The sequence below is a fragment of the Pseudomonas sp. R5(2019) genome (genome assembly GCF_009905435.1).
Lineage (GTDB): Bacteria > Pseudomonadota > Gammaproteobacteria > Pseudomonadales > Pseudomonadaceae > Aquipseudomonas.
Genome location: NZ_JAAAMT010000031.1, coordinates 1 through 55,345, shown reverse-complemented (window position 1 = coordinate 55,345; position 55,345 = coordinate 1). Strand labels below are relative to the sequence as shown.

Genomic DNA, 55,345 nt, shown 5'->3' with positions numbered 1-55,345 from the left:
CATTGGAACCCCCGCCCACGCAGGCAATCAGGCTGTCGGGCAGGCGCCCTTCTTTTTCCTGCAGCTGCTCGCGGGTTTCCTTGCCGATGATCGACTGGAAGTCACGGACCATGGCCGGGTACGGGTGCGGGCCAGCCACGGTGCCGATCAGATAGAAGGTGTCGTCGACGTTGGTCACCCAGTCGCGCAGCGCTTCGTTCATGGCGTCTTTCAAGGTGCCGGTACCGGCGGTGACCGGCACGATCTCGGCGCCCAGCAGCTTCATGCGGAACACGTTCGCCTGCTGGCGATCAATGTCGGTAGCACCCATGTAGATCACGCAAGGCAGGCCGAAGCGGGCGGCCACGGTGGCAGTCGCCACACCGTGCATACCGGCGCCGGTCTCGGCGATCAGGCGTTTTTTGCCCATGCGCTTGGCCAGCAACACCTGGCCGATGCAGTTGTTCACCTTGTGCGCGCCGGTGTGGTTCAGTTCTTCGCGCTTGAAGAAGATCTTCGCGCCGCCGCAGTGTTCGGTGAGGCGCTCGGCGAAGTACAGTGGATTCGGGCGGCCGATGTAGTCACGCTGGAAGTAGGCCAGCTGCTCAAGGAATTCCGGGTCGGCTTTGGCGGCTTCGTATTCGCGGGCCAGGTCAAGCACCAGCGGCATCAGGGTTTCGGCCACGTAGCGGCCGCCGAATGCGCCAAACAGGCCGTTGGCATCGGGGCCGCTGCGGAAGTTGGTCTGGGTCATGGGACGCTCCAGGCAAAGGAATGGGCTGACAATGGGTCTACTTTAACCACGACATCGGTTGCTGAAAACCGATAAGATCGCCACAACCTGTCAGGAAAACTCACAGATTAAATGAGCCGCGACCTGCCCCCCCTCAATGCTTTGCGTGCGTTCGAAGCGACGGCCCGGCTGAACAGCGTCAGTCAGGCAGCGGAGCAGCTACATGTGACCCACGGTGCCGTCAGCCGGCAGTTGAAGGCGCTGGAAGAACACCTGGGCGTGGCCTTGTTCGTCAAGGAAGGTCGTGGCCTTAAACTCACAGATGCAGGCATACGCCTGCGCGATGTCAGTAGCGAGGCCTTCGAGCGCCTGCGCGATGTCTGCGCAGAGCTCAGCCAGGGCAGCGTCGACGCGCCTTTCGTGCTGGGTTGCTCTGGCAGCTTGCTGGCGCGTTGGTTTATTCCCCGCCTGGGGCGCTTGAAAGCTGACCTGCCGGACCTGCGCCTGCACTTATCGGCCGGTGAAGGCGATCTGGACCCCCGCAGGCCAGGGCTGGATGCCTTGCTGGTATTTGCCGAGCCACCATGGCCTGCGGACATGCAAGTGCATGTGCTGGCCCGGGAGCGGATCGGACCCGTGCTTAGCCCGCATTTCGCCCGCTTCGCAGCCCTGCAACAGGCGCCCGTCCAAGCGTTGCTGACCGAAGGCCTGCTGCATACCACCTCCCGGCCGCAAGCCTGGCCCACGTGGGCCAGGCAGAACGGCATCGCCCCCGTAGCCTTGAGCTACGGTCAGGATTTCGAGCATTTGTATTATTTGCTGGAGGCGGCGGTGGCCGGGCTGGGCGTCGCCATCGCACCGCAACCGCTGGTGGCGGACGATGTCCGGGCCGGTCGCCTCGCGGCGCCCTGGGGCTTTTGCGAAACCGAAGCGGTGTTGGCACTGTGGGTGCCCAAGCGCGCCGCCGATGGGCGCGCCGAGCAGCTGGCGCAGTGGCTCAAGGCTGAGCTGCTGCGCCAGGCGGATTAACTATTGGAGCGGTTGAACAGCAGATAAGCGGCCAGCAAGCCGATTGCGCCGACGGCGACACCGGCTGTGGTCCACGGGTGCTGCTGGGCATAATCACGGGTGGCAATGCCGGTCTCACGGGTTTTCACTTTCACATCTTCGTACACATCGTTGAGCAGGTGACGAGAATGCCTAAGCGCGTTTTCGGCGTTGGTCTTCAGCGATTTCAGGGTTTTCAGCGACTCTCCAGAAGCGTCTTCCTTCAGGCTTTCCAGCGATTTGAGCAGACTTTCGATCTCCGCTTCCATGCTTTGCAACGAGGCTTTACGTAATGACGTGTTGGCCATGGTGGCTCTCCTGCAGGGGTGAGTGACTGTGTAGGTTCCGACTACGGGGGTTGGCGAAAGTGCAGTCGATCTGAACTTTTCCCCTGCATTTGCCCACACTCGGATAAACGGCAGGATCGCTGCTAGGCTCAATAGCCACTACCCCAAGGAGACCACCATGACTGACCATCACACGTACAAGAAGGTAGAACTTGTCGGCTCGTCCCCTACCAGCATTGAAGAAGCCATCAACAACGCGTTGGCAGAGGCCGAGAAAAGCATCAAACACCTGGAGTGGTTCGAAGTCGTGGACACCCGCGGGCATATTCGCAACGGCAAGGCCGCGCATTTCCAGGTGACGTTGAAGGTGGGCTTTCGCATAGCCAACAGTTGACGCGAAGCCCGTTCGTTATTGACCAGACCAGGGAAAATGACCGATGAGGCAGATTTTATTGGCAGCAGGTTTGTTGATGTTCGCAGGTTCGGTGTTCGCAGCAGGCAAATCGTGCGAGGAACTCAAGAGCGAAATCGCGGCGAAACTGGACGCCAAGGGCGTGAGCGGTTATTCGCTGGAGATCGTTGACAAGGGAAGTGCTGCGGACGGGAAGGTTGTCGGGACTTGTGAGGGAGGCAGTAAAGAAATTGTTTACAAACGCGGCTGACTTGACACCGCGGTGCCTGGATCGCGAGCAAGCTCTGCAGCAGGAGCAGAGCTTGCTCGCGATGAGGCCAGCAAATTCACCCCAAAACAGTCTTCGCCAACAACTCATACGACCGCAACCGATCAGCATGCTCATACAGATCACAGGTAAAGATCAGCTCATCCGCCTGGGTCTGCTCAATCAACACCTCAAGCTTCGCCCGAATCCTGGCCGGCCCGCCGACCATCGCCAGCCCCAGGAAGCTGCCCACCGCTTCTTTCTCGAGGGGTAACCACAAGCCTTCCATGCTCTTGACGGGCGGGCGTTGCATCAGGCTCTGCCCGCGCATCAGCGCCAGAATCCGCTGGTACACCGAAGTTGCCAGGTAGTCGGCCTGCTCGTCGGTATCGGCCGCCACCAATGGCACACCCAACATCACATACGGCTTGTCGAGCACCGCTGACGCCTGGAAGTGGTTGCGGTAAACGCGAATCGCCTCATGCAGGTAGCGCGGTGCGAAATGCGAGGCAAAGGCATAGGGCAAACCCAGCTGACCGGCCAATTGCGCGCTGAACAGGCTTGAGCCCAACAACCAGATCGGCACGTTGGTGCCATGCCCGGGTACTGCGATCACTTTTTGATCAGCTGTGCGCGGACCGAGGTACTTCATCAGCTCGATCACGTCTTCGGGGAAGTCGTCGGCACTGCCGGAGCGCTCACGGCGCAGGGCGCGGGCGGTCATTTGGTCCGAGCCCGGTGCGCGGCCCAGGCCCAGTTCTATCCGGCCTGGATACAGGCTAGCGAGGGTACCGAACTGCTCGGCTATCACCAGTGGCGCATGGTTGGGCAGCATCACCCCGCCGGACCCCAGCTTGATGCTGGACGTGCCGCCAGCCAGGTAGCCCAGCAGCACTGAGGTGGCCGAGCTGGCAATGCCATCCATATTGTGGTGTTCGGCCACCCAGAAGCGGTTGTAGCCGAATTTTTCGACGTGTTGGGCCAGGTCCAGCGAATTGCGCAAGGCCTGGGCGGGGCCTTTGTCTTCGCGTACCGGCACCAGGTCGAGTGTGGATATCTTGATATCAGCGAGTGTTTTCATCAGCCGTGTGTATCTCCTGGGCAGTCTTTTCGCAGGCGCAGGGTATAAAAAACCCACATGCCCCAGCCTGCCGTTCTTACCTCTGTATGGGCAGATACGTGAGATTCAATAGGCCGCTTGCGATTGCGCTGAACTTGCCCGTGCCCCAAGCCTCTGAGTTTTAGGCAACGCGCTAACCCGTCGCGTTGAGACCTTATGGAGGCATTATGAAAAAGACAGCATCAGCCGTCTGGCAAGGCGGCTTGAAGGATGGCAAAGGCCAACTTTCTACTCAAAGCGGCGCTTTGAAAAATAACCCCTATGGCTTCAACAGCCGTTTCGAAGGGCAGCCAGGCACCAATCCGGAAGAGCTGATCGGTGCGGCGCATGCCGGCTGCTTCTCTATGGCGCTGTCAATGATCCTCGGTGAAGCGGGTTTGACGGCTGACCGTATCGATACCATTGCCGAAGTGACCCTGGACCAGCAGCCCGATGGCTTTGCCATTACCGCCGTGCACCTGATCCTCAAGGCCAAGGTGCCCGGCGCCAGCGAGGCGCAGTTCAAGGAGCTGGCCAACAAGGCCAAGACCGGTTGCCCGGTGTCCAAGGTATTGAAAGGCGCCGAGATCAGCCTGGACGCCACGCTGGTCGGATAACCGCAGTTGGAGCGGCAAGCGCCGCTCCAACACGACTTGCCCGGAAGCGTAAAGGTCGAATAGGGTGTCGACAGGCATTTGGCCACACACTTGAGGACGCCCCATGATCCGCATCGCAATCGCTCTGCTGGGAACGCTGCTCGCCGCTCAGGCGTCAGCGGCCGTCAAGCCCTGCGAAGAACTCAAGGCCGAAATCGAGGCCAAGATCCAGGCCCAGCGCGTCACGTCCTACACCCTGGAAATTGTCCCCAACAGCGAAGTCCACGACCAGAATATGGTCGTGGGCAGCTGTGAGGGAGGGACCAGGAAAATCATCTACCAGAAAAACGATCGCTGACTCAGAGGCACGTCGTGGCGCGGTCTTCGGCAACGATCTTGCCTGCCGCGTTATAGAGCCGTGCGCTCGGCTGCATGGCAACCTCGCGGCCTTCCAGGCGATAGCGCTGGCCGGCTTCGAAGTTGTCGTAGCGAATCGTCAGGTAGCAGGTGCGGTCGATTGGGTCATTGTTGAAGGTGCCGCCATTGACTTCGAAATCGAAGCGCACGATCAACTCATGTTGCCCCGGCGTCACCTGGAAGTAGCGCCCGTCTTTCAGGCGTTGCTTGTCCAGACGTTCGGCCATTACCAACTTGCCGGTATAGGTGAACATATCGACCCAGGCTTTCTGCGGGTCAACCGGTGGCAGGGGGCTGGCGCAGGCGCTGAGCAAGCCCAGCGCGAGCAGAATCAGGGGCTGGCGCATACGTACCTCCGTTTCGACTTCAGACCCCTAGCATAACGCCAGTTGCCTGATCAGGCGCGCTGGCAGCCCGCCGGTCGGCCCTGGCCAACGACCTTGCGCTGTGCGTCGTAGAGCTTGGCCCATGGCCGGAAGCCGATGCTGCCGGTTTGCAGTTGATAGCGCTGGCCGGCATTGAAATCCTTGTATTTGACATCCAGCTGGCAGTCGCGCCACAGCGGCTCGTTGACCGGACCGATATTGGTAGGCTGCACCGGGAACTGATAGCGCACGGTCAGTACATGGCTGCCGGGCTGGACTTCAAAATAGCGCTTGTCGATCCAGGCGCGTTCATCCACCTCCATCGCATGCAGTGTGGTGTCCTGACTTGGCTCAAGATCGACCCACGCCTGATTCGGGTCGGGCTTGGGCAGCCCCGCACAACCGGTCAAGGCAAGAAGACCACAGATAAACAACATCGCGCGCATGGCAATACTCCGGGCAAGCAAGATAGTCTTGAATCGGGCACTTGAGCGGGATTTGAGGACGCGATGATTCGACTATTTCTTCTGGCGCGCTCAAGCCATCGGTCACTCGACCGTTATTTACACAGATTGGTTCCTCTGCTGCTGCTTTTGCTGCTGAACGGTTGTGCCGATTATCGTTATTACGGCCAACTGGCGAGTGGTCAGCTGGACTTGTTGCGGCTTCGCGAGCCAGTGACCGAAGTCATCAATGACCCGTCCCGAGATGTAAAATTGCGCGAGCATCTGACTCGCTCCCAGCAGTCCAGAGCCTTCGCCAGCCAGCAGCTGAAGCTTCCGGACAACCGCAGCTACCGGGTGTACGCCGATATCGGTCGGTCCTATGTGGTGTGGAATGTCTTCGCCACGGCGGAATTCTCACTCGACCCCGACACCCATTGCTTTCCGATCGCCGGTTGCGTGGCCTACCGCGGTTATTACAGCCAGAGCGGCGCGCGGGGGGCTGCTGCATTGCAAAAACAGGCCGGCATGGATGTCTATATCGGCGGCGTCGAAGCCTATTCGACCCTGGGCTGGTTTGATGACCCGATCATGAGTTCCATGTTGGCCTGGGGTGACGAGCGCCTGGCGACCTTGATCTTCCACGAGCTGGCGCACCAGCGCGTTTATGTGAAGGACGATACGGCGTTCAATGAGTCCTTCGCCACCTTCGTGGAACAGGAAGGCACTCGCCAATGGCGCGCGGCGCGTGGTTTGCCGCCGCTCCCCGAAGACCTGGTCCACCAGCGCGACCAGTTCGTGGCGCTGGTGCTGGACACCCGCCAGCGCCTGCAAAAGCTCTACACCCAGTCGCTGTCGGTGGACGCCATGCGGGCCGCCAAGCGCGCTGAGTTCGAGCGCTTGCGTCATGATTACCGGGTGCTGCGCGATACTCAGTGGGGCGGTGTCGGGCGTTTCGATGCCTGGGTCAATTCACCGCTCAATAACGCCAAGCTGCTGCCCTTTGGGCTTTATGACCGGTGGGTGCCCGCCTTTGCCGCGTTGTTTCGCCAGGTGAATGGCGATTGGTCAGCGTTTTATCAGGCGGTGGAACGCTGGGGGCAGTTGCCGGCCGATCAACGCACGCAGGCATTGATGGCCGTCAACCGATGAAGGCCTTCAGTCTTTGATAAAGGCCTGATGCAGTTGTGCCAGGGTGTCGAAGTGATAGGTCGGTTGCTCGGCCGTCAACTCCTCGCGGCTGCCGAAGCCATAACCCACTGCAACCACATCAAGACCATTGCGCTGGGCACCGATCAGGTCGTGCTTGCGATCGCCGATCATCAGGGTAGTCGCCGGGTCCAGGCCTTCCTCGGCCAGCAGGTGTTTGATCAGCTCGACCTTGTCGGTGCGGGTGCCGTCCAGCTCGCTTCCATAGATGACCTTGAAGTGCTTGGCAAAGTCGAAATGGCGGGCGATTTCACGGGCGAATTCCCACGGCTTGGAGGTCGCGATGTATAGATGGCGGCCTTGCTGCTCCAGGGTATCGAGCAACTCGATAACGCCCTCGAATACCTCGTTTTCGTAAAGGCCAGTGACCTTGAAGCGGTCGCGGTAATGGTTCACCGCCTCCCATGCCTTGGCCTCGTCGAATCCATAGAACTGCATGAACGCCTGCAACAAGGGCGGACCAATAAAGTGTTCAAGTTTGCTCAGGTCGGGCTCGTCGACACCCAGTTTGCTCAGCGCGTACTGGATCGAGCGGGTGATGCCTTCGCGCGGGTCAGTCAGGGTGCCGTCGAGGTCGAACAGAATATTCTGATAGTGCATGGGGATTCCGGAAGCGGTCTGTGGATAACTTATTCGGCGCGGTCGTAGCCTTCGCTCAGATGGCGGTCTTTGAGTTTGACGTAGTTGGCGGCGCTGTACGGGAAGAACGCGCGTTCTTTTTCGGTCAGGGCGCGGGCCTGTTTCACTGGGCTGCCCACATACAGAAACCCGCTTTCCAGGCGCTTGCCCGGCGGCACCAGGCTGCCGGCGCCGATAATCACTTCATCCTCGACCACCGCGCCGTCCATGATTGTGCTGCCCATGCCCACCAGAATGCGGTTGCCCAGGGTGCAGCCGTGCAGCATCACCTTGTGGCCGATGGTCACGTCATCGCCGATCAACAGCGGGAAGCCATCGGAGTTGAAAGGGCCGGCGTGGGTGATGTGCAACACGCTGGCGTCCTGCACGCTGGTGCGCTTGCCGATGCGTATGCGGTGCATGTCGCCGCGGATCACGGTCAGCGGCCAGACCGAGCTGTCGGCACCGATCTCGACATCGCCAATCACCACCGCCGAGCGGTCGACGAACGCTCGCTCGCCCAGGCGCGGGATGTGTTGCTCAAAGGTGCGGATGGCCATGATCGAATCCTTCTCTAACATTGATAGTGGGTCTGACTGCTGCGGTCAGCCTCGATTGTAATTAAGATGGGCTCGTGTTTCTTCAGCCAAGGTGTTTAACCGTGAGTGCGACCAACCCGCTACTGCAGTCTTATGACCTGCCTCCTTTCTCGGCGATTCGTGCCGAGCATGTGCAGCCGGCGATTGAACAGATCCTGGCCGACAACCGTATTGCGATTGCCGACATTCTCGAACGTCATGGCCAACAGCCGACCTGGGCCGGGCTGGTGCTGGCGATGGACGAACTGAATGACCGCCTGGGCGCTGCCTGGAGCCCGGTCAGCCACCTGAATGCGGTGTGCAACAGCGCGGAGCTGCGCGATGCCTATGAAGCCTGCCTGCCAGCGCTCAGCGCCTACGCCACCGAGCTTGGCCAGAACCGCGAGCTGTTCCAGGCCTACGAGGCGCTGATCAACAGCCCTGAAGCCGCCGGCTTCGATGTGGCGCAAAAGACCATCCTTGAACATGCCCTGCGCGACTTCCGCCTGTCAGGCATCGACCTGCCGCCGGAGCAGCAGAAGCGCTACGCCGAAGTGCAAAGCAAACTGTCCGAGCTGGGCAGCCGCTTCTCCAATCAGCTGCTCGACGCCACTCAGGCCTGGACCAAGCACATCACCGATGAAGCGGCGCTGGCCGGCCTCACCGACTCGGCCAAGGCACAAATGGCGGCTGCCGCACAGGCCAAAGGCCTGGACGGCTGGCTGATCAGCCTGGAATTCCCGAGCTACTATGCGGTGATGACCTACGCCCAGGACCGTACCCTGCGCGAAGAAGTCTACGCCGCCTACTGCACCCGTTCTTCGGACCAGGGCCCCAATGCCGGCAAATTCGACAACGGCCCGGTCATGCACGAAATCCTCGACTTGCGCCAGGAACTGGCCGGGTTGCTGGGCTATGCCAATTTCGCCGAGCTGAGCCTGGCCACAAAAATGGCCGAGTCCAGCGATCAGGTATTGAGCTTCCTGCGCGACCTGGCCAAGCGCAGCAAGCCATTCGCCGCCCAGGACCTGGACCAGCTCAAGGCCTATGCCGCTGAGCAAGGCTGCCCGGACCTGCAAAGCTGGGACAGCGGTTTCTACGGGGAAAAACTGCGCGAGCAGCGCTACAGCGTCTCCCAGGAAACCCTGCGCGCCTACTTCCCGATCGACAAGGTACTCACCGGCCTGTTCGCCATCGTGCAACGCCTGTACGGCATCGAAATCGCCGAGCACACCGGTTTCGACAGCTGGCACCCGGATGTTCGCCTGTTTGAAATCACCGAAAATGGCCATCACGTCGGGCGCTTCTTCTTCGACCTGTATGCCCGCGCCAACAAGCGTGGCGGTGCCTGGATGGACGGCGCGCGTGACCGCCGTCGCACCGAAGCCGGTGCCCTGCAAAATCCGGTGGCCAACCTGGTCTGCAACTTCACTCCGGCGGTCGCCGGCAAGCCGGCGCTGCTGACCCACGATGAAGTCACCACCCTCTTCCACGAGTTCGGCCATGGCCTGCACCACTTGCTGACCCGTATCGAGCATGCTGGCGTTTCCGGCATTAACGGCGTGGCCTGGGATGCGGTCGAGCTGCCCAGCCAGTTCATGGAAAACTGGTGCTGGGAGCCGGAAGGCCTGGCGCTGATTTCCGGTCACTATGAAACCGGCGCAGCGCTGCCGCAGGACCTGCTGGAAAAAATGCTCGCGGCGAAAAACTTCCAGTCCGGCCTGATGATGGTGCGCCAGCTGGAGTTCTCGCTGTTCGACTTTGAGCTGCATGCCAGCCACGGTGATGGCCGTAGCGTGCTGGAAGTGCTCGAAGGCGTGCGTGACGAGGTCTCGGTCATGCGTCCACCGGCGTACAACCGCTTCCCCAACAGTTTCGCGCACATTTTCGCAGGCGGTTATGCCGCCGGTTACTACAGCTACAAGTGGGCTGAAGTGCTGTCGGCCGATGCCTTCTCGCGGTTTGAAGAAGAAGGCGTGCTCAATGCCGACACTGGCCGCGCTTTCCGTGAGGCCATTCTGGCCCGCGGTGGTTCGCAGGAGCCCATGCTGCTGTTCGTCGACTTCCGCGGACGTGAACCGTCGATTGACGCACTCTTGCGTCACAGTGGTTTGAGCGAGGAAGCGGCAGCATGAGTGATGCGCCCGTAATCAAGACGAAAAAGCGCTTTATCGCCGGGGCGGTTTGCCCGGCGTGCAGCGAGCCGGACAAGTTGATGATGTGGAGCGAAGACAGCGTCCCGCACCGCGAGTGCGTGGCCTGTGGCTACAGCGACACCCTCAATGAGCAGGGCCTGTCGGTACCCAAGGAATTGGGTACGCGGGTCAACACGCCGGTGAAGAAAACGGAAGGCCCGAAAGTGCAGACCGTGCAGTTTTTCCCCAATCCGAAGCTGAAAAAGCCGAGCGATCAGTAATACCTGTGGGCAGGGCCGACAGCCGCCGGCCCTGCCCACTTGCCCTCCTTGGGGTACTTATCTAGTGCCCTGCCGGTTTCACATTCTCTAGGCTGCCGGGTTTTCAACCACTCAAGGAGCGAGTGATGAGCCCTGCCAACCCCTTGCTGCAAGCCTTTGACCTTTTGCCGTACAACGCCGTGCGCGTCGAGCACCTGCGCCCGGCGATTGAACTGATCATCGAAGAGAATCGACACGCGCTGGTGCAAATCATCGACAGTCAGCACGACACGCCCACCTGGGATGGCCTGGTTCTGGCGGTTGCCGACCTCGACAAGCGCCTGGGTGACACCGTTACGGCGATCATTCCGTTGAGTTTTCGCGGGGGTGAATGGGCGGACGCGGTTGATGATTGCCATGGGGCGATGACGGCCTTCAATCAGGAAAAGCTCCAGAACGCGGCGCTGTATGCGTTGTACCGGCGATTGGCAGCCAGCGTTGCTGCCAGCGAGGAACACCGGGCAACGCTGCAACGCATACTTCTGGATTTCCATTTGGCGGGTGGCGATCTGGCCCCTGTCGAGCAAGCCCGGTTTACTGAATCGCAATCGGTCATCAGCAGGCTGGAAGCCGAGTTTCAGGGCAACCTGGCGGACGCTACCCAAGCCTGGAGCAAGCTGCTTACCGACGAGAACCTGTTGGCGGGTATCCCGGCGCAATGCCGCGCGGCAATGGCCGGCAGGGCCATTGAACAAGGTCTGGAAGGTTGGTTGTTGACCCTCGATGAGTCGACCTGCAAGGCGGTGTTGGCCCATGCCAGGCACCGTCCCTTGCGCGAAGAGATATACCTGGCCTCCAACACTCGCGCGTCGGATCAGGGGCCGAATGCATGGGTTCATGACAATGGGCCGGTACTGCAAGCGTTGCTGCGTTTGCGCCATGAAAAAGCGCAAATGCTGGGCTACACGAACTTTGCTCAATTGAGCCTGCAAACCAAGGCTGCGCAAACGACCTCAGAGGTCGCAGCTTTTTTGAATGATCTGACTACCAGCAGCCGACCGCTCCTGCTCCGAGAGGCCGAACAACTGCGCAAGATTGCCGCCGAAGACAATTGCCATGACCTGCAACCTTGGGACCATGAGTTTTATGCGCAACGGCTTCGCGAACAGAAGGGCAGTTCAGATCAATACATGCGTGAGTACTTTGCATTCGAATCGGTTCTGCACGGGCTGATAGTAATGACCCAGCGACTGGTTGGTGTGACCCTCGAGTTGGCCCGCACCGATGTCTGGGACGACAAGGTGCGATTACTGCAGGTCAGCCGCGGCAAAGAAGTGTTGGGCCATATTTTCATTGATCCCTACGCTCGTCCTGGCAAGGCGCCGTGGCCGTGGTCCTTGTCGATGCGCAGTCGCCATATTGATGCCAAGGGGCAGTTGACCCGCCCGGTCTGCGCGCTGTTCGCCAGTTTTGCCCAGGGCCGGGAGACTCCGGCATTACTCAGCCACCTGGACATGCGCCAACTGTTCCATGAGTTCGGGCATTGTTTGCATCAGGTGCTAACAACAGCATCCCATCGACGACTGTCCAACGTCAGTGGGCTGGGTCGGGACGCGGGCGAGTTTCCCAGCCAGCTGTTGGAAAACTGGTGCTCGTCCGCTGCCTGTTTGCAGGAAATCGCCAGCCATTATCAAACAGGACAAACGACGACGCTGGAAAGCCTGCAGCGCTGGATAGAAGCCGAGCACATCCAGGGAGGGTTGCGCATGGGGCGGGAATTGATGCTGGCGAGTCTGGATTTCGAACTGCATTGCAGCGCGGGTGATGGCCGCAGTATTCAGCAGATTGTCGACCAGGTCGGTGCACGAACGCTGGCGTTGCAGCCTGGATCGACAGCGCGGATCGCCTGCTCGTTTGACTATCTGGTGACCGGCTATGAGGCGGGTTACTACTGTTACAAGTGGGCCGAGGTGTATGCCGCCGACGCCTTCGCACGCTTTGAGGAGGAGGGACTGTTCGATCCTGAGGCGGGGCGTGACTTCAGTCGTGAGCTGCTGGCGCCCGGCGGCTTGCGCGCCATGTCGGCGTCGTTTGAAGCGTTTCGTGGTCGAGCGGTATCTGCCCGGGCTTACCTGCGTCAGAACGGTTTATCGCTCGGCGACTGACGGATCTGGCAATTGTCGACCTATCCGGATACTGTACATAAAAACAGTATCCGGAGCCCGCCATGTCTAAGCCTGCGCCGCTGCGCGGTCGCGGCACTGCCAGCAACCCGCATAACCGCTTTGCCCCGCACCGCTTGCAGGTTGAAGACGATGGCTGGTACCAGGAAGTGCCGCTGACACAAGGCACGGAAGTGCGCCGCGAAACGGCCAGGACCATCATTACCCGCAACAGCTCGCCTGACCTGCCCTTCGACCGTTCGATCAACCCCTATCGTGGCTGCGAGCATGGCTGCATCTACTGCTATGCGCGCCCCAGCCATGCTTACTGGGACATGTCGCCCGGACTCGATTTCGAAACCCGGTTGATCGCCAAGACCAATGCCGCCGCAGTGCTGGAGCAGCAGTTATCCAAGCCGGGCTATCGCTGTGCCCCCATTAATCTAGGTTCCAACACCGATCCCTACCAGCCGATCGAGCGCGAGCAAAAACTCACGCGGCGGTTGCTGGAAGTGCTGCTGAACTATCGGCACCCAGTCACTATCGTCACCAAGGGCGCGTTGATCCTGCGTGACCTGGACCTGCTCGCCGAACTTGCACAGCAACGGCTGGTAGCGGTGATGATCAGCCTGACCACGCTGGACGATGAGCTCAAGCGCATTCTGGAGCCACGTGCGGCAGCACCCAAGGCTCGCTTGGGGGCGATTCGGGTCATGCGTGAGGCGGGTATTCCGGTCGGGGTGCTGTGCTCGCCGATGATTCCCATGATCAACGACAGTGAGCTCGAGCGTTTGCTGAGCGAAGCCAGCGAGGCCGGTGCCTTGAGCGCTGCCTACATGATGCTGCGCTTGCCGCTGGAAGTCGCGCCGTTGTTCGAGGAGTGGCTGCAGACGCATTACCCCCAACGGGCCAACCATGTATTGAGCCTGATACGTCAAAGCCGCGGTGGGGAACTCTACGACAGCCGGTTTGGTGCGCGGATGCGCGGCGAAGGCGTCTTTGCCGACTTGCTGGCCCAGCGCTTCGCCAAGGCGATCAAACGCCTTGGGCTTGATCGGCGTGAGGGCTACGATCTGGACTGCAGTGCTTTCTGTCCCCCGGGTGGGCAGATGTCATTGTTGTAAAACTGACGAAAGGTGGCGTTGGATGATGCTTGTTTGATATCATTTTGACTCCTGCCTGATGGCTCAAAACCCTTGTCCTAGAGCCTTCCGATTCAGTTTGAATTAAGTTTCAGCCGCTAGTGTTGGTTGCGCATGACTGGCTGGTCATTATTCTCTCGAATGTCGTCCTAGCGTCATGTGATGTAGGAACCATTAACCCGGTTAAGATGGATAACACTTAATTCAAACCGTCAAAGAGGATGAACCATGCAGGATAAGGAACCCTCTCCGACCGCCACGGCCCCTGAAGCCGAAAGCGCGGACGTCGCTCTGAAACACATCGTTGACGGCTTTTTGCACTTCCATCACGAAGTCTTTCCGCAGCAGGAAGAACTGTTCAAAAAGCTTGCCACCGCCCAGCGCCCACGGGCGATGTTCATCACCTGTGCTGACTCGCGCATCGTTCCGGAACTGATTACCCACAGCTCGCCGGGCGATCTGTTCGTCACCCGTAACGTCGGCAACGTGGTACCGCCCTACGGGCAAATGAACGGTGGTGTGTCCACGGCGATTGAGTACGCGATCATGGCCTTGGGCGTTCATCACATCATTGTCTGCGGGCACTCGGATTGCGGTGCCATGCGCGCTGTGCTCAATCCGCAAAGCCTGGAGAAGATGCCGACCGTCAAGGCCTGGCTGCGCCATGCCGAGGTGGCCAGGACGGTGGTGGAAGAAAACTGCCACTGCGCCAATGAACACGAAAGCATGCAGGTGCTGACGGAAGAAAACGTCATCGCCCAGCTTCAACACCTGCGCACACACCCTTCGGTGGCCTCGCGCATGGCTAGCGGGCAGCTGTTCATTCACGGCTGGATCTACAGCATCGAAACCAGTGAAATCCGGGCTTACGATGCCGAGCAGGACAAATTCCTGCCGCTGGATGGAAATCATCCAGTTCCCAATGCGACGCCCAAAGGGCGCTTTTAACGGTTAATCCGTCTTGAGCCAGGTTGCGGCTGTACACACGCGTGCAGTCTTGCGGCCAGCTGTTAACTAATTCCTGCCTTCACCCTCGCTGCCGGCTGCTGATGGCCTCTGGCGGCTGACGGCTGCGCGCTTTTTGCACGCGTGCTGCACTTTTATTGGAGATTTAGTATGAACATGGAGCAATTAAAGGCGGTGCTGCCGCGAGAGTTGTTAGCGTCGGTGGTGGTGTTTCTGGTGGCCTTGCCTCTGTGCATGGGCATCGCCATCGCCTCCGGCATGCCCCCAGCCAAGGGGCTGATCACAGGTATTATCGGCGGCATTGTGGTCGGCTTCATGGCCGGCTCACCCTTGCAGGTCAGCGGCCCGGCGGCCGGGCTTGCGGTATTGGTATTCGAGTTGGTACGCCAGCACGGCATGGCAATGCTCGGGCCGATTTTGCTGCTGGCGGGATTTCTGCAGTTGCTGGCCGGTCGATTTCGCCTGGGTTGCTGGTTTCGGGTGACGGCGCCAGCGGTGGTTTACGGCATGCTTGCCGGAATCGGCGTATTGATTGTGCTCTCCCAGGTGCATGTCATGTTTGACACCAGCCCCCAACCTTCCGGGCTGGACAACCTGATTGGATTCCCGTCCACCCTCGCTGAGGCGCTGCCGCTGGAAAGCGAAGGCAACGGCTGGCAGGCCGGCATCCTGGGGCTGGCAACCATTGCGGTGATGTGGGGCTGGGAACGCTGGCGCCCGCAAGCGCTGCGCTTTGTGCCGGGGGCTTTGTTGGGCGTGGCGCTGGCGACGGGGGCGAGCTTGCTGCTGGCCTTGCAAGTCAAGCGCGTGCAAGTGCCGGATAACCTCAGCGAGGCCATCGACTGGCTGCGCCCGGCAGACTTGTTGAACCTGGCCGACCCGACTCTCTTGATTGCAGCCTTTGCGGTGGCCTTTATCGCCAGCGCCGAAACCTTGTTGTCCGCGGCCGCGGTGGACCGCATGCACAACGGCCAGCGTTCGGATTTCGACCGTGAACTGTCCGCTCAAGGTGTAGGCAACATGCTCTGCGGCGTGCTCGGTGCGTTGCCGATGACCGGCGTGATCGTGCGCAGTTCGGCCAACGTACAGGCGGGGGCGAAAACCCGGTTGTCGGCTATTTTCCACGGCTTCTGGCTGCTGGCATTCGTCGTGGCGTTGTCCAGTGTGCTGCAAAGCATTCCGGTCGCGAGCCTGGCCGGAGTGCTGGTATACACCGGCGTAAAGCTGGTGGATTTCAAGGCGCTTCGTGGTTTGGGTCGTTACGGGCGGATGCCGATGTTGACCTATGCTCTGACGGCGCTGGCGATCATCTTCACTGACCTGCTGACGGGTGTGCTGCTGGGCTTCGCCTTGACCTTGCTGACCTTGGCGCTGAAGGCGGCGCGGCTGAAGATCAACCTGGTGCCGGGAGAAAGGGAACATCATCTGGAACTGCGTCTGGTGGGGGCGGCGACCTTCCTCAAAGTGCCAGCGCTGACTCAGGTGCTGGGCCAGGTACCTGCAGGCACCACGTTGCACGTGCCGATGGGCAATCTGAGTTACATCGACCACTCTTGTCTGGAACTGCTCGAAGACTGGGGCCGGTCCAATCAGGCCAAGGGCTCACGCTTGATTATCGAGCACCGCGGGCTCAAGCGCCGGGTGGAAGGGCAGATGCGCGCCTCGTCGGGGTTTGGTGCCTGACGCTATTGAGGCCTGTAGGAGCCGGGCTTGCCCGCGATAAGGACCCCGCGGTTTTACAGGTATTGCGCGTTATCGTTCATCGCGGCGGTGCGGCGATCCGACAAGCCCGGCTCCTACCGGCAAAGCTATTGGGGCCGTGTACGGATCAGTTCAGCTCCAACCCAATCCCCAACTGCCGCGACAGGCACGGCCAGCGTTTCCACGCGGCGCCCGTGTCGGGGCTGCTGAGCTTGTCGCGGTAGGCTTCAACCGATTCCAGGGCGAAGCTCTCTTCATCCAGCAAGTTATCCACAGAGTGATGAGCCACTTCATCCAGCTGGTTGGCGAATTCCTCGCCAATCAGGCGATGAGCGATGACGTTGGCCACGGTGGTATCGAACGGAATCAGTGGCTGGCTGAAATGCTTGATGTAGATGTCATTCACTTCTTCGACCAGTCGGTGAGCCAGGTAAGCCTCGTCCAGCAGGCAATCCAGGCCGACGTGGCCTTTCAATACCGACGGCGGCCTGATGAAGTAGTCTTCGGCGATTTTCAGCACCGGCTTGATCTGCGATTCGATTCCGGCCTCTTGAGAGACTTCATGCGCAGCTTCCAGCAACTCCGGAACCTGTTCGATATAGGCCGTCACAAAACCGATCAGGGCTTCATGGGGTTCTTCTTCGGGCAATTGAATCGCCGGATGAAGATGAAGCAGTTGTCGTTCCAGCCGGTTTTTGAGTTCACCGGTCTCTTTTTCATGATGTTGGGCACGGTTTATCTGCTCGCGCAATGCGGCGATGTTCATGAAAACTCCAGGGGACAAGGCAAAGGCAACGGAATGCATAAGGTAGCTTGGTTTTAACGTGTGCTAAGACGCATTTGTCATAATTAATTAATACTTATGTGGATGAGTTATAAACGATGGCCATCATTGGCCTCCAGCCCAGATGAGCCGGGGGCTCAAGCGCAAGGCCTGGACTGTGCCAGCAGATTTTTGCGATCGCATTGCGGGGGCCGGACCTCTGTCTATACTCGGGTTGGAAAGAGTTAGCTGATGAGGCCCGACTGCACATGCAGCAGGGGCTCGGTCGTTAAAGTTCGCCGTCTTGACAGCCGCTCCCTTAGCCGCAGGTCTACGCCTCCGGGATAAAAAGAACGATAAGGGGAACCCGCAATGATGCGACATCCACATGTCTGGATGGGCCTCCTGTTGTGGTCGATATTCACGCCGGCGCACGCCGACTGGGCCGTGAATATGACGAAGGGGGCGACTGAAGTCAGTAACGCGGTCTTCGATCTGCACATGACGATCTTCTGGATCTGCGTGGTGATTGGCGTCGTGGTCTTCGGTGCCATGTTCTGGTCAATGATCGTTCACCGTCGCTCTACCGGTCAGGTAGCGGCGAAATTTCACGAAAGCACCACAGTAGAAACCCTCTGGACGATCGTACCCTTGTTGATCCTGGTGGCCATGGCTATTCCGGCAACCAAGACACTGATCAACATCTACGATACCAGTGAGTCGGACCTGGATATTCAGGTCACCGGCTACCAGTGGAAGTGGCATTACAAATACCTGGGCCAGGACGTCGAGTTCTTCAGCAATATGTCCACCCCCGCCGACCAGATTCACAACAAAGCCCCCAAGGATGAGCATTATCTGCTTGAAGTGGACCAGCCGCTGGTATTGCCGGTAGGCGCAAAAGTGCGCTTTCTGATCACCGCCGCCGACGTGATCCACTCCTGGTGGCTGCCGGCGTTCGCGGTCAAGCGCGATGCGATCCCGGGCTTTGTCAACGAAGCCTGGACCCGCATCGAAAAGCCCGGCATCTATCGCGGCCAGTGCACCGAGCTGTGCGGCAAGGATCACGGTTTCATGCCAATCGTGGTCGAGGTCAAATCCAGGGCCGACTTCGACACCTGGCTGGGTGAACGCAAGGCAGAAGCGGCCCAGCTCAAGGAGCTGACCAGCAAGGAATGGACGCTGGAGGAGCTGGTGTCGCGTGGCGACAAGGTCTACCACACCGCCTGCGTCGCCTGTCACCAGGCCGAAGGCCAAGGCCTGCCGCCAATGTTCCCGGCCCTCAAGGGCTCGAAGATCGCCACCGGGCCCATAGAAGATCACCTCAACCTGGTCTTCCACGGCAAACCCGGCACGTCCATGGCCGCCTTCGGCAAACAGCTGTCGGAAGTCGATCTGGCGGCGGTCATCACTTACGAGCGCAATGCCTGGGGCAACAACAAGGGCGACATGGTCACGCCCAAAGACGTGTTGACCCTCAAACAGGCAGAAAGCAAATGAGCCCGCCTGGTGCAGATTCTCGCAACGAGTTCGGGCCCCTCGCCCGCTCCACCCATGGGTTTGCAGGAGAAAAGGACATGAGTGCAGTCATTGACGACCACGGGCATGCCGGCCATGACGACCATGCCCACGGCCCCGCCAAGGGCCTGATGCGCTGGGTGTTGACCACCAACCACAAGGACATCGGCACAATGTACCTGTGGTTCAGTTTCGCGGCATTCCTGCTCGGCGGCTCCTTCGCCATGGTGATCCGCGCCGAGCTGTTCCAGCCCGGCCTGCAGATCGTGCAGCCGGAGTTTTTCAACCAGATGACCACCATGCATGGCCTGGTGATGGTCTTTGGTGCGGTGATGCCAGCCTTCGTCGGTCTGGCCAACTGGATGATCCCGCTGATGGTCGGCGCGCCGGACATGGCCCTGCCGCGCATGAACAACTTCAGCTTCTGGTTGCTGCCGGCCGCCTTTCTGTTGCTGATCTCGACCCTGTTCACCGCCAGTGGCGGACCGAACTTCGGCTGGACCTTCTACGCCCCGCTCTCCACCACCTTTGCGCCGGAAAGCGTGACCTTCTTTATCTTCGCGATCCACCTGATGGGGATCAGCTCGATCATGGGCGCCATCAACGTGATCGCAACCATCCTCAACCTGCGCGCGCCCGGCATGACCCTGATGAAAATGCCGCTGTTCGTCTGGACCTGGCTGATTACCGCTTTCTTGCTGATCGCGGTGATGCCGGTGCTGGCCGGTTGCGTGACGATGATGCTGATGGACATCCACTTCGGCACCAGCTTCTTCAGCGCCGCCGGTGGCGGTGACCCGGTCTTGTTCCAGCACGTGTTCTGGTTCTTCGGCCACCCCGAGGTGTACATCATGATCCTTCCGGCCTTCGGGGCGGTCAGCTCGATCATTCCGGCGTTCTCGCGCAAGCCACTGTTTGGCTACACCTCGATGGTCTACGCCACGGCCAGTATTGCCTTCCTGTCATTTATCGTCTGGGCGCACCACATGTTCGTGGTCGGCATCCCAGTGGTCGGCGAGCTGTTCTTCATGTACGCGACCATGCTGATCGCAGTGCCGACCGGGGTAAAGGTGTTCAACTGGGTGAGCACGATGTGGCAAGGCTCGATGACCTTCGAAACGCCGATGCTTTTTGCCGTGGCCTTCGTGATTCTGTTCACCATCGGCGGGTTCTCCGGCTTGATGCTGGCCATCGCACCGGCGGACTTCCAGTACCACGACACCTATTTTGTGGTGGCGCACTTCCACTATGTGTTGGTGCCAGGGGCGATCTTCGGGATCTTCGCCTCAGCCTACTACTGGCTACCGAAGTGGACCGGCCACATGTACGACGAAACCCTGGGCAAGCTGCATTTCTGGCTTTCGTTCGTGGGCATGAACATGGCGTTCTTCCCGATGCACTTTGTGGGCCTGGCGGGGATGCCGCGCCGGGTGCCGGACTACAACCTGCAGTTCGCCGACTTCAACATGGTGGCCTCGATTGGTGCCTTCACTTTCGGTGCAACGCAGATTTTCTTCCTGTTTATCGTCATCAAGACCATTCGTGGCGGTGCGCCTGCGCCGGCCAAGCCGTGGGATGGGGCCGAAGGGCTGGAGTGGAGCGTGCCGTCGCCGGCGCCTTACCACACCTTTGTGACGCCGCCGGAAGTGAAATAGTCCGCCCCATTTCAGGAGGTCAGGTCCATGAGCGAAGGCTATCCAATCAAGCGACTGGTCACCCGCCTGCTGGTATTGGTGGTGGTCATGTTCGCCTTTGGCTTCGCGCTGGTGCCGATCTACGACGCGATGTGCAAGGCGTTCGGCATCAATGGCAAGACCGGTGGGCAGTATGCCGGCACCCAGGTGGTCGACCCGGCGCGGCAAGTGCGGGTGCAGTTTATGTCGACCAATGCCATCGACATGGTCTGGGATTTTTACGCCAAGGCCGATGAGCTTGAAGTGCATCCGGGGGCGGTCAACGAGATGCGCTTCGTGGCCCACAACCCGACCGACAAGCCGATGACCGCCCAGGCCATACCGAGCATTTCACCTGCCGAAGCGGCGGCGTATTTCCACAAGACCGAATGTTTTTGTTTCAGCCAGCAGGTCCTTCAGCCCGGCGAGCGCATCGAGATGCCGGTGCGTTTCATCGTTGACCGCGACCTGCCCAAGGATGTGAAACACCTGACGCTTGCTTACACGCTGTTCGATATCACCGCTCGCCAACCGCCCATTGCCCATGTGGATGGACAGGACGCGACGCGCGCCCGATAAGGAGAACAATAGATGGCAATTCACGAGCACTATTACGTCCCGGCGCAGAGCAAGTGGCCGATCATTGCCACGGTCGGCATGTTGATTACCGTGTTCGGCTTGGGCACCTGGTTCAACGACATGAAGGCCGGGCGGCCAGATTCCCACGGCCCGCTGATCTTTTTCGTCGGCGCCCTGTGCCTGGCCTACATGCTGTTCGGCTGGTTTGGTACGGTGATCAAGGAGAGTCGCGCAGGCTTGTACAGTCCGCAGCTGGATCGCTCGTTTCGCTGGGGCATGGCCTGGTTCATCTTTTCCGAGGTGATGTTCTTCATCGCCTTTTTCGGCGCGCTGTTCTACGTGCGGACCTGGGCTGGCCCGTGGTTGGGGGGTGAAGGCGACAAAGGCGTGGCGCACATGCTCTGGCCGAACTTCGAGTTCGCCTGGCCGCTGCTGAATACCCCGGACCCGAAACTGTTCCCGCCGCCCAGGGAGGTCATCGACCCTTGGCACTTGCCGTTGATCAACACCATTTTGCTGGTCAGCTCCAGCGTCACGGTGACCATCGCCCACCACGCCCTGAGGAAAAACCATCGCGGCCCGCTCAAGCTCTGGCTGGCGCTGACCATTGTCCTTGGCCTGTCTTTCCTGGGCCTGCAGGCCTTCGAATACCACGAAGCCTACAACGAGTTGGGGCTGACGCTGGGCTCAGGTATCTACGGCGCGACCTTCTTCTTGCTCACCGGTTTTCACGGTGCTCACGTCACCATGGGCACCTTGATTTTGACGGTGATGCTTATCCGTATTTTGCGTGGCCACTTCGACGCCGATAAGCATTTCGGCTTCGAAGCAGCCGCCTGGTATTGGCATTTCGTGGATGTGGTGTGGGTCGGGCTGTTTACCTTCGTGTATGTGTTCTAGCCGATTTACCCAGGCGCTATTACCAAGGAGCGTGGGACACCAGCTGGCCGCTGTAGAAACCCCAGGTCACCAGGATCAGGGTGATGGCGGCCAGGCTGACTCGCACCGTGAGGGCCTTGACCAGGCGGGTCGAATGGCCTTCGTCCTTGACCAGAAAGAACAGGCCGCTGAACAGGCTGACAATGGTAGCCAGCAACATCAGGGCGATCGCGACTTTAAGCATGGTGACACTCCCGGGAGGTACGCGATGACCTTAAGTATAGCGACAGGCAGTTCCCGCTCATGAAGCGCTTTCGGCCTGGTATTGGGCCCACGGTCGTGGTCTGTCTGCTGCTGCCCTTGATGATCGGCCTGGGCCTCTGGCAGCTGGGCCGCGCTGAAGAGAAGCGCGACCTGCTGGCGAGTCATGCCGAGCGACGTGCCGAGGCACCCATTGCGGCGGCGCAGTTGCATGGCTTGGAAGCCCCGGCGTTTCGGCGGATTCATCTACGCGGCAGCTTCGATCCGCACCACAGCGTATTGCTCGACAACCGTATTCGCGATGGGCAGGCCGGTGTCGAGTTGTTGCAACCGTTTCTGGATCGGGCCAGCGGGCTGTGGTTGCTGGTCAACCGTGGTTGGTTGCCTTGGCCGGACCGCCGCAGCCCACCCGTGTTCAAGACCCCGGGTGGCACGCAAAGCCTGAACGCCTGGGTGTATGTGGCACCGGGGGCGACCTTTCAACTGCACGCCGACCCCACCGACAACCGCTGGCCGCGGTTGTTGACGGCAGTGGGCGCCGGGCAGTTGTGGTCGCAATTGGGTCGCGAAGGCTTTGCCCGCGAAGTGCGCCTGGAGCCGGGCCCTGCAGCTTATCGGGTGGACTGGCCGGTGGTCGCCATGGACCCGCAGAAGCATGTCGGCTACGCCGTGCAGTGGTTCGCCCTGGCGTTGGCCTTGAGTGGCCTCTACCTTTATTTCGGATGGCATAACAACAAGGAGAAGCAGCATGGGAGCGGTCATGAGTCCATTGGGCCTGTCTGAAACCAAAGCGCCGCCAGGGCGTGGGCGCGGACGCCTGCAATTGATCCTGATTCTGCTGGTGGCACTGGGGCCGATGATCCTGGCGACCGGCATGTACAAATTCCAGTTCTGGGTGCCGGACAACCGCAGCTACCACGGCGAGATGATCGGCAATGGCCAGAGCCGCGCTGACCTGGGCGTGCAGGCCGACGAGCAGCGTTGGCAGATTCTGGTCAGTGCGCCGGCCGAGTGTGGGGTGGACTGCCAACAACTGGTCTACCTCGCCCGGCAAATCCAGATCGGCCTGGGCCGCGATGCGCCGCGCGCCAGCCATGCGTTGGCCAGCGCGCAGCCACTGGCGGCGGACTACCAGGCCCGGCTCGAGCGCGAATACCCGCAACTGCAACGCTACCCGCTGGACCTTTCGCGCTACACACCGATGACCCGGGGCACGCCTGATGCGCAACTGTGGATCGTCGACCCTCACGGCAATCTAGTGCTGCGCTATGACGCTAGGGTCAAGGGCAAGGACTTGCTCAATGACCTGCGCCATCTGCTCAAGCTTTCCAACATTGGGTAGGACATGCTCATGGCCAGACCAGGATATCGCCTTGCCTTGTTCGCCACCGTGCTGGCACTGGTGGTGGTGCTACTGGGTGCCTATACCCGCCTGACCCACGCCGGACTTGGTTGCCCCGACTGGCCGGGTTGCTACGGGTTTATCAGCGTGCCGAAGACCGAAGCGCAGCTGGCCCATGCCGAGCGGCACTTCCCTGAAACGCCAGTGGAGGCGCACAAGGGCCGCAATGAAATGCTCCATCGTTATTTTGCCGGCGCTCTGGCGCTGGTCATCGGCTTGCTGGCGGTGAACGCCTGGCGTCGACATGGCCGCGACGGGCAGCCACTCAAGTTGCCGCTGGTGCTGCTGGGGGGGGTGGTTGTCCAGGCGGCGTTCGGCATGTGGACCGTCACGCTCAAGCTTTGGCCGCAGGTGGTGACGGCGCATCTGTTGGGCGGTTTTGCGATCTTGAGCCTGCTGTTTTTACTCAGTTTGCGCCTGTCCGGTGCCTTCCAGCCGCTGGCGGATCTGCCGCTGCGCCTGCGCCGCTGGGCGGCGCTGGGCTTGCTGTTGGTAATCGGGCAGATCGCGCTGGGTAGCTGGGTCAGCTCCAACTATGCCGCCGTCGCCTGCGTGGATTTGCCGACGTGCCACGGCCAATGGTGGCCGGCGACCGACTTTGCCAACGGCTTTCATTTGACTCAGCACATCGGCCCCAATTACCTGGGCGGCCAGCTGGACAGCGATGCCCGCACCGCCATCCACTTGACCCATCGGATCGGCGCACTGCTGGTCTCGCTGGTGCTATTGACGCTGGCCTGGCAGCTGCGCACCGCCGGGCTACCGAAGTTGGCAGGGATAGTTGTCGTGGCGCTGGTGCTGCAGATCAGCCTCGGGATCAGCAATGTGCTGTTTCACCTGCCGCTGGCGGTCGCGGTCGCTCACAACGCGGGCGGCGCCGGGTTGTTGCTGACGTTGGTGCTGGTCAATTACCGAACCCGCGTGGTCGCAGTGCCAGCCACCCGCCGGGTACTCATTCGCTGGCGACCCTCCCCGGCTTTCATCGGCCCAGGGCGGGTATGACACAGGAGCTTCCCCATGGCGTCATTGACGCAAGCACACGGCAACCAGGCTGGCTGGCGCGACTATCTGGAGCTGACCAAGCCGAAGGTGGTGGTGTTGATGCTGATCACCTCGCTGGGCGGTATGTTCCTCGCCACCCGCGCGGGCGTGCCGTGGACAGTCCTGCTGTTCGGTAACCTGGGCATCGGCTGTTGTGCCGGCGCGGCAGCGGCGGTCAACCATGTGGTCGACCGGCGTATCGATGCCGTCATGACCCGCACTCACAAGCGGCCCTTGGCCGAGGGTCGGGTAACGCCCTTGGCCGCCCTCACCTTCGCGTTGCTGCTGGCACTGCTGGGCCAGGGTTTGCTGCTGGTCTTCACCAACCCGTTGACGGCCTGGCTGACGTTGGCGTCGTTGTTGGGGTACGCGGTGATCTACACCGGTTTCCTCAAGCGCGCGACGCCGCAGAATATCGTGATCGGCGGGCTGGCCGGCGCAGCGCCACCGCTGTTGGGCTGGGTAGCCGTGACCGGGCATTTGAGTGCCGAACCCTTGTTGCTGATGCTGATCATCTTCGCCTGGACCCCGCCGCACTTCTGGGCGCTGGCCATTCACCGCAAGGAGGAATACGCCAAGGCCGACATCCCGATGTTGCCGGTGACTCATGGCGAGCACTACACCAAGGTGCATATCCTGCTGTACACCGGCGCCCTGTTGGCGGTGAGCCTGTTGCCGTTCGTGATCCACATGAGCGGCCTGCTCTACCTGGCCTGTGCGCTGGTGCTGGGCCTGCGCTTCCTGCAATGGGCCTGGGTGTTGTACCGTGGCACTCGGCCGCACGCGGCGATCAAGACCTTCAAGTATTCTATTTATTACTTGCTTCTGTTGTTCATCGCGCTGCTTGTAGACCATTACCTACTGTTGAATCTATGACTCGAACCCAGAAAACCGTCTTTATCCTCGTGGCCCTGGTCGCCTTGATCCTGGGCCTGACCATCAACAAGGTGCTCACCAACAAAGGCCAGGTCGATACCACCGCCCTGATCGATGCCGGCATCATCCTGCTGCCCCAGAGCCGCACCGTGCCCAGTGTCGAGATGACCGATGAGAGCGGCCAGCCGGTGGCGGTCAATGAGTTGAAGGGCAAGTGGTCGCTGCTGTTCTTTGGCTACACCTTCTGCCCGGACATCTGCCCGACTACGCTGGCCCAACTGCGCCAGGTCAAGAGCGAGCTGCCCAGGGAGGTGACTGACAGGTTGCAGGTGATTCTGGTCAGCATCGACCCGAACCGCGACACACCGCAGCAGCTCAAGCAGTACCTGGGTTATTTCGACAAGGACTTCAGAGGCTTGACTGGCTCACTGGAGGCGACCCAGAAGCTGGCCAATGGCGTCAGTATTCCATTCATTCCGGCCGACACCAGCAAGCCGGACTACACCGTCGACCACAGCGGCAACCTGGCCCTGCTGGGGCCGGACGGTACGCAACGCGGGTTTATTCGGTCGCCATTCAACAATCAGAAGCTGATTGCGCAATTACCGGAGTTGGTGAAGCGCGACTGATGTGTACGACGCGGTTTGTCTGCTTAACCGCGGTGCGGCCATCGCCAGCAAGCTGTGCTCCTACCGTTGTAGGAGCCAGGCTTGCCTGCGATGAAGGCGACGCGGTTCGTCTGGTTAACCGCGGTACAGGCATCGGTCAGCGCATCAGAACGCCGGAACCACGGCACCCTTGTACTTCTCGTTGATGAACGCTTTCACTTCAGGGCTGTGCAGCGCGCCAACCAGCTTCTGCATGGCGGCCGAGTCCTTGTTGTCCGGGCGGGTAACCAGGATGTTCACGTACGGCGAATCCTTGCCTTCGATGATCAACGCATCCTTGGCCGGGTCCAGCTTGGCTTCCAGCGCATAGTTGGTGTTGATCAGCGCCAGGTCGACCTGGGTCAGCACGCGTGGCAGGGTGGCGGCTTCCAGCTCACGGATCTTCAGGCTTTTCGGGTTCTCGGCGATGTCCTTCGGCGTGGACAGGATGTTGCCCGCGTCCTTGAGGGTGATCAGACCGGCCTTTTGCAGCAGCAGCAAGGCGCGACCACCATTGGTGGCATCGTTGGGGATGACCACATTGGCGCCGCTTGGCAGTTCTTCCAGCTTCTTGACCTTGCTCGAGTAAGCGCCCAGTGGCTCCAGGTGCACGCCGGCCACGCTGACCAGGTTGGTGCCCTTGCCCTTGTTGAACTCATCCAGGTACGGCTGGTGCTGGAAGAAGTTGGCGTCCAGACGCTTTTCGGCAACCTGCACGTTTGGCTGGATGTAGTCGGTGAAGACCTTGACCTTCAGGTCTACGCCTTCCTTGGCCAGCGTCGGTTTGACGAACTCAAGGATCTCGGCGTGCGGCACGGCAGTGGCGGCCACGGTCAGGGTATCGGCTGCGTGGGCCGAAAAGGCCGCGACGGCGGCGAATGCTGCGAACAGTTTTTTCATTCATCACTCCTTGTGAGGGCCTTGCGGCCCCCGGTGTCGGCATGGCCGACCCCTGCGGTTATTTACGGGAAAAGTGCACGACCAGCTTGTCGCCGACGCTTTGCAGAATTTGCACCAGGATCAACAGCAGCACCACCGTCACCACCATCACATCGGTCTGGAAGCGCTGGTAGCCGAAGCGGATGGCCAGGTCGCCCAAGCCACCGGCACCGACCACACCGGCCATCGCGGTATAGGACACGAGGGTGATTGCGGTAACGGTAATGGCGGCGAAAATACCCGGCCGGGCTTCCGGCAGCAGCGCGCTCATGATGATCTGGCGGGTGGTGGCGCCCATGGCCTGGGTGGCTTCGATGATGCCGCGATCGACTTCACGCAGGGCGGTCTCTACCAGCCGCGCAAAGAATGGCGTGGCGCCTACCACCAGCGGTGGAATGGCCCCGGCGACCCCCAGTGACGTGCCGGTGATCAGCACGGTGAACGGAATCATCACAATCAGCAGAATGATGAACGGCAGCGAACGCAGGATGTTCACCACCAGCGACAGCAAGGCATAGACGCCCTTTTGCTCGAACAGCTGGCGCGGGCCGCAGAGGAACAACAGTACGCCCAGCGGCAGGCCCAGCAATACGGTAAACAACAGCGAGCCACCCAGCATCAGCAGGGTATCGACCGTCGCCAGCCAGATTTCACTCCAGTCGACGTTGGCAAAAAAACTCAAGGCGTCCATTAGCGCAGGACCTCCATATGTACGTCCGCTTGCTCGAAGCGGGTGAAGGCTGCGTCCATGTCGCCGCCGGTAACTGCCAGGGTCAATTGACCGTAAGGGATTTCCTTGATGCGGTCGATACGACCGGCCAGGATGCTGTAGTCCACGCCTGTTTCACGAGCGACGGTGCCCAGCAGCGGCGCATAAGTGGCGTCACCCTGGAAGGTCAACCGCACGATGCGCCCGGGTACATGGGCGAAGTCGTCGCGCTGTTCGCCTTCGTCAATCTGCTCGTCTTCCTGAACAAACCGCTTGGTGGTCGGGTGCTGCGGGTGCAGGAAAACGTCGGCCACAGGGCCCTGTTCGACGATTCTGCCGGCATCCATGACCGCTACCTGATCACAGACACGACGGATCACGTCCATCTCGTGGGTAATCAGCACGATGGTCAGCTTCAGTTCGCGGTTGATCTCGGCCAGCAATTGCAGGACCGAAGCAGTGGTCTGCGGGTCGAGGGCGCTGGTGGCCTCATCGCACAGCAGAATCTTCGGCTGGGTGGCCAGGGCGCGGGCGATGCCGACGCGTTGTTTCTGGCCGCCGGACAGTTGCGCCGGGTACTTCCTGGCATGGTCGGACAGACCCACCCGTGCCAACAACTCGCCGACGCGACGGTCAATCTCGCCCCGGGACAGCTCGCCGGCCAGGGTCAGTGGCAAGGCGACGTTGTCGGCCACCGTCTTGGAGGCGAGCAGATTGAAGTGCTGGAAAATCATCCCGACCTGCTGGCGGAAGCGCCGTAGCTGGTTGGCGTCGAAGGCGGTGACCTCTTCACCGTCAACAATGATCTTGCCACCGCTTGGCGCTTCCAGGCGGTTGATCAGACGCAGCAGGGTACTTTTGCCGGCACCGGAATGGCCGATCAGGCCAAACACCTGGCCGTTCGCAACGGTCAGGTTCGTGGGGTGCAGCGCGGGGATATCCCTACCGGCGACACGGTAGGTTTTATGGACATTTTGAAACTCGATCACTTAGCGAACCTTGTGGGGCGCATGAATGGGGTCAGCGGTTAGCCGGGGGCGCATTTTAGCCTGTTCGTATAGAGGTTCTTAGCATTTATTTCGAATCGGTCCAATCAACGCGGAATAACGCGATCAGTGGTCGATACAGCAAATCCATGGAGGGATGCGGGGCAATTCAATGGAACGGTGCCACAGCACACCAGTCACTACTGAGAGCGCCATCGCGCAGAACTGATCAGGGTGTGAAGGTTGCCGATAACCAGAACACCCTGAAGGCGGGGTGGGGAATAACATTCCAGGATGCGATCAAGTTTCCCGATTTCGTTCACGCGGTGAAGCCTGAACCGCATAACCGGCGCCCAAGGCCGGACCGCCGCTCCTGCATCAGGTTTGTGTCAAGGTTGAGCGGGGGTCAGCACGATCTGCGCGGGCAACTTGCGGTGAATCTCGCGGCTCTGCTGTAACGCGAAATCGGCGTCTCGGTGAGTGACGCGTTTGTTAAGCAGGGTAGACAGCCACGGGTAATCTTCGGTGCGTGGCACCTGGAAGACCACAGTGCAGTTGTAATTGACTACATCGGCGGCAATGTCATCCAGTTGCTGGCGAAGCTGTGCAATATCGTTGATTTTCAGCGCAACCACAGTACTCGGGGCGCTTGGGTCAATGACCTTGGCCTTCGGCTTGGCTTCCGCTTCAATAAGCGCTGCTTCAATCTTTTCGAGCTCGGCCTTGCGAGCCTGGGCGATGGCGCCATTGACGCCGCCGGTGAGGGCGGGAGCCTTGGGCATCAGAACGCGCGCCCGCGCCAGGGCGGTGGCCGCTGCATTGACGTCGCCTTTTTGCAGCACGATCTGGCTGCGTTGCAGGTAGGCCTCGGCCAGCTGGCGCTGGTACTGCACCAGGCGGGGATCATCGGGTGTCTTGGCCTGCAGGGCTGCCAACTGGTCTTCTGCGGTCGCCAACTCGCTGCTGGCGATGCTTTGGGCCAATTGCTGGTAGCCCTCGGGCTCGGCAGGAACGGCGACAGTGTCGGCAGGCTTGGTTTGGCAAGCGGCCAACAAAAAAGAAAACGCGGCAAGGAGCAGATAACGTGAGGCGAACGGCTTCATTCCTGCGACTCTCTGTTTGCGCAAAAAACGAGCAAGTCTACACCCAGTCCTTTGGCTCGAAAATAACTGTTCACGTTGTGCCGCTGGTTTTGATGTCGCAGGGTGTAACCACCCTGCCTCATCTCAACGTTTAGGCAGCGCGAAACTCAACAAGAATAGCACCGCCGCCGCGACCACGATCGATGGCCCGGCCGGGGTGTCCTTGAACCACGACAATGCCAGGCCGCTGCACACCGCGAAAATCCCCAACAGGCTGGCGCCCAGTGCCATTTGCTCGGGAGAATGCGCATGGCGTTGCGCGGCGGCGGCCGGAATGATCAGCAGCGAGGTGATCAACAGCACGCCGACGATTTTCATGGCCACGGCGATCACCACCGCAATCAACAGCATCAGCGTCATGCGCAAGGCAGCGACCGGCAGGCCTTCAACGGTCGCCAGCTCTTCGTGCACGGTAATCGCCAGTAACGGGCGCCACAGGGCCACCAGCAGCAGGAGTACACCGGCGCTGCCGCCGAGAATCCAGGCAAGGTCGGTCGGGCTGATCGCCAGCAGGTCACCGAACAGGTAGCCCATCAAGTCGATGCGCACATCATGCATGAAGCTGAGCACCACCAGGCCCAGCGACAAAGTGCTGGGCGCCAGGATCCCCAAGAGCGTGTCGGACGCCAGCGGCTGGCGTTGTTGCAGCGTCACCAGCAGGATTGCCAGCAACAGGCAGCCGACCGTGACCGCGATGGCCGGGCTGACATCCAGCAGGAAACCCAGCGCCACACCAAGCAATGCGGCATGTGACAGGGTGTCGCCAAAATAGGCCATGCGCCGCCAGACCACAAAAGAGCCGAGTGGGCCTGCAACCACCGCCAGGGATAAACCTGCGAGCAGGGCGTAAAACAGAAAATCAGCCATGCTTGCAGTGTTCTCCGTGCACATGTCCGCTAACAGGGGTGAGCACCACCGAGCCATGCAGGTCGTGGGCGTGGTCATGGTGATGGTGATAAATCGCAAGGCTCGGTGCGTTATTGCCGAACAGTTCGACGAAGGCCGGATCGCCGCTGACCTGCTCCGGGTGGCCGGAACAACAAACGTGGCGATTGAGGCAGACCACCTGGTCAGTGGTGCTCATCACCAGGTGCAAGTCGTGGGAGACCATCAGCACGCCGCACTGGTGGCGGTCGCGCAAGCGGGTAATCAGGCTGTACAGCTCGGCCTGGCCGGCTACGTCGACGCCTTGGACCGGTTCATCGAGCACCAGCAATTCGGGTTCGCGCAGCAGCGCCCGGGCCAGCAGCACGCGTTGCATTTCGCCACCGGAAACGGTCTGGATCGGGCTGTCGATCACCTGTTCGGCGCCCACTTCCTTGAGTGCCGCCAGTGCCCGGGCGCGATCGACGCCAGGTACCAGGCGCAGAAAGCGCAGCACCGATAACGGCAGTGTCGGGTCGACGTGGAGCTTTTGCGGCATGTAGCCGATACGCAGTTTCGGTTTTCGCCAGACGCTGCCGGTCGTGGGCTTGAGCAACCCGAGCACCGCTCGCACCAGGGTGGTCTTGCCGGCGCCGTTGGGGCCGATCAGGGTGACGATCTGACCGGGTTCGACGCTCAGCTGGATATCGTCCAGCACGTTTTGCCCGGCGATGGTCACTGCCACTTTTTCAAGACGAATCAATGCAGTGCTCATTACGCCCCCCGGCAGCTCGAGCAAAGCCCGACCACTTCGACGGTTTGCGTTTCAACGCTGAAGCCCACCGCCTCGGCACTGCTGATGATCGCGTTGCTGATGGTTTTTTGCTCAAGCTCGATGGCCACGTGGCATTCGCGGCAGATCAGAAATTGCCCCTGGTGTGCATGCTCGGGGTGGCTGCAACCGATAAAGGCGTTGAGCGAGGCGATACGGTGGACCAGGCTGTTCTCCAGCAGAAAGTCGAGCGCTCGGTACACCGTGGGCGGCGCTGCGCGACGGCCGTCCTGCTCGCTGAGCACCGCGAGAATGTCATATGCCCCCAGCGGCTTGTGGCTTTGCCAGACCAGCTCCAGCACGCGACGACGCAATGCGGTCAGGCGCAGGCCTTGGCGAGCGCACAGCGCATCCGCCTCGGACAGGGCGCTGTGAACGCAATGGGAATGGTCGTGGGGACGGTTGGCCAGCGGGGTAATAGGCATGGGCGGCGACGATTTCCGTGAGAGACGTTATTATGTTACCTGTTCCAGCCGCCTTGAGTGTTCCCCGTGTCCCGACTTTTTGCTCTGTTTGTCGCTTTTTTCGCAAGCCTTGTCGTGTTCAGCCCCGCGCAGGCCGAAGTCCGGGTGCTGACCAGCATCAAGCCGCTGCAGCTGATCGCCGCTGCTGTGCAGGACGGCGTCGGCATCCCGGAAGTGCTGCTGCCACCGGGTGCATCTCCCCACCACTACGCGCTGCGTCCTTCGGATGTGCGGCGCGTGGGTGACGTCGAATTGCTGTACTGGATCGGCCCTGATTTGGAAGGCTTCATGCCCCGTGTGCTGCAAAACCGCAGCAAGCCAAGCGTTGCCCTGCAGACATTGCCGGGCCTGCACTTGCGTCACTTTGGCGAAGACAGCCACTCGCATGACGAAGAAGAAACTTCGGACCACGATCATGACCATCGCCCCGGCAGCCTGGATGCCCACCTGTGGCTGTCCCCGGTCAATGCCCGGGTGATCGCCGCGCGTATGGCGGCAGACCTGCGTGAGGCCGATCCTGCGAACGCTGCGCGCTACCAAAGCAACCTGGCGGCCTTCAACGCCTCGATGGATGCACTGGATCAGCGCCTCAAGGCACGAGTCGCCGGTATATCGGGCAAGCCCTACTTTGTTTTCCATGAAACCTTTGACTACTTCGAAGAAGCGTATGGTCTCAAGCACACAGGTGTGTTCAGTGTGGCGGCAGAACTCCAGCCTGGCGCCCAGCATGTGGCAGCCATGCGTGCGCGCTTGCAGCAGGTTGGCAAAACCTGTGTCTTCAGCGAGCCGCCCTTGCGCCCACGGCTGGCCGAAACCCTGACGGCCGGGTTGCCGGTGAAGCTGGCCGAACTCGACGCCCTGGGGGCGAGCGTGCCAGTCGACGGCAAGGGCTATGCGCGGTTGCTGGAGAATCTTGCTAATGACCTGGCGAGTTGTCTGGAGCAGCTCTAAAACTGAACCTTGGGGCCTGGCAAATCTGGATCAGGCATACACCCTGTGGGAGCAAGCTTGCTCGCGATAGGTTCAGCGCGGTTTGACAGACAAACCGCAGCGCCTGCATCGCGAGCGCGCCCCCACAAAGTCAAAAGCTTGCGCTCAGTTCAGAGCGCAAACGGCAGCGGAATATCGACCTTCTGGCGCGATGCCAGTCGCACCTCGAACTCGCTCGGGTCGTGAATCAACACGTCGAGGCCGGCGAACGACTCCGCCGCAATCAACCGCGACAGCCAGAATCGAACGCAGGCCACGCGCAGCATGATCGGCCACAACTGGGCTTCACAGGCCGTGAACGGCCGCAGCGCCGCATAGGCACCCAGCAAGGCCCGGGCACGGCTGTGCTCGATCACACCGTCCTCGTCGCAGCACCAGTCATTCAGGGTGATGGCCAGGTCATACAGCATCGGGCCTGAACAGGCGTTGTAGAAATCGATCAGGCCGGTCAGGTGCGTGCCTTCGAATAGCACGTTGTCGCGGAACAGGTCGGCGTGAAGGTTCGCTCGCGGCAGTGCGAGGATCTGCGCCTTGGCTTGGTCGATTTCCGCCAGCGCAGCCTTCAGCAGTTCGGTTTGCTCGGCGCTCAGGCGCGGCATCAGCTCCGTGCCGGCTTCCAGCATCCAGTCCAGGCCGCGATCGGTCTTGCGCTCCAGTACCCGTGGCTGGGTTGCCAGGTGCAGGTGCGCCAACAGCTCGCCCACTTGCACGCAGTGTTGGGCATTGGGTTCCTTGATGTGCTTGCCCGGCAGCCGTGGTTGCAGCAACGCCGGCTTGCCCGCCAGCTCGCGCAAGGCGATGCCGTCGGTGGTACGCAGGGCGTAAGGCACGGGCAGGTCGGCGTCGTGCAGCACATCGAGCAGCTCAATGAAGAACGGCAAATCCTGGACTGGCCCGCGCTCGACCAGGGTCAGCACATACTCGCCCTGCTCCAGGCTGATGAAGAAGTTGCTGTTTTCGGTTCCGGCAGCAATCCCCTGGAAATCACGCAGGCGGCCGAGGCCGTAAGGGGCTAGGAAGGTTTCCAGCTCAGGCCGGGCCAGGGGGGTGAAGACTGACATGATCAAAAATTGCCCATGATGGCACTTCTTCAGCGAAGTACCCGGTTGATAGAAAGGTGCGACCTTACCACTCAAAGATCTTCCACGACGGAATCAGCATGTCGGGTTGGTCGGAGCGGATAAAGTTCGCATCGGTGCCGTCTGCACGTACCAGGAAGTACGGTTTGCCGTTTTTCGGGGTGATCTTGATTGCATAAAGAAACCCATTCTGGCGATACTCCTGGATCGTTTTGTCGCCCTCCTGGCGAATGGTGACATCCGGATCGGCCGAAGGCGCATCTTCTGCGGCCAGCGCCACGACCGGGCAGGTTGCCATCAGACCTGCCAGTAACAGGCGATTGAGTGTGCGCATGATAACCTTGTCCCTTTGTCGTCAATGATCCGGTCATTCTAGCGCCGGACCCGTCGAAAAGGTTGATTCTGCTCATGAGCCAAGCACCCCTCGTCCTGGTGGACGGTTCTTCTTACCTGTACCGCGCCTTTCATGCGCTCCCGCCACTGACCACCTCCAAGGGTTTGCCGACCGGCGCCGTCAAAGGCGTGTTGAACATGCTCAAGAGCCTGCGCAAGCAGTATCCGGACAGCCTGTTCGCGGTCGTCTTCGACGCCAAGGGCGGGACTTTTCGCGACGAAATGTACGCCGAGTACAAGGCCAACCGCCCCAGTATGCCCGATGACCTACGGTTGCAGATCGAGCCGCTGCACCAAAGTGTGCGCGCGCTGGGCTACCCATTGCTGTGCGTTGAAGGCGTCGAAGCCGACGACGTGATCGGTACTCTGGCCCGCAGCAGCGCCGCGGCCGGGCGCCCAGTGATTATTTCCACTGGCGACAAGGACATGGCCCAGCTGGTCGATGGCCACATTACGCTGGTCAACACCATGACCGGTAGCGTGATGGACGTGGCTGGTGTGAAGGAGAAATTTGGCGTCGGTCCCGAACATATCATCGACTTCCTGGCGCTGATGGGCGACAAGGTCGACAACATTCCTGGCGTTCCGGGTGTCGGTGAAAAAACCGCCGTAGGGCTGCTGCTAGGCGTAGAAGGCGGCTTGAAAGAGCTGTACGACAACCTCGACAAGGTCCCGACCCTGGCCATCCGTGGCGCCAAGACCCTGCCAGCCAAGCTCGAAGAGCACCGTCAGGCGGCCTTCCTGTCTTATGAACTGGCGACAATCAAGATTGATGTGCCGCTGGACGTTGAAGTCGATGCGCTGGTGTGTGGCGAGCCGGACCGTGATGCCTTGCTGGCGCTCTACACCGAGCTTGAATTCAAGAGCTGGGTCGATGAATTGCAGCGCGAGGTCCGACGCACCGGGCAGGAACTGGTAGCTGAAGAGCCCCAGGCCGAGGTAGCGGTCAACTACGAAACCATTCTTGACCAAAGCCGTTTCGATGCCTGGCTGAAAAAACTGCAGGCGGCTGATCTGATCGCTTTCGACACCGAGACCACCGGTCTCGACGCCCAGCAGGCCCAGTTGGTGGGTGTGTCCTTCGCCGTGCAGCCCCATGAAGCGGCCTATGTGCCCCTGACCCATTCCTACATGGGCGTCCCCGCGCAGCTGGACCGCGACACCGTGTTGCTGGCGCTCAAGCCGCTGCTGGAAGACCCGACCAGGATCAAGGTCGGCCAGCACGCCAAATACGACATGAACATCCTGGAAAATTGCGCGATTGGCGGTGATCAAGCCAACGGCGTCCATATGCAAGGTGTCGCTTACGACACCATGCTCGAGTCCTATGTGCTCGACTCCACCGCTACCCGTCATGACATGGACAGCCTGGCCCGGAAGTACCTGGATCACACCACCATCAGCTTCCAGGATATCGCCGGCAAGGGTGCCAAGCAGCTGACTTTCGACCAGATCGCTCTGGAGCAGGCCGGTCCTTATGCCGCCGAAGACGCCGATATCACGCTGCGCCTTCACTACGCCTTGCAGGAGCGCCTGGCGAAGACGCCAAGCGTGCAGTCGGTACTGACCGACATCGAGATGCCGTTGGTGCCGGTGCTGGCGAAGATCGAGCGCCAGGGCGCCCTGGTCGATGCCAACCTGCTGGGGCTTCAGAGCGTGGAGTTGGGCGACAAGCTGGTCGCGCTCGAGCGTGAGGCGTTCGAGATCGCCGGTGAGGAATTCAACCTCGGTTCGCCCAAGCAGCTGGGCGTGATCCTCTACGAAAAGCTCGGCATGCCGATCCTCAACAAAACCGCCAAGGGGCAGGCCTCGACCGCCGAAGCGGTGCTGGCGGAACTGGCCGAGCAGGATTACCCGCTGCCCAAGGTGCTGATGCAGTATCGCTCCCTGAGCAAGCTCAAGAGCACCTACACCGACCGCCTGCCAGAGCAGATCAACCCGCGTACCGGGCGAATCCACACTTCTTACCATCAGGCCGTGGCGGCAACGGGTCGTTTGTCCTCCAGTGACCCGAACCTGCAAAATATCCCGATCCGTACCGCCGAAGGGCGGCGTATTCGTCAGGCCTTCATTGCGCCGCCAGGGTACAAGTTGCTGGCAGCGGATTACTCGCAGATCGAATTGCGGATCATGGCCCACCTGGCCAAGGACGAAGGCCTGCTGCACGCCTTCCGCAATAACCTCGACGTGCACCGCGCCACCGCTGCCGAAGTTTTCGGTGTAGCGCTGGAAGAGGTCACCACCGATCAGCGTCGCAGCGCCAAGGCCATCAACTTCGGCTTGATCTACGGCATGAGTGCCTTTGGTCTGGCCAAGCAGATCGGTGTCGACCGCAAGCAGTCTCAGGATTACATCGATCGCTACTTCGCGCGTTACCCGGGCGTGCTCGGCTATATGGAACGCACCCGCGCTCAGGCGGCAGAGCAAGGGTTTGTCGAAACCCTGTTCGGGCGGCGCCTGTACCTGCCGGATATCAACGCCAAGAACCCGGCCTTGCGCAAAGGCGCTGAACGCACAGCGATCAACGCGCCGATGCAAGGCACCGCCGCCGATATCGTCAAGCGCGCGATGGTGACGGTGGATGGCTGGCTACAGACCTCGGGCCTGGATGCCAAAGTGATCTTGCAGGTACACGATGAATTGGTGCTGGAGGTTCGCGAAGACCTGGTGGATCAGGTCAGCCGGGAAATTCGCCCGCACATGAGCGGCGCGGCAACGCTGGATGTGCCGCTGCTGGTTGAAGTCGGAGTTGGCGCAAACTGGGACGAAGCCCACTGATTCCGGGCCTTTGGCTGCGACTTGCCATCGCAGCCATTCAAGGCACCAGGCCATTAGTGCCGGAAATTTCCAACCTTATCGCAAACAGTTTCCAAACTTCTCGGGAACTAAATCCGTGAAGCTCGACTCAGAGTAACTGAATGGCTGGTGAAGCCCTTCAATGCTCCTATGTTGTGTTAAGTGTTGGCAGATATCTGGACCCCGCCCTAGCGGTCCGGAACCTTAAACCCCGAACTTCCCCCTCCCCATAGAAGTCCGGGGTTTTTTTTGCCTGCGATTTGGCGCAGGGCGTTATTCCGCAACCTTGTCAGGCAATTCAGTCCAGCGTGCCAGCACCACGTAGGCCTCTTCAAGGCCCATACGCTTGGGTGCGGAGAATAGCTGAATGCTGACGGCATCGCCCCAACCCTTGCGAATTTCCGCCTGTACTTTCAGCAGCGCGTTCTTGGCCGCGCCGTAGGTCAGTTTGTCGGCCTTGGTCAGCAGGATATGCATTGGCATACCGCTTGCCACGGACCAGTCGAGCATCATCCGGTCGAAATCGGTCATCGGGTGGCGGATGTCCATCAGCAGGATCACGCCTTTCAAACTCTCACGGCTGCCCAGATAGGCTTCCAGATGACGCTGCCAGTGTTGCTTGAGCGGGATGGGCACTTTGGCATATCCGTAGCCCGGCAGGTCGACCAGACGGCGATCGTCGTCCAGACTGAAGAAATTGAGCAGCTGAGTGCGCCCCGGGGTTTTCGAGGTGCGGGCCAGGCTGGCGTGGGTCAGGGTGTTCAGCGCGCTGGATTTGCCGGCGTTGGAACGGCCGGCGAAGGCCACCTCGTAACCCTCGTCCGGTGGACACTGGTCGACTTTGGCTGCGCTGATGGAGAAGGTGGCTTGTTGGCACAGGCCGAGGATCGGGTTTTTGAGTTGCATGGGAGTTCCGGTTGGGGCGTTGCCGAGAGGGCTCGGTAAGCGGTGTCGTTTCCGTTTCAATAACTGGAGTATATAATGCCTCAGATTTTGTGTGCGTTTTGTCCCAGCGCAGGAGAAAGCTCACCGGGGGGGGCCAGACCTGAATTGCGCCGTAGAACGCAGTGCATCCCCAGCCCTGAAAAGGCCGTTTTATGACGAACTGGCTACTAGCTGCCGGTTTCATGTTGCCGTTTTACAGCGTTCAGGCTGCACAGGATCCGCAAGCGGTGTTCGACCGCGCCTGCGGGGCCTGTCATGCCGGTCAACTGCCTGCGGCGCCCGAAAAAGGTGATGTAAAAGCCTGGGCACCAAGATTGGACAAGGGCACGGAAACGCTGGTGCAACATGTTACCCAGGGTTTCAAGGCAATGCCGCCGCGTGGATTGTGCATGGACTGCAATGCCGAGGATTACCGAGCTGTCATCCAGTGGATGAGCCAATAGTTCCGAGACATTAAATCTTTCACCCTTAGCCGTAGTTGGATTAGCTGATGAACAAATTAATCGTGAGTCTGCTGTTGACCTTGGGCGTTACTGGGATGGCCCATGCCGCGGGCGATGTTGCTGCCGGCCAGGCCAAAGCTGCTGTCTGTGGCGCGTGTCACGGTCCGGACGGCAATAGCATGGCGCCGAACTTTCCAAAAATTGCAGGCCAGGGTGAGCGTTACCTGAACAAGCAGTTGCACGATATCAAGTCGGGCAAGCGCCAGGTACTGGAAATGACCGGGCTGTTGACCAACCTTGGCGATCAGGATCTGGCGGACCTTTCCGCCTACTACGCCAGCCAGAAAGGCAGCGTCGGCGCCGCCGATCCTAATCTGGTGGCCAAGGGCGAAGCGCTGTTCCGTGGCGGCAAGATTGCTGAGGGCATGCCGGCGTGTACCGGTTGCCATTCGCCCAACGGTACTGGCAATGCCGCCGCCGGCTTCCCGCACCTGGGTGGCCAGCATGCTCAGTACGTGGCCAAGCAGTTGACGGACTTTCGCGAAGGCAACCGCACCAACGACGGCGACACAATGGTGATGCGCAGCATCGCCGCCAAGCTGAGCAACAAGGATATCGAGGCGCTGGGCAGCTACGTTCAGGGCCTGCATTAAGGACCAGAGGAAGGCTTGCCGTGAAGTTCTTACATGTCCGGCAATAATTTCCTCCTCAATGCATCGCCTGTTCGGGCAGAAAAAGGGTGGCCCTGGCCACCCTTTTTTATGGCGGCTACCGTTACACTAGCGAACTCAACCTCGTGCCGGCGGGTCATAAGCCAGTCGCACCGGGGCGACCCTTTTATGCTCAGGAGTAAAGCATGCGTAAACTGATTCTCAGCGCCGCTCTCGTGGCTGCCAGCGTGTTCGGTATGAGCGCACAGGCGGCGGATGTGCCTCTGGAGGCAGGTAAAACCTATGTCGAGCTGAGCAAGCCGGTGCCAGTGGCGACCCCAGGCAAGATCGAAGTGGTCGAGCTGTTCTGGTATGGCTGCCCGCACTGCTACGCGTTCGAGCCGACCATCAATCCATGGGTCGAGAAGCTGCCTCAGGATGTTAACTTCGTTCGTATCCCGGCCCTGTTCGGCGGTCCTTGGGATGCCCACGGCCAGTTGTTCCTGACCCTTGAAGCGATGGGTGTGGAGCACAAGGTTCACCAGGCTGTGTTCGTAGCGATCCAGAAAGAACACAAGAAACTGGCGACTCCGGACGAAATGGCCAAGTTCCTGGCGACCCAAGGCGTCGACAAGGACAAGTTCCTGGCCACCTTCAACTCATTCGCCATCAAAGGCCAGATGACCAAAGCCCGGGAGCTTGCCAAGCAGTACGAGGTTACCGGTGTGCCAACCATGGTCGTCAATGGCAAGTATCGCTTTGACCTCGGCAGCGCCGGTGGTCCCGAGGCGACGCTGAACGTTGCCGACCAGCTGATCGCCAAGGAGCGCGCCGCCCAGTAAGCGGCGCACATTTCCTTGACGCGCTGGAGAAGTGAACGCCTCGTTGGCCAGCATGATCCGCGGGTCAACGAGCACCATGTGCAGGCAAGCGGGCTGCCGCCAGACGGCCGGCTGCGGTTGCTCAGCTTCAATATTCAGGTTGGCATCAGCACCGAACGCTACCGCCATTACCTGACCCGTGGTTGGCAGCATGTGCTGCCGCACACTGGGCGTGCGACCAACCTGCAGAAGATTGGCGACCTGTTGAATGACTTCGACCTGGTCGCCCTGCAGGAAGTCGACGGCGGCAGCCTTCGCTCCGGCTACGTCAATCAGGTCGAGCACCTGGCCCACCTGGGTGGCTTCCCTTACTGGTACCAGCAACTCAATCGCAATCTGGGCCGCCTCGCCCAGCACAGCAATGGCGTTCTCAGCCGGCTCAAACCCCGCATCATCGAAGACCATCCGCTGCCCGGCCCTGCCGGTCGTGGTGCGATCCTGGTGCGGTTCGGCGAGGGCGCGGACGCATTGGTCGTGGTAATGATGCACCTGGCGCTGGGCGCTCGTACCCGTACCCGGCAATTGGCCTATATTCGCGAATTGATCGGTGGCTACCGCCATCAGGTGTTGATGGGCGATATGAATACCCACGCCACTGACCTGCTGCAACATTCGCCCCTGCGTGATCTGGGGCTGCTGGCACCGCAGATGGAAGCCACCTTCCCGAGTTGGCGCCCGCAACGTTGTCTTGATCACATTTTGCTTAGCCCAAGCCTGACGCTGGAACGTGTCCAGGTGCTGGCCCAACCTATTTCCGATCATCTGCCGGTCGCGGTAGAGATCCGTTTACCCGATTCCTATGCGGCCGATGCGTATCCCGCCTTGAGCCCGCCCTCTCGCGGACCCGCGGCATGACCGACGAAGCCCTGCGCTGGAAAGAAAAGTACCTTCAGAGCATCGAAGACCAGGAAAAGCTCGAGCGCCGCTGGGAGGCGCGCCTCGACTTGCTGCGCCGTGGCCTGGTACGCAGCACCCTGGCGGCCGAAGGGGTCGATCGCGCTGTCGATCAGTGCATGAAGGAGATGCGCGAGGTGGTGCGTATCGACAACATGGACGCCGCCCTCAGTGCCCTGATCCCTCGCCTGGAAAGAACCGTACTGGATTCCGAGCAGCGCCGCGAAACCCGTGTGGCCCAGGTCGCGAGCGCCTTGTCGGCGCTGGTCTCGCAGTTGCAGGCGCTGCCGTTGTCGAGCGATGTCAGCCGTCCGCTGAAGAAGTTCTCCAGGCAAGTGGAGTTGCGCGCCAGTCAGTCGCGCGAAATTCCGCTGCTGTTGGGTGAGCTCAGCGGGTTGCAAGGTCAGGCGCTGGCTTCCCTGACGAACGAACACCACGTGGTGCGTCCAGGGTTGTTACAGCGATTGTTCGGTGCGCGTGAGGCGGAGCAGGAGGTAGCGCTTGCAGCAGGCCCTGCGATGCAATTAGAGATCCGGGCACCGGAATTTCCATCGGTTGTGGTCAACGTGGACGAGCGGCGATCGCTGCCGGATCCTCTGACCCCAGTCGAATCGCCAGAACTGAAACTGCCGGATATCGAAACGCCCCCGGCCGATGTGGCGCAGGACGATGTTGCGAACAGCGAAGCGCCTGAAGTTGATGTCGCTGGAAATTCCCCTGACGAGGGGCCTTACTCGTTGCCGGACACCGTCGAACCTTCCTACAGCTCGGTAGCCGTGCATATTGAAGAAACCCTGCTGGGACTGCTCGATGAGCTGAACCTGCCGGAAAATTATCAGCCGCAGGCGCAGTCCATGCGCAGCCGTCTTGAACATGGCCTGAACTGGTACGAGCTGCTGCCGATTCTCGATGATCTGGCGGTTTTGATGCTGGCGATCAACGACAGCGGTCAGCAGGAATTCCAGGTCTACCTCAAACAGCTCAACGAGCGCCTCGAGTCGTTCCAGAGCCACCTGCAAGAAGCCAGCGAAGGACATGCCGACAACAGCTCGGTCGCGCGGGAATTGAACAACCAGTTGCGTGAACAGGTCGACGGCCTGCAAACCAGCGTCCAGGACGCCGCCGACCTGGACAGCCTCAAGCAGGTGCTGGAAAGACGCCTGGAAGGCTTGCTGGGGACCATGGATGAACACCAGCAGCAACGTGACCGGCGCGAACAGGAAGTCGCAGCCAGGCTTCAGGGCCTGGCGGAGCGGGTCACGCACATGGAACAGGAAGCCCAGGGTTATCGCGAGCATCTTGAAGAGCAACGCCAGAAAGCCCTGATCGACCCGTTGACCGGGCTTGCCAACCGAGCGGCCTGGACCGAGCGCCTGGAACAGGAAGTGGCAGACGCTCAGCAGAACGGTTCAAGCCTGTTGCTGGCGATACTGGATCTGGACCATTTCAAGCGGGTCAACGACAGCTACGGCCACCTGGCCGGTGACAAGGTGTTGAAGATCGTCGCCAATGAACTGCGCAAGCGCCTGCGGCCGACGGATTTCATCGCCCGCTTTGGTGGTGAAGAGTTTGTCCTGCTCATGCCGGCGACTGCGATGATCGATGGCATGCGCCAGGTTGAGCGCTTGCGCCTCGCAGTCCAGGCATGCCCGTTTCACTTCAAGGGTGAGCCGGTCACGATTACTGTATCCATCGGTATGACTGGCTTCAGAGTCGGTGAACGAAGCGAACTGGCATTCCAGCGTGCCGATCAGGCGCTGTACCGGGCCAAGGATGCCGGTCGGAACCAGGTCGAGCCTGCCTGAGTCCAGCTCGTGGGCTTATAAGTGCCGCAAGCATTTGGCAACCCATTAGCTTCGGTTTAGTCCACCGCCGTTATAGCGGCTCCGTTATGCTATTGCATTACTGCCCACACGGTTGTGTTCCTTTTTCCTATGAAGCTATTGCTGACATCCCTCACGCTCCTGCTCCTGGCAGGTTGCGCCAGCGGTCCGCGTATCGACCGCAGCCACTCTTCGGTCAACCAGGACGGCCGGGTTCAATTCGTGGTTCTGCATTACACCAATGCCTCGCAGGATCAATCGCTGGACTTGCTGACCAAAGGTGAGGTCAGCAGCCATTACCTGATTGGCAGCGAGCCGGCCACCATCTTCCAGTTGGTCGATGAAAATCGGCGCGCCTGGCATGCCGGCGAGAGCGAATGGCAGGGCCGAACCTGGCTCAACTCAAGCTCGATCGGTATTGAAATCGTCAACAAGGGCTACGACGACACACCCAATGGCCGTCTCTGGTACCCCTACTCTGAGGCCCAGTACCAGTCCCTGGCGGCGTTGCTCAAGGACATCATCAAGCGCAATAACATCGAGCCGCGCAATATCATTGGCCATAGCGACATCGCACCGCTGCGCAAGCTCGATCCAGGCCCATTGTTCCCGTGGAAGCGACTGGCCCAGGAGGGTATCGGCATCTGGCCGAATGACCAGGCAGTGGCTCGGCAAAAGATGCGCTTCGACTTCAACCCCCCCAGCGCTGCCTGGTATCAACAGCAGCTGGCGCGTTTCGGTTACGCCATTGCTCAAACCGGCGAGTTTGATGTGACGACGCATCACGTGATCGCCGCATTCCAGATGCATTTTCGCCCGGAGCGTTTCGACGGCCAGCCCGACGCCCAGACAGCGGCTATCTTGCAAGTCCTCAATGGCATGCGATGAAATAACTCCGCCCAACGGGCAGGCTGAAAGGGCAGTCCATTGCTATACCTCTGAGTATTCGAATGGATATTGTGCATGTCTTCTGCCCTGTCGCTCATCCGCAGCCTTTTTTATCGTCCTTGGTTACTGGCGACGCTGGCGGCTGCAGGGAGTGCGATCCTGCTGTTGCTGGCGAGCCTGGGGCTGGCCATGCATCAGTTGCAGCAGGGTGAAAGTGAGCAAATGAATGCTCAGGGCGAACGGTTTCTCGAACGATTGGAACAAATTTTCGGCCAGTTGCGCGAAGGCGTCGATTTGCTCGAGGCCCAACCCTTGCGCAGCTGCAGTCCCAAGATGGTTTCAACTCTGCAGCAAGTGGCTTTCCAGTACCGCTTTGTCTATGAAGCCTCCTACGTTGATGGTGTTCATTCCTGCTCCAGCCGTTTTGGCGAAGAAGTGGTCGACCCGTTGCGCGTGCCGGATATTCAGGGCCCCACCTACAGCTATTGGCTCAATACCACCACTCAACCCAACGACAACCTTGCCGCCTTGATGCTGGGACGAGGCAAGTTTCGGGTCTCCACGTCGCGCGGTCACCTGAGTGATGTGGTTGACTTGCCCCCCAACGGTAGCCTGTTGGTAATACTGGACAACGACACCCGGGCGATTCCGGTGCTGGGGCCGCCGCAGATCTGGCCGCCCTCTGAGCAGTGGCCGCCGCAAACCCAACAAGCCCTGGTGGTATTGTCCGATCTGCTGATCTATCGGATGCCAACCAACTCGCCGGACTATCAACTGGTGCTGATGACCCCGCGGCCCAGCAACCAGCTGCGCATGAACACGGTATTGTGGCTGCTGTTTCCCGGCAGCCTGCTGTTGGCCTGGTGCATCGGTTGGCTGGTGTTGCAGGTGATCAGCCAGCGCCGTTCGCTCAGTGGTGAACTGCAAGGCGCACTGCGCCGTGGTGAGTTGCAGGTGTTGTACCAACCCATCTTCGAACTCAACAGCCGCCGTTGCGTCGGTGCGGAAGCCCTGGTGCGCTGGCGTCGGCCGGACGGCACCCTGACCAGCCCTGACCTGTTTATCCCGCTTGCGGAAAACACCGGGCAAATCCGCGAAATCACCGACTTTGTGATTCAGCAACTGCTGGAGCAACTGGGTCATGTGCTGCGCGCCAACCCCCACCTTTATATTTCCGTGAACCTGGCCGCCTGCGATGTGATGGCGCCACGTATTGGCGGCGTGACGGCGCGGTTGCTGGCCATTCACCATGTGTCGGCCAGCCAGATTGCCTTTGAAGTCACTGAGCGCGGGTTGATTGATGTGGTGGTTGCGCGGGATAACCTGCAAGCGCTGCGCGATGTCGGGCACAAAGTCCTGATCGATGACTTCGGCACGGGCTATTGCAGCCTCGCCTACTTGCAAACGTTGCCGGTGGACTGCCTGAAAATCGACAAGGCTTTCATCGATGCGTTGGGCCATGACGCCGCCAGCAGCGGTGTGGCACCGCATATCATCCGCATGGCCCATGCCCTGGAGTTGCGCGTGATTGCCGAAGGGATCGAATACGAAGCCCAGGCCTTGCTGCTCAACAGCGAAGGCGTGAATTACGGCCAGGGCTGGTTGTTCGCCCATCCGCTCAGCGCCCGGCAGTTCGCTGAGTTGGTTACCCGTGGGCGGCGCATGGGTGGCCGCCGTATCGACGATGAGCCCTGAGTGACCCTCTGTTCAGATCGGTAAGGCCATGTAGAACTGGGTCCCTTGCCCGGGGCGCGAGTAGACGCCCATGCGCCCGCCGTGCAGCTGGACGATCTCCTTGCACAGCGCCAGGCCCAGGCCGGCACCGCCCTTTTTGCGGCCCACTTGCACGAAGGGCTCGAAAATCCGGCCTTGCTGGCCGTAAGCAATCCCTTCGCCATTGTCTTCGACGCTGATGATCACCCGCTCGGCGTGGCGCCGCGCCTGCAGACGGATCTTGCCGGCTGCAGGCGTGTGGCGAACGGCGTTGTCCAACAGGTTGTCCATGACCCGCTCCAGTTGCGCCTGGTCGGCTTGTACGTGCGGCAGCGGCGCCTCCAGTTCGATCAACAGCTCGATGTTTTTCTGTGCCAGCGGGTCATGGAAGCGGTCCCGGGTCCGGCTCAGCAAATCATCGATCGAACAGGGTGCGAGCGTCAGTTTTTGCAGGCCATTCTGGTAGCGGGAGAAATTCAGCAGGTCATTGATCAATTGAACCAGGCGCTGCATTTCCTCATCGATGGTTTCGATCAGGTCGTGCTCGCGAGACTCCGTGGCAAAGTGCAGGCGTTCGCGCAACAGACCGAAGGCCATGTGCATGCCGGTGACCGGGGTGCGCAGTTCGTGGGAGGCCCGCAACACGAACTCGCTGCGTACGCGTTCAAAGGCGCGCTGTTCAGTGACGTCGTGCAAGACCATGACCGCACCGAGAATATGCCCCTGGGTATGGCTCACCGGTGTCAGGCTGTAGGACAGCAACCGTGCTTCACCTTCGATCTCGAAACTCAGGTCCTCGGGTACGCGCTCCAGATTGCCGCCGCGCAGGACTAGCTGCAGTTGGTCATCCAGCCCGGGTTGCGGCAGCGCCTGTTCGAGGCTCATGCCGACTCGGTCATCCTCCCAACCCAACTGGCGCTGTGCCACGGGGTTCAAGTGTTCCAGGCGGCCCTGGCGGTCGATCATCAACAGGCCGTCATCGATGCTGTCGAGTACCGCCTGCAACCGTTGCTGACCGGCCAGCAGCTCATCGACGTTGGTCGCCTGATGCTTGCGCAGCGCCTGGGCCATGCTGTCGAAGCGGTGAGTGAGCTGGTTGATTTCCATGGCCGAGGATTGAGGCAATTGCAGGTCGAAATCGCCTTGGCCGATCTGGTCGGCGGCCTTGGCCAGGGCTTCGATGGGTTGGCCGAAGCGACGGGCGATGCCGTGGGCGGTGGTCACGCCGATCAGCAGTACCGCCAACCCGACCAGCCCGAGCAAGGCCGAGACCAGCAGCGCCCGATGTTTGGAGTCGTGCTGGAGAGCGCTGACGTCTTCGACCGCTTTTTTCTGTGCTTCAACCAGGCTGCTGCGCACAGCATTGAACGCGTTGGTCAGCTGTGTGTTGTTGCCTGGATTATTCGCGACATTGCCCACCTGCGCGTAGGCATCGAGAAAATGGCTGTAGTCATCGCTGACCCGAACGAAATCGTGGCTGCCCGTGCGTTGATCCTGTTCCACGCCCTGCTTGAGTATCTGCGCAAAGCCCGCCTGGGTTTGTTGCAACCGCTCAAGGTCGGGCGAGTCGTTGAGCATGATCATCAACTGATCGCCCAGGTTCTGACGCAGCTTGATGCCCAGGTCCAGGTTGACGAAGCTGTCGCGAACGATCGAGTCCTGATAGCGGGCCATCTGGATCACACTGACCAGGCCCAGCACGACCCCCAGCAATGCCACTGTGATCAGCGCCGAGATGCTCAGGAAAAGCCGCGTGCGCAGCCTCATCGACCATTTCATAAGTTGTACTGTTTGCGTTTGCGATAGAGCGTCGAGGCATCGATGCCCAGCGTTTTGGCGGCTTGGTCGAGCGTGTCGCTGGTGGCGAGCACTGCGCCGATATGAGCTTTTTCAAGCTCGTCCAGGCTCAGTGCGGCGCCAATGCGCGGGGCGTTGTTGGTCGGTTGTTCGGCCATGCCAAGGTGGCTCACTTCGACGCGCTCCTGAGGGCAAATGATGCTGGCCCGTTCGATCACGTTGCGCAGCTCGCGGATGTTCCCCGGCCAACGATAGTTCAGCAAGGCCGCCTGTGCTGCCTCGCTGAACACCCGGGCCGGGCGCGCGTACTCTTTCACGAAGCGCGCCAGAAAGCGCTCGGCCAGGGTCAGGATGTCTTCGCTGCGCTCGCGCAGAGGCGGCAAGTGCAGGGTGATGACGTTCAGGCGGTAGAGCAGGTCTTCCCGGAAGCGTCCCTCGCGGACCATGTCTTCGAGAATCAGGTTGGTAGCCGCGAGGATGCGCACATCGGCGCGGCGCGTAACCGGGTCACCCACCCGCTCGTACTCCTTGTCCTGGATAAAGCGCAGCAGCTTGGGCTGCAGGGTCAATGGAAAGTCACCGATCTCGTCCAGAAACAGCGTGCCGCCGTCGGCCTGGTTGACCCGCCCCAGCGTGCTTTCGCTGGCACCGGTGAACGCGCCACGGCTGTGGCCGAACAGTTCGCTTTCCATCAATTCGGCGCTCAGAGAGGGGCAGTTGATGGTGACGCAGGCTTTTTTCGAGCGCTTGCTCCAGCCGTGAATGGCCTGGGCGAGCTCGCCTTTACCGGTACCCGACTCGCCCAGGATCAGGATGTTGGCGTCGGTAGTGGCCACCTGGCGGGCGGTTTCCAGCACCACCATCATGGCCGGGGTGTGAGAGTCCAGGCCGTCCTTGGGTTTGCGCATTTCGCCTTCCAGCGCCTCCAGGCGCGCGGACAGCTGGCGCACTTCAAGTTGCTTGGCGGTGGCCAGGCGCAGTTGATCGGGGCTACAGGGCTTGACCAGATAATCGGCGGCGCCGGCCTGGATCGCATCGACGGCGGTGTCCACGGCCGAATGGGCGGTGACGATCACCACACGCATCCAGGGGGCCTGAATGCGCATTTGCGCCAGTACATCCAGGCCGTTGTCTTCACCCAGGCGCAGGTCGAGGAAACACAGGTCGAAAACCTGACGCTGCAACAGCGCCTCAGCCTGCGCCGCACTGTTGGCGGTGGCCACGCTGTAGCCTTCGTCTTCCAGGCAGTATCGGAAGGTGCGGAGGATGGCGGACTCATCGTCCACGAGCAGAATGCGGCCTTGGTGTTCCTGGGCTGATTCCATTTCTCACGCTCCTTTATCAACTGTCTTGGTTAGTCCCGTAGAAATCGGGCAAGTTGCATGGTCAATTCTGGTTGATTCGGCGACATGCATGGTAGCTATCTACTCCAGATGAGCCTATCTGGTTGAATCTAAGCCGATTAATTCTTTTTTGAAGGACCGGCACGGTGCTTGCGAGGTTCCTTGAATTTTCAAGGAACACAGGAGACCTGCCATGCAGCCGCTCAAATCGCTGGCTATCGCCACCGCCACTGCCTCGTTTCTGCTGTTGGCGCCGCTGTCCTCATACGCCGCTCAAGGCGACTTGCCCAGCCAATTGGAAGAAGCCCGCCAGGAAGGATCGATCTGGGCATCGCTTGCGGTGAACCGTCATTTAAGCGGTTACACGATCAGTATTGATGTCGAACAAGGCGTGGCGCGCCTGGAAGGCGAAGTCGAAACCCAGGTCGAGCGCGACCTGGCCGAGCAGATTGCCCTGCAAACCCGTGGCATAGAAAGGGTCGACAATCAATTGAAGGTCAATGCCGGCCTCGCCGATCAGCCCCCCGCCCCGCGAAAGTTTGCCCAGCAGTTCGACGACGCCACCCTGACCGCAACCATCAAATCAAAATTGCTGTGGAACACCCGCACTGAAGCGATGGACATCCAGGTGCACACGCGCAATGGCGTCGTCACCTTGAAAGGCCGTGCCAAGAGCCCGGAGGCCAAGGAGTTGGCCGGCAACCTGGCGCGCAATACTCAGGGTGTCTACGAGGTGAACAACCTGATCAGCATCAGCGGCGAGGATTCGGTGGCCTCGCGTACTGAAGACCCCGCAACCGAGGCCACTGCGGTCCTGAGCGATGCCTGGATTACCTCCAAGGTCAAAGCCAGCCTTCTATATAGCCGTAACCTTGATGGGCTGACGATCAAGGTCGACACCAAGGACGGCCTGGTAACCCTGGGTGGCGTGGTCATGAGTACCGAAGAGAAGACCTTGGCCATTGAAATCGCCCGCAACGTACGGGGCGTGCGTGGCGTAGATGCTGATCTGTTGAAGGTGGCAGGCAAGGCCAATCAGTAGTCGTGCAAAACGCCCGAGCCCTGCGTGGCGATCGTGCAGGATGCTCGCCGAAAGGTCGCTCTATGATTTTAAGTCATTGATTTAAAATAATTTAGTAGAGGAGAAGAACTGGCACGCAGGCTGCCATATCCCTTACATGAACCCAACAATAACCGCAGCGGGAGGACACACAGGATGAATCGCCAATCACTCGCTCAATGGCCGATCACTCCCCTGCTTTTACGCCAAGGGTTATTTGCCACTCTCAGTCTGCTGCTGACACTGATCGCCGGCCAGCAATACCAAGCCTGGCAATTTGATAAACCGCCGCTGCCGATCGAACAACGCACCGCCATCGTCAGCCAGTACAGCCCCGTGAGTGTCCATGCGTCGCAACTGCAAGGGACCAAAACCTCTGTGCTGAATCGCAACCAGACGCTGGAGCAACGTCCCAGCCAACGCTGGGTGTTTTAAAGCCGCCAAGGCGTGCAGTACACCTTAAAAACGCAAAGGAGAGTCATCATGTTGAGCTGGGCAGTTGCCTTCCTGATCATTGCTATCGTCGCCGCGGTCCTGGGCTTCGGTGGCATCGCCGGCACCGCAGCGGGTATCGCGAAGATTCTCTTCATTATATTCCTGGTGCTGTTTGTGGTTTCTTTCTTCATGGGCCGTCGTGGACGAGGCTGACATGTATCGACACAGTTCTCACCGAGAGGCTGAACCTTTTCCCGATTTCAGCTTCTATCTGCTGCTCTCGCCTGAGGAAGGCGTGAGCATGACCATGGGGTCGGGACGCTCTGATTGATTCAGGATCGGAGAGACCTAGGGGTACAGGGAGTGCCTCCGAAGAGGGCCGGGTCAGGCGAAGCTGCGACGGAAGTCCGCGCGTCGTGAACTGATCCGACCGGACTTCCGGAGAGCTTCATGTAGGGCATTCTGTTTTACCCTGCTTCCCTTTCTATTTTTCCTGCTTCCTTGCAGGAATACGTCTGACAGCGCGACCGTATATCGATATTTTTTTCTCCCCGCATTACCCCCCGCATCCCCTCATTTGCACCATTCGGATTGTCGAACGATGGCCTTTTGCATCCAGGCGGATACGTCCAATTCGGCCGAATAATGGCGCTTTGGCCATTTTCGGAATTCCGAACGCCGCTGGCGCGACCCGTTCTGACGCCGGATTTCCTCGATAAAAGTCATGCCGATTCGGCATAGGGTAGTCGTTTACGGCATTAGACGGGGCCGGGCCGCATCGGAATAGTTGCGCCTTTTTCGCGGGAAGACGCCCTCTGGCGCTTGCCTCGGAAGACCTGATTCGGCGCGATTCACAGACACAAAAAAGCCGCGGAACAGACTGCTGACAGCTCTGCAACGCGGGTGTCCGGTGAATGCGCATGGCCACTTGAAGAAAGGTAATGACATGAAGAAGGCAAAACTCAGCCTCGCCTGGCAGATCCTCATCGGTCTCGTTCTCGGTATCGCGATCGGTGCCTTGCTTAACCACTTCAGTGCCGAAAAGGCATGGTGGATCAGCAACATCCTCCAGCCTGCCGGTGACATCTTCATCCGCTTGATCAAGATGATCGTGATCCCGATCGTTATCGCCTCGCTGATCGTCGGTATCGCAGGTGTCGGTGATGCGAAGAAGCTGGGCCGCATCGGCCTGAAAACCATTATCTACTTCGAGGTCGTGACCACCGTCGCGATCCTGGTCGGCCTGGTGCTGGCGAACGTCGTGCACCCGGGTGCCGGCATCGACATGAGCACCTTGGGCACCGTCGATATTTCCAAGTACCAGCAGACCGCGGCTGAGGTTCAGCATGAGCATGCGTTCATCGAAACCATCCTCAACCTGATTCCGTCGAACATCTTCGCGGCCATGGCGCGCGGCGAGATGCTGCCGATCATCTTCTTCTCGGTGCTGTTCGGCCTGGGTCTGTCGAGCTTGCAGGCCGAGGTTCGCGAGCCGCTGGTGAAGATGTTCCAGGGCGTCTCGGAATCCATGTTCAAGGTCACTCACATGATCATGAACTACGCGCCGATCGGTGTGTTTGCCCTGATCGCGGTGACTGTCGCCAACTTCGGTTTCGCCTCGCTGCTGCCGCTGGCCAAGCTGGTGGTGCTGGTCTACTTCGCCATTGCCTTCTTCGCCTTTGTGGTGCTCGGCCTGATCGCCAAGCTGTTCGGCTTCTCGGTCATCAAGCTGATGCGTATCTTCAAGGATGAGCTGGTCCTGGCTTACTCCACCGCGAGCTCCGAGACCGTGCTGCCGCGCGTCATCGAGAAGATGGAAGCCTACGGTGCACCGAAGGCCATCTGCAGCTTCGTGGTGCCGACCGGTTACTCGTTCAACCTCGACGGTTCGACCTTGTATCAGAGCATTGCAGCCATCTTCATTGCGCAGCTGTACGGCATCGACCTGTCGATCGGTCAGCAGATGGTGCTGGTCCTGACCCTGATGGTCACCTCCAAAGGTATCGCCGGCGTACCGGGCGTGTCCTTCGTGGTGTTGCTGGCGACCCTGGGCAGCGTGGGCATCCCGCTCGAAGGCTTGGCATTCATCGCCGGTGTCGACCGTGTCATGGACATGGCCCGTACCGCCCTGAACGTGATTGGGAACGCCCTGGCGGTGTTGGTCATCGCCCGTTGGGAAGGCATGTACGACGATGCCAAGGGCCAGCGCTACTGGAACTCGCTGCCGCACTGGCGCAGCAAGGAAGCCATCCCGGTCGGCAAGTCCGTCACCGAGTAAGCTTTTGAGCTGATAAACAAAACCCCGTTCAAGCGGGGTTTTGTTGTTTCTGGCGCCGGGGTGTCGCGCACCGCTATCATTCGCAGCAACTTTTAGGGGGACATCTGATGCTCAATGGCCTGTGGCTCGGCTTTTTCGTAGTAGCGGCCGTCTCGGCACTGACACAGTGGCTGATCGGGGGGAACGCCGGGATCTTCGCGGCGATGGTCGAAAGCATCTTCGCCATGGCGAAACTGTCGGTGGATGTGATGATCCTGCTGTTCGGCACGCTCACGCTGTGGCTCGGCTTTCTGAAGATTGCCGAAAAGGCCGGGATTGTCGATTGGCTGGCCAAGGTGCTGGGCCCGCTGTTTCGCCGGCTGATGCCCGAGGTGCCGGCCGGCCACCCGGCGCTGGGACTGATCACCTTGAACTTTGCCGCCAACGGCCTGGGGCTGGACAACGCCGCCACGCCGATCGGCCTCAAGGCGATGCGTGCGCTGCAGGAGCTGAACCCGAGCAGTACCACGGCGAGCAACGCACAAATCCTGTTCCTGGTGCTCAACGCCTCGTCGCTGACACTGCTGCCGGTCAGTATCTTTATGTACCGTGCCCAGCAAGGCGCCCTGGACCCCACCCTGGTGTTTCTACCCATCCTGCTGGCCACCAGCGCCTCGACCCTGGTCGGGCTGCTCTCGGTTGCGCTGATGCAGCGCTTGCGGCTCTGGGATCCGGTGGTGCTGGCCTACCTGATTCCGGGGGCGCTATTGCTGGGTGCATTCATGGCGCTGCTGGCAGGGCTGTCGGCCACGGCGCTGGCCAACCTCTCATCGCTGCTGGGCAATCTCACCCTGTTCGGGCTGATCCTGCTGTTCGTGCTGCTGGGTGCCTTGAAGAAGGTCAAGGTTTACGAAAGCTTTGTCGAGGGTGCCAAGGAAGGCTTTGATGTGGCCAAGAACCTGTTGCCCTACCTGGTGGCGATGCTCTGCGCCGTTGGTGTTTTGCGCGCGTCCGGGGCACTGGATCTGGGCCTGGATGGGATTCGCCATCTGGTCGAATGGTTGGGCATGGACACGCGCTTTGTCGATGCGCTGCCTACTGCCCTGGTCAAGCCTTTCTCCGGCAGCGCCGCCCGAGCGATGCTGATCGAGACGATGCAAACCAGCGGCGTCGACAGCTTCCCGGCGCTGGCGGCGGCGACCATTCAGGGCAGCACTGAAACCACTTTCTACGTATTGGCTGTGTACTTTGGCGCGGTGGGGATCCAGCGCGCCCGGCATGCGGTGGGCTGTGCCCTGCTGGCCGACCTGGCAGGTGTTATCGCCGCGATTCTGGTCTGCTACTGGTTCTTCGGCTGAAGCTCTGCTGCTGCTCGGCAGGCTAGCCTGCCGGTGCTGCCGGTGCTTGCGTCGGTATTGCGTCGGTCACGCGAAACCGCAGCACGCCAATCACTTGACCGTCCTCGGTCAGCACCCGCACTTGCCAGCGACCTACAGGGTTACCAGGGAAGTTCTGCTTGTGGGTCCAGGCGCGATAGCCTTCCTTGCGCCCGCCATGGATGTTCAGGGCGATGCGGTCGACCTCTTTGCCGTTGAATTGCCAGACATGGTAGATGCGCTCATCCAGCCCGCGCGGCGCTTTGATCGCCGTGTAAGCATAGAGGCCGATGCTGCGTACTTTGTCGGCGCTGACCGCCTTGAGGCTCTCGCCTGGTGTTCGGTTCTCAAGCGCGGTGGTGACGGCGACGTCGGTCAGCCAGAGCGTCGCCGGCGGCACCCAGGAGCGCAGCAGCCAGCCGCAACCGCCGACCGCGAGGGTCACCATCACTAGCCCCAGGCCTCGGCGCCAAGTGGTGATCGGGAAGCTGCTGGCCAGGCTCGGAAACGACAGCAACATGGCCATGCCCAGTGCCAGCTTGAAGCTCTCGGCAGTGGTCAGGTGCAGGATGATCGGCAAGGCCGTCAGCATCGCCGCAAACAGGGTCAGGGTGTGCAGGGCCAGGAACAGCCAGCGGCGCGGCGCGAGCCATTTGTAGTAAAGCGGGTCGATGATCGACACCAGCCCCGCCAGGGCCAGCAGCCCAGTGAACACCAGTTGGCCGCTGTTCCAGGTGGTGGTGATGAAAAAGAACGGCAGGACGAAGAACAGGCTTTCCTGGTGAATCATCTGGGTGGCGTAGCGCAGCACCGCTGGCGGTACCTCGCGCTTGAAGATTCTCCGGAACAGCCGGGTGAAGCTGTTCTCGAGCATCAGCCACAGCCAGCTCACCAGCATCACAATGGTGATCCAGCTGGCCAGGCTTTCCTGGCGATCGACCAGTACGAAGCTGCCGACGCCAGAGATAAAGCCTGCCAGGGCAAAGACGCCTGGATAACGCTTGAACAGCTCGATCAAGCGCTGGAAAAGAATGGGCATTGGCGCGAATCACACAGGTCCTAGGAAAACCCTGACAGGATAGCGTCTTAGCCTATTCAATGCGCGCTTGCCGTTATGGCCTTTTGCCGTCGCTTGCGCCAAATCCACCCGCCGCCCAGCAGCACGGCTGCGACCAGTGCGATCACGCCATAGAGGTCGTTGTAGCTGAGCATCGGCCGTTCGATCCGCAGGTAGCCGGGCGTGGCGAACAGTTGGCGCATCACCTGATTGGCGTCCTCAAGGCTGAGCGCCTTGATTTGTTTGGCCGGATCGCTGAAGCGCCCATCCTCGTAGTCGGCCAGGGCGCCCCAGTAATAATTGGCCAGGGCGCTGTTGCCTTGGGTTGCCCAGGCCTGGTGGTCGATGGCGACCTGCTTGAGGCGCTCGAAGGTGGCCGGGTCCAGCCCGTTTTTGCGCAACTGCTCGATCAGTGCGCTCAAGGTTTGGTCGGGTAGTCAGACGCGGTTACCCGCGTCCAACCCCCTAAGAACCGTGCATGCGAGTTTCCCAGCACACGGCTCAAGCCTCTACAAAGGCACTATTAAGTACCCGGCTATACCTCTTTAACATTG

At 60.4% G+C, this 55,345-nt stretch carries 57 protein-coding genes and 2 pseudogenes (1 of these 59 cut by a window edge); 36 read left to right on the top strand and 23 right to left on the bottom strand.

Annotation, left to right across the window (positions count from 1 at the left end; all coding sequences use genetic code 11):
* A protein-coding gene (gene trpB, locus GUY40_RS19030; RefSeq protein ID WP_166570452.1) for a tryptophan synthase subunit beta crosses the window boundary here: on the bottom strand, positions 1-733 show its 5' portion. 494 nt of this gene lie to the left of the window's left edge; the window shows 733 of its 1,227 coding nt (coding positions 1-733); it begins with the start codon at positions 731-733; its stop codon lies beyond the left edge, outside the window.
* A 111-nt stretch (positions 734-844) separates the two neighbouring features.
* Here trpB and GUY40_RS19025 point away from each other — a divergent pair, with 111 nt between their 5' ends.
* Positions 845-1,741 carry a LysR family transcriptional regulator gene (locus tag GUY40_RS19025; RefSeq protein ID WP_166570451.1) on the top strand — a complete coding sequence of 299 codons (897 nt, stop codon included), beginning with the start codon at positions 845-847 and terminating at the stop codon, positions 1,739-1,741.
* Here GUY40_RS19025 and GUY40_RS19020 read toward each other — a convergent pair.
* Positions 1,738-2,067, bottom strand: coding sequence for a YqjD family protein (locus tag GUY40_RS19020; RefSeq protein ID WP_166570450.1), 330 nt, complete (start codon positions 2,065-2,067; stop codon positions 1,738-1,740). The genes GUY40_RS19025 and GUY40_RS19020 overlap by 4 nt on opposite strands.
* 157 nt (positions 2,068-2,224) lie before the next feature.
* On the opposite strand from GUY40_RS19020, the gene GUY40_RS19015 reads away from it, so the two are divergent.
* Both GUY40_RS19015 and GUY40_RS19010 read left to right on the top strand, forming a co-directional pair.
* Positions 2,225-2,440, top strand: coding sequence for a dodecin (locus tag GUY40_RS19015; RefSeq protein WP_166570449.1), 216 nt, complete (start codon positions 2,225-2,227; stop codon positions 2,438-2,440).
* Between the two features lie 43 nt (positions 2,441-2,483).
* Positions 2,484-2,708: a DUF1161 domain-containing protein gene (locus GUY40_RS19010; RefSeq protein WP_166570448.1), complete on the top strand. Its 225-nt coding sequence runs from the start codon at positions 2,484-2,486 to the stop codon at positions 2,706-2,708.
* A gap of 76 nt (positions 2,709-2,784) precedes the next feature.
* On the opposite strand, the gene GUY40_RS19005 is transcribed toward GUY40_RS19010, so the two are convergent.
* Complete coding sequence (locus GUY40_RS19005) at positions 2,785-3,786, bottom strand: LLM class flavin-dependent oxidoreductase (protein WP_166570447.1); 1,002 nt, start codon at positions 3,784-3,786, stop codon at positions 2,785-2,787.
* A gap of 206 nt (positions 3,787-3,992) precedes the next feature.
* Between GUY40_RS19005 and GUY40_RS19000 the strand changes: the two genes are divergently transcribed.
* Both GUY40_RS19000 and GUY40_RS18995 read left to right on the top strand, forming a co-directional pair.
* Positions 3,993-4,421, top strand: coding sequence for an OsmC family protein (locus GUY40_RS19000; protein WP_166570446.1), 429 nt, complete (start codon positions 3,993-3,995; stop codon positions 4,419-4,421).
* 103 nt (positions 4,422-4,524) lie between these two features.
* Entirely contained in the window at positions 4,525-4,758 is a 234-nt protein-coding gene (locus GUY40_RS18995; protein WP_166570445.1) for a DUF1161 domain-containing protein, read from the top strand.
* A gap of 1 nt (position 4,759) precedes the next feature.
* Here the strand turns inward: GUY40_RS18995 and GUY40_RS18990 are convergent, their stop codons facing one another.
* Together GUY40_RS18990 and GUY40_RS18985 are read right to left on the bottom strand one after the other, a co-directional pair.
* Positions 4,760-5,164 (bottom strand): DUF2057 domain-containing protein, encoded by a 405-nt coding sequence (locus GUY40_RS18990; RefSeq protein WP_166570444.1) that lies wholly within the window; start codon positions 5,162-5,164, stop codon positions 4,760-4,762.
* A 50-nt stretch (positions 5,165-5,214) separates the two neighbouring features.
* Entirely contained in the window at positions 5,215-5,628 is a 414-nt protein-coding gene (locus GUY40_RS18985; protein WP_166570443.1) for a hypothetical protein, read from the bottom strand.
* A gap of 63 nt (positions 5,629-5,691) precedes the next feature.
* Between GUY40_RS18985 and GUY40_RS18980 the strand changes: the two genes are divergently transcribed.
* Positions 5,692-6,777: an aminopeptidase gene (locus GUY40_RS18980; protein WP_166570442.1), complete on the top strand. Its 1,086-nt coding sequence runs from the start codon at positions 5,692-5,694 to the stop codon at positions 6,775-6,777.
* Positions 6,778-6,783: 6 nt separating this feature from the next.
* Here GUY40_RS18980 and GUY40_RS18975 read toward each other — a convergent pair whose 3' ends face one another.
* Both GUY40_RS18975 and GUY40_RS18970 read right to left on the bottom strand, forming a co-directional pair.
* A complete protein-coding gene (locus GUY40_RS18975; protein WP_166570441.1) occupies positions 6,784-7,434 on the bottom strand; it encodes an HAD family hydrolase in 651 nt (216 codons plus the stop codon).
* A 29-nt stretch (positions 7,435-7,463) separates the two neighbouring features.
* Entirely contained in the window at positions 7,464-8,012 is a 549-nt protein-coding gene (locus GUY40_RS18970; protein ID WP_166570440.1) for a gamma carbonic anhydrase family protein, read from the bottom strand.
* Between the two features lie 101 nt (positions 8,013-8,113).
* On the opposite strand from GUY40_RS18970, the gene prlC reads away from it, so the two are divergent.
* From prlC to GUY40_RS18940, 6 genes are all read left to right on the top strand, one after another.
* Positions 8,114-10,165: an oligopeptidase A gene (prlC, locus tag GUY40_RS18965; RefSeq protein ID WP_166570439.1), complete on the top strand. Its 2,052-nt coding sequence runs from the start codon at positions 8,114-8,116 to the stop codon at positions 10,163-10,165.
* Positions 10,162-10,446 (top strand): YheV family putative zinc ribbon protein, encoded by a 285-nt coding sequence (locus tag GUY40_RS18960; protein WP_166570438.1) that lies wholly within the window; start codon positions 10,162-10,164, stop codon positions 10,444-10,446. The genes prlC and GUY40_RS18960 overlap by 4 nt, the downstream gene beginning before the upstream one ends.
* A 125-nt stretch (positions 10,447-10,571) precedes the next feature.
* Positions 10,572-12,590 carry a M3 family metallopeptidase gene (locus GUY40_RS18955; protein WP_166570437.1) on the top strand — a complete coding sequence of 673 codons (2,019 nt, stop codon included), beginning with the start codon at positions 10,572-10,574 and terminating at the stop codon, positions 12,588-12,590.
* A gap of 62 nt (positions 12,591-12,652) precedes the next feature.
* Positions 12,653-13,711 carry a PA0069 family radical SAM protein gene (locus GUY40_RS18950; RefSeq protein WP_166570436.1) on the top strand — a complete coding sequence of 353 codons (1,059 nt, stop codon included), beginning with the start codon at positions 12,653-12,655 and terminating at the stop codon, positions 13,709-13,711.
* Positions 13,712-13,957: 246 nt separating this feature from the next.
* The gene (locus GUY40_RS18945) at positions 13,958-14,677 is read left to right on the top strand and encodes a carbonic anhydrase (protein WP_166570435.1); all 720 of its coding nucleotides are present in this window, start codon (positions 13,958-13,960) and stop codon (positions 14,675-14,677) included.
* 168 nt (positions 14,678-14,845) lie between these two features.
* A complete protein-coding gene (locus GUY40_RS18940; protein ID WP_166570434.1) occupies positions 14,846-16,378 on the top strand; it encodes a SulP family inorganic anion transporter in 1,533 nt (510 codons plus the stop codon).
* A 145-nt stretch (positions 16,379-16,523) separates the two neighbouring features.
* On the opposite strand, the gene GUY40_RS18935 is transcribed toward GUY40_RS18940, so the two are convergent.
* Entirely contained in the window at positions 16,524-17,162 is a 639-nt protein-coding gene (locus GUY40_RS18935; RefSeq protein WP_166570433.1) for a hypothetical protein, read from the bottom strand.
* A 369-nt stretch (positions 17,163-17,531) separates the two neighbouring features.
* Between GUY40_RS18935 and coxB the strand changes: the two genes are divergently transcribed.
* The 4 genes from coxB (at position 17,532) to GUY40_RS18915 (ending at position 21,829) form a co-directional block, all read left to right on the top strand.
* Positions 17,532-18,659, top strand: coding sequence for a cytochrome c oxidase subunit II (gene coxB, locus GUY40_RS18930; protein WP_166570432.1), 1,128 nt, complete (start codon positions 17,532-17,534; stop codon positions 18,657-18,659).
* A gap of 77 nt (positions 18,660-18,736) precedes the next feature.
* Entirely contained in the window at positions 18,737-20,332 is a 1,596-nt protein-coding gene (gene ctaD / locus GUY40_RS18925) for a cytochrome c oxidase subunit I (RefSeq protein ID WP_166570431.1), read from the top strand.
* Between the two features lie 27 nt (positions 20,333-20,359).
* The gene (locus GUY40_RS18920) at positions 20,360-20,929 is read left to right on the top strand and encodes a cytochrome c oxidase assembly protein (protein ID WP_166570430.1); all 570 of its coding nucleotides are present in this window, start codon (positions 20,360-20,362) and stop codon (positions 20,927-20,929) included.
* A 12-nt stretch (positions 20,930-20,941) separates the two neighbouring features.
* Positions 20,942-21,829, top strand: a complete 888-nt coding sequence (locus tag GUY40_RS18915; RefSeq protein ID WP_166570429.1) for a cytochrome c oxidase subunit 3 — start codon at positions 20,942-20,944, stop codon at positions 21,827-21,829.
* Between the two features lie 19 nt (positions 21,830-21,848).
* On the opposite strand, the gene GUY40_RS18910 is transcribed toward GUY40_RS18915, so the two are convergent.
* Entirely contained in the window at positions 21,849-22,052 is a 204-nt protein-coding gene (locus tag GUY40_RS18910) for a twin transmembrane helix small protein (RefSeq protein WP_166570428.1), read from the bottom strand.
* 59 nt (positions 22,053-22,111) lie between these two features.
* Here GUY40_RS18910 and GUY40_RS18905 point away from each other — a divergent pair, with 59 nt between their 5' ends.
* The 5 genes from GUY40_RS18905 to GUY40_RS18885 are packed head-to-tail and all read left to right on the top strand — an operon-like array spanning position 22,112 to position 26,017.
* Positions 22,112-22,852, top strand: coding sequence for an SURF1 family protein (locus tag GUY40_RS18905; RefSeq protein ID WP_166570427.1), 741 nt, complete (start codon positions 22,112-22,114; stop codon positions 22,850-22,852).
* On the top strand, positions 22,818-23,411 hold the full coding sequence (locus GUY40_RS18900) for a hypothetical protein (RefSeq protein ID WP_166570426.1): 594 nt from the start codon (positions 22,818-22,820) through the stop codon (positions 23,409-23,411). Before GUY40_RS18905 ends, GUY40_RS18900 begins: the two co-directional genes overlap by 35 nt.
* A gap of 9 nt (positions 23,412-23,420) precedes the next feature.
* A complete protein-coding gene (locus tag GUY40_RS18895; protein ID WP_166570425.1) occupies positions 23,421-24,473 on the top strand; it encodes a COX15/CtaA family protein in 1,053 nt (350 codons plus the stop codon).
* A 15-nt stretch (positions 24,474-24,488) separates the two neighbouring features.
* Complete coding sequence (cyoE, locus tag GUY40_RS18890) at positions 24,489-25,388, top strand: heme o synthase (RefSeq protein WP_166570424.1); 900 nt, start codon at positions 24,489-24,491, stop codon at positions 25,386-25,388.
* Positions 25,385-26,017 (top strand): SCO family protein, encoded by a 633-nt coding sequence (locus GUY40_RS18885; protein ID WP_166570423.1) that lies wholly within the window; start codon positions 25,385-25,387, stop codon positions 26,015-26,017. The genes cyoE and GUY40_RS18885 overlap by 4 nt, the downstream gene beginning before the upstream one ends.
* Positions 26,018-26,161: 144 nt before the next feature.
* On the opposite strand, the gene GUY40_RS18880 is transcribed toward GUY40_RS18885, so the two are convergent.
* From GUY40_RS18880 to GUY40_RS18870, 3 genes are read right to left on the bottom strand one after another with little or no spacing between them, the layout of a single operon-like run.
* Positions 26,162-26,935, bottom strand: coding sequence for a MetQ/NlpA family ABC transporter substrate-binding protein (locus GUY40_RS18880; protein ID WP_166570422.1), 774 nt, complete (start codon positions 26,933-26,935; stop codon positions 26,162-26,164).
* Between the two features lie 58 nt (positions 26,936-26,993).
* A complete protein-coding gene (locus GUY40_RS18875; RefSeq protein WP_166570421.1) occupies positions 26,994-27,665 on the bottom strand; it encodes a methionine ABC transporter permease in 672 nt (223 codons plus the stop codon).
* Positions 27,665-28,672 (bottom strand): methionine ABC transporter ATP-binding protein, encoded by a 1,008-nt coding sequence (locus GUY40_RS18870; RefSeq protein ID WP_166570420.1) that lies wholly within the window; start codon positions 28,670-28,672, stop codon positions 27,665-27,667. The genes GUY40_RS18875 and GUY40_RS18870 overlap by 1 nt, the downstream gene beginning before the upstream one ends.
* Positions 28,673-28,959: 287 nt before the next feature.
* On the opposite strand from GUY40_RS18870, the pseudogene GUY40_RS28850 reads away from it, so the two are divergent.
* Positions 28,960-29,025 (top strand): annotated as a pseudogene (locus tag GUY40_RS28850) (hypothetical protein); the annotation flags it as partial.
* Between the two features lie 33 nt (positions 29,026-29,058).
* Here GUY40_RS28850 and GUY40_RS18865 read toward each other — a convergent pair.
* The 4 genes from GUY40_RS18865 to zur form a co-directional block, all read right to left on the bottom strand.
* Positions 29,059-29,772 carry a PA5502 family lipoprotein gene (locus GUY40_RS18865; RefSeq protein WP_166570419.1) on the bottom strand — a complete coding sequence of 238 codons (714 nt, stop codon included), beginning with the start codon at positions 29,770-29,772 and terminating at the stop codon, positions 29,059-29,061.
* Between the two features lie 123 nt (positions 29,773-29,895).
* Positions 29,896-30,678: a zinc ABC transporter permease subunit ZnuB gene (gene znuB / locus GUY40_RS18860; protein ID WP_166570418.1), complete on the bottom strand. Its 783-nt coding sequence runs from the start codon at positions 30,676-30,678 to the stop codon at positions 29,896-29,898.
* Complete coding sequence (gene znuC / locus GUY40_RS18855) at positions 30,671-31,450, bottom strand: zinc ABC transporter ATP-binding protein ZnuC (protein WP_166570417.1); 780 nt, start codon at positions 31,448-31,450, stop codon at positions 30,671-30,673. The genes znuB and znuC overlap by 8 nt, the downstream gene beginning before the upstream one ends.
* Positions 31,450-31,932, bottom strand: coding sequence for a zinc uptake transcriptional repressor Zur (gene zur / locus GUY40_RS18850; protein WP_166570416.1), 483 nt, complete (start codon positions 31,930-31,932; stop codon positions 31,450-31,452). The genes znuC and zur overlap by 1 nt, the downstream gene beginning before the upstream one ends.
* A gap of 66 nt (positions 31,933-31,998) precedes the next feature.
* Here zur and GUY40_RS18845 point away from each other — a divergent pair, with 66 nt between their 5' ends.
* The gene (locus GUY40_RS18845; RefSeq protein WP_371924852.1) at positions 31,999-32,922 is read left to right on the top strand and encodes a zinc ABC transporter substrate-binding protein; all 924 of its coding nucleotides are present in this window, start codon (positions 31,999-32,001) and stop codon (positions 32,920-32,922) included.
* 149 nt (positions 32,923-33,071) lie between these two features.
* On the opposite strand, the gene GUY40_RS18840 is transcribed toward GUY40_RS18845, so the two are convergent.
* Together GUY40_RS18840 and GUY40_RS18835 are read right to left on the bottom strand one after the other, a co-directional pair.
* A complete protein-coding gene (locus GUY40_RS18840; protein ID WP_166570414.1) occupies positions 33,072-34,022 on the bottom strand; it encodes a homoserine kinase in 951 nt (316 codons plus the stop codon).
* Positions 34,023-34,086: 64 nt separating this feature from the next.
* Entirely contained in the window at positions 34,087-34,374 is a 288-nt protein-coding gene (locus GUY40_RS18835) for a DUF2782 domain-containing protein (RefSeq protein ID WP_166570413.1), read from the bottom strand.
* A gap of 74 nt (positions 34,375-34,448) precedes the next feature.
* On the opposite strand from GUY40_RS18835, the gene polA reads away from it, so the two are divergent.
* Positions 34,449-37,211: a DNA polymerase I gene (polA, locus tag GUY40_RS18830; protein WP_166570412.1), complete on the top strand. Its 2,763-nt coding sequence runs from the start codon at positions 34,449-34,451 to the stop codon at positions 37,209-37,211.
* A gap of 291 nt (positions 37,212-37,502) precedes the next feature.
* Here the strand turns inward: polA and yihA are convergent, their stop codons facing one another.
* The gene (gene yihA / locus GUY40_RS18825; RefSeq protein WP_166570411.1) at positions 37,503-38,135 is read right to left on the bottom strand and encodes a ribosome biogenesis GTP-binding protein YihA/YsxC; all 633 of its coding nucleotides are present in this window, start codon (positions 38,133-38,135) and stop codon (positions 37,503-37,505) included.
* 191 nt (positions 38,136-38,326) lie between these two features.
* On the opposite strand from yihA, the gene GUY40_RS18820 reads away from it, so the two are divergent.
* The 7 genes from GUY40_RS18820 (at position 38,327) to GUY40_RS18790 (ending at position 45,448) form a co-directional block, all read left to right on the top strand.
* Entirely contained in the window at positions 38,327-38,617 is a 291-nt protein-coding gene (locus tag GUY40_RS18820; protein ID WP_166570410.1) for a cytochrome c5 family protein, read from the top strand.
* Positions 38,618-38,664: 47 nt separating this feature from the next.
* Entirely contained in the window at positions 38,665-39,270 is a 606-nt protein-coding gene (locus GUY40_RS18815) for a cytochrome c (RefSeq protein ID WP_166570409.1), read from the top strand.
* A gap of 203 nt (positions 39,271-39,473) precedes the next feature.
* The gene (locus tag GUY40_RS18810; protein ID WP_166570408.1) at positions 39,474-40,109 is read left to right on the top strand and encodes a thiol:disulfide interchange protein DsbA/DsbL; all 636 of its coding nucleotides are present in this window, start codon (positions 39,474-39,476) and stop codon (positions 40,107-40,109) included.
* 15 nt (positions 40,110-40,124) lie between these two features.
* A complete protein-coding gene (locus tag GUY40_RS18805) occupies positions 40,125-41,003 on the top strand; it encodes an endonuclease/exonuclease/phosphatase family protein (RefSeq protein WP_166570407.1) in 879 nt (292 codons plus the stop codon).
* Positions 41,000-42,847, top strand: coding sequence for a GGDEF domain-containing protein (locus GUY40_RS18800; protein ID WP_166570406.1), 1,848 nt, complete (start codon positions 41,000-41,002; stop codon positions 42,845-42,847). The genes GUY40_RS18805 and GUY40_RS18800 overlap by 4 nt, the downstream gene beginning before the upstream one ends.
* A 129-nt stretch (positions 42,848-42,976) precedes the next feature.
* On the top strand, positions 42,977-43,753 hold the full coding sequence (locus tag GUY40_RS18795; protein ID WP_166570405.1) for an N-acetylmuramoyl-L-alanine amidase: 777 nt from the start codon (positions 42,977-42,979) through the stop codon (positions 43,751-43,753).
* A gap of 75 nt (positions 43,754-43,828) precedes the next feature.
* Positions 43,829-45,448, top strand: a complete 1,620-nt coding sequence (locus tag GUY40_RS18790) for an EAL domain-containing protein (protein WP_166570404.1) — start codon at positions 43,829-43,831, stop codon at positions 45,446-45,448.
* Between the two features lie 12 nt (positions 45,449-45,460).
* Here the strand turns inward: GUY40_RS18790 and GUY40_RS18785 are convergent, their stop codons facing one another.
* Together GUY40_RS18785 and algB are read right to left on the bottom strand one after the other, a co-directional pair.
* Positions 45,461-47,245 carry an ATP-binding protein gene (locus GUY40_RS18785; protein ID WP_166570403.1) on the bottom strand — a complete coding sequence of 595 codons (1,785 nt, stop codon included), beginning with the start codon at positions 47,243-47,245 and terminating at the stop codon, positions 45,461-45,463.
* Positions 47,242-48,588, bottom strand: coding sequence for a sigma-54-dependent response regulator transcription factor AlgB (gene algB / locus GUY40_RS18780; RefSeq protein WP_166570402.1), 1,347 nt, complete (start codon positions 48,586-48,588; stop codon positions 47,242-47,244). The genes GUY40_RS18785 and algB overlap by 4 nt, the downstream gene beginning before the upstream one ends.
* Before the next feature lie 211 nt (positions 48,589-48,799).
* On the opposite strand from algB, the gene GUY40_RS18775 reads away from it, so the two are divergent.
* The 5 genes from GUY40_RS18775 (at position 48,800) to GUY40_RS18755 (ending at position 53,716) form a co-directional block, all read left to right on the top strand.
* Entirely contained in the window at positions 48,800-49,648 is an 849-nt protein-coding gene (locus tag GUY40_RS18775; protein ID WP_166570401.1) for a BON domain-containing protein, read from the top strand.
* A 174-nt stretch (positions 49,649-49,822) separates the two neighbouring features.
* Positions 49,823-50,101: a hypothetical protein gene (locus GUY40_RS18770; protein WP_166570400.1), complete on the top strand. Its 279-nt coding sequence runs from the start codon at positions 49,823-49,825 to the stop codon at positions 50,099-50,101.
* Between the two features lie 48 nt (positions 50,102-50,149).
* On the top strand, positions 50,150-50,314 hold the full coding sequence (locus GUY40_RS18765) for a DUF1328 domain-containing protein (RefSeq protein WP_166570399.1): 165 nt from the start codon (positions 50,150-50,152) through the stop codon (positions 50,312-50,314).
* 733 nt (positions 50,315-51,047) lie between these two features.
* Entirely contained in the window at positions 51,048-52,379 is a 1,332-nt protein-coding gene (gltP, locus tag GUY40_RS18760; RefSeq protein WP_166570398.1) for a glutamate/aspartate:proton symporter GltP, read from the top strand.
* 107 nt (positions 52,380-52,486) lie between these two features.
* Positions 52,487-53,716: a nucleoside recognition domain-containing protein gene (locus GUY40_RS18755; protein WP_166570397.1), complete on the top strand. Its 1,230-nt coding sequence runs from the start codon at positions 52,487-52,489 to the stop codon at positions 53,714-53,716.
* 22 nt (positions 53,717-53,738) lie between these two features.
* Here GUY40_RS18755 and GUY40_RS18750 read toward each other — a convergent pair whose 3' ends face one another.
* Complete coding sequence (locus GUY40_RS18750; RefSeq protein WP_166570396.1) at positions 53,739-54,773, bottom strand: DUF5924 family protein; 1,035 nt, start codon at positions 54,771-54,773, stop codon at positions 53,739-53,741.
* Between the two features lie 56 nt (positions 54,774-54,829).
* A pseudogene (locus GUY40_RS18745) lies at positions 54,830-55,222 on the bottom strand (insulinase family protein); the annotation flags it as partial.
* Between the last annotated feature and the right edge of the window lie 123 nt (positions 55,223-55,345).

Coding starts and splice junctions, on each gene's coding strand:
- GUY40_RS19025 (WP_166570451.1), top strand. CDS start 845: ATGAGCCGCGACCTGCCCCCCCTCAATGCTTTGCGTGCGTTCGAAGCG.
- GUY40_RS19020 (WP_166570450.1), bottom strand. CDS start 2,067: ATGGCCAACACGTCATTACGTAAAGCCTCGTTGCAAAGCATGGAAGCG.
- GUY40_RS19015 (WP_166570449.1), top strand. CDS start 2,225: ATGACTGACCATCACACGTACAAGAAGGTAGAACTTGTCGGCTCGTCC.
- GUY40_RS19010 (WP_166570448.1), top strand. CDS start 2,484: ATGAGGCAGATTTTATTGGCAGCAGGTTTGTTGATGTTCGCAGGTTCG.
- GUY40_RS19005 (WP_166570447.1), bottom strand. CDS start 3,786: ATGAAAACACTCGCTGATATCAAGATATCCACACTCGACCTGGTGCCG.
- GUY40_RS19000 (WP_166570446.1), top strand. CDS start 3,993: ATGAAAAAGACAGCATCAGCCGTCTGGCAAGGCGGCTTGAAGGATGGC.
- GUY40_RS18995 (WP_166570445.1), top strand. CDS start 4,525: ATGATCCGCATCGCAATCGCTCTGCTGGGAACGCTGCTCGCCGCTCAG.
- GUY40_RS18990 (WP_166570444.1), bottom strand. CDS start 5,164: ATGCGCCAGCCCCTGATTCTGCTCGCGCTGGGCTTGCTCAGCGCCTGC.
- GUY40_RS18985 (WP_166570443.1), bottom strand. CDS start 5,628: ATGCGCGCGATGTTGTTTATCTGTGGTCTTCTTGCCTTGACCGGTTGT.
- GUY40_RS18980 (WP_166570442.1), top strand. CDS start 5,692: ATGATTCGACTATTTCTTCTGGCGCGCTCAAGCCATCGGTCACTCGAC.
- GUY40_RS18975 (WP_166570441.1), bottom strand. CDS start 7,434: ATGCACTATCAGAATATTCTGTTCGACCTCGACGGCACCCTGACTGAC.
- GUY40_RS18970 (WP_166570440.1), bottom strand. CDS start 8,012: ATGGCCATCCGCACCTTTGAGCAACACATCCCGCGCCTGGGCGAGCGA.
- GUY40_RS18960 (WP_166570438.1), top strand. CDS start 10,162: ATGAGTGATGCGCCCGTAATCAAGACGAAAAAGCGCTTTATCGCCGGG.
- GUY40_RS18955 (WP_166570437.1), top strand. CDS start 10,572: ATGAGCCCTGCCAACCCCTTGCTGCAAGCCTTTGACCTTTTGCCGTAC.
- GUY40_RS18950 (WP_166570436.1), top strand. CDS start 12,653: ATGTCTAAGCCTGCGCCGCTGCGCGGTCGCGGCACTGCCAGCAACCCG.
- GUY40_RS18945 (WP_166570435.1), top strand. CDS start 13,958: ATGCAGGATAAGGAACCCTCTCCGACCGCCACGGCCCCTGAAGCCGAA.
- GUY40_RS18940 (WP_166570434.1), top strand. CDS start 14,846: ATGAACATGGAGCAATTAAAGGCGGTGCTGCCGCGAGAGTTGTTAGCG.
- GUY40_RS18935 (WP_166570433.1), bottom strand. CDS start 17,162: ATGAACATCGCCGCATTGCGCGAGCAGATAAACCGTGCCCAACATCAT.
- coxB (WP_166570432.1), top strand. CDS start 17,532: ATGATGCGACATCCACATGTCTGGATGGGCCTCCTGTTGTGGTCGATA.
- ctaD (WP_166570431.1), top strand. CDS start 18,737: ATGAGTGCAGTCATTGACGACCACGGGCATGCCGGCCATGACGACCAT.
- GUY40_RS18920 (WP_166570430.1), top strand. CDS start 20,360: ATGAGCGAAGGCTATCCAATCAAGCGACTGGTCACCCGCCTGCTGGTA.
- GUY40_RS18915 (WP_166570429.1), top strand. CDS start 20,942: ATGGCAATTCACGAGCACTATTACGTCCCGGCGCAGAGCAAGTGGCCG.
- GUY40_RS18910 (WP_166570428.1), bottom strand. CDS start 22,052: ATGCTTAAAGTCGCGATCGCCCTGATGTTGCTGGCTACCATTGTCAGC.
- GUY40_RS18905 (WP_166570427.1), top strand. CDS start 22,112: ATGAAGCGCTTTCGGCCTGGTATTGGGCCCACGGTCGTGGTCTGTCTG.
- GUY40_RS18900 (WP_166570426.1), top strand. CDS start 22,818: ATGGGAGCGGTCATGAGTCCATTGGGCCTGTCTGAAACCAAAGCGCCG.
- GUY40_RS18895 (WP_166570425.1), top strand. CDS start 23,421: ATGGCCAGACCAGGATATCGCCTTGCCTTGTTCGCCACCGTGCTGGCA.
- cyoE (WP_166570424.1), top strand. CDS start 24,489: ATGGCGTCATTGACGCAAGCACACGGCAACCAGGCTGGCTGGCGCGAC.
- GUY40_RS18885 (WP_166570423.1), top strand. CDS start 25,385: ATGACTCGAACCCAGAAAACCGTCTTTATCCTCGTGGCCCTGGTCGCC.
- GUY40_RS18880 (WP_166570422.1), bottom strand. CDS start 26,935: ATGAAAAAACTGTTCGCAGCATTCGCCGCCGTCGCGGCCTTTTCGGCC.
- GUY40_RS18875 (WP_166570421.1), bottom strand. CDS start 27,665: ATGGACGCCTTGAGTTTTTTTGCCAACGTCGACTGGAGTGAAATCTGG.
- GUY40_RS18865 (WP_166570419.1), bottom strand. CDS start 29,772: ATGAAGCCGTTCGCCTCACGTTATCTGCTCCTTGCCGCGTTTTCTTTT.
- znuB (WP_166570418.1), bottom strand. CDS start 30,678: ATGGCTGATTTTCTGTTTTACGCCCTGCTCGCAGGTTTATCCCTGGCG.
- znuC (WP_166570417.1), bottom strand. CDS start 31,450: ATGAGCACTGCATTGATTCGTCTTGAAAAAGTGGCAGTGACCATCGCC.
- zur (WP_166570416.1), bottom strand. CDS start 31,932: ATGCCTATTACCCCGCTGGCCAACCGTCCCCACGACCATTCCCATTGC.
- GUY40_RS18840 (WP_166570414.1), bottom strand. CDS start 34,022: ATGTCAGTCTTCACCCCCCTGGCCCGGCCTGAGCTGGAAACCTTCCTA.
- GUY40_RS18835 (WP_166570413.1), bottom strand. CDS start 34,374: ATGCGCACACTCAATCGCCTGTTACTGGCAGGTCTGATGGCAACCTGC.
- polA (WP_166570412.1), top strand. CDS start 34,449: ATGAGCCAAGCACCCCTCGTCCTGGTGGACGGTTCTTCTTACCTGTAC.
- yihA (WP_166570411.1), bottom strand. CDS start 38,135: ATGCAACTCAAAAACCCGATCCTCGGCCTGTGCCAACAAGCCACCTTC.
- GUY40_RS18820 (WP_166570410.1), top strand. CDS start 38,327: ATGACGAACTGGCTACTAGCTGCCGGTTTCATGTTGCCGTTTTACAGC.
- GUY40_RS18815 (WP_166570409.1), top strand. CDS start 38,665: ATGAACAAATTAATCGTGAGTCTGCTGTTGACCTTGGGCGTTACTGGG.
- GUY40_RS18810 (WP_166570408.1), top strand. CDS start 39,474: ATGCGTAAACTGATTCTCAGCGCCGCTCTCGTGGCTGCCAGCGTGTTC.
- GUY40_RS18800 (WP_166570406.1), top strand. CDS start 41,000: ATGACCGACGAAGCCCTGCGCTGGAAAGAAAAGTACCTTCAGAGCATC.
- GUY40_RS18795 (WP_166570405.1), top strand. CDS start 42,977: ATGAAGCTATTGCTGACATCCCTCACGCTCCTGCTCCTGGCAGGTTGC.
- GUY40_RS18790 (WP_166570404.1), top strand. CDS start 43,829: ATGTCTTCTGCCCTGTCGCTCATCCGCAGCCTTTTTTATCGTCCTTGG.
- GUY40_RS18785 (WP_166570403.1), bottom strand. CDS start 47,245: ATGAAATGGTCGATGAGGCTGCGCACGCGGCTTTTCCTGAGCATCTCG.
- algB (WP_166570402.1), bottom strand. CDS start 48,588: ATGGAATCAGCCCAGGAACACCAAGGCCGCATTCTGCTCGTGGACGAT.
- GUY40_RS18775 (WP_166570401.1), top strand. CDS start 48,800: ATGCAGCCGCTCAAATCGCTGGCTATCGCCACCGCCACTGCCTCGTTT.
- GUY40_RS18770 (WP_166570400.1), top strand. CDS start 49,823: ATGAATCGCCAATCACTCGCTCAATGGCCGATCACTCCCCTGCTTTTA.
- GUY40_RS18765 (WP_166570399.1), top strand. CDS start 50,150: ATGTTGAGCTGGGCAGTTGCCTTCCTGATCATTGCTATCGTCGCCGCG.
- gltP (WP_166570398.1), top strand. CDS start 51,048: ATGAAGAAGGCAAAACTCAGCCTCGCCTGGCAGATCCTCATCGGTCTC.
- GUY40_RS18755 (WP_166570397.1), top strand. CDS start 52,487: ATGCTCAATGGCCTGTGGCTCGGCTTTTTCGTAGTAGCGGCCGTCTCG.
- GUY40_RS18750 (WP_166570396.1), bottom strand. CDS start 54,773: ATGCCCATTCTTTTCCAGCGCTTGATCGAGCTGTTCAAGCGTTATCCA.